At 57.7% G+C, this 57,671-nt stretch carries 52 protein-coding genes and 1 tRNA gene (1 of these 53 running past the window's edge); 27 read left to right on the forward strand and 26 right to left on the reverse strand.

The features are described from left to right. Positions 1-143: 143 nt before the first annotated feature. Complete coding sequence (gene tyrS / locus K0F75_RS23355; RefSeq protein WP_219064332.1) at positions 144-1,343, reverse strand: tyrosine--tRNA ligase; 1,200 nt, start codon at positions 1,341-1,343, stop codon at positions 144-146. Positions 1,344-1,553: 210 nt separating this feature from the next. On the opposite strand from tyrS, the gene K0F75_RS23360 reads away from it, so the two are divergent. Together K0F75_RS23360 and K0F75_RS23365 are read left to right on the forward strand one after the other, a co-directional pair. Next, positions 1,554-2,984, forward strand: coding sequence for a peptidoglycan DD-metalloendopeptidase family protein (locus tag K0F75_RS23360; RefSeq protein ID WP_219064333.1), 1,431 nt, complete (start codon positions 1,554-1,556; stop codon positions 2,982-2,984). Between the two features lie 3 nt (positions 2,985-2,987). Continuing rightward, positions 2,988-4,091, forward strand: a complete 1,104-nt coding sequence (locus K0F75_RS23365) for an anhydro-N-acetylmuramic acid kinase (protein WP_219064334.1) — start codon at positions 2,988-2,990, stop codon at positions 4,089-4,091. Positions 4,092-4,146: 55 nt separating this feature from the next. Here K0F75_RS23365 and erpA read toward each other — a convergent pair whose 3' ends face one another. Next, entirely contained in the window at positions 4,147-4,497 is a 351-nt protein-coding gene (gene erpA / locus K0F75_RS23370) for an iron-sulfur cluster insertion protein ErpA (RefSeq protein ID WP_219064335.1), read from the reverse strand. Positions 4,498-4,578: 81 nt separating this feature from the next. Next, positions 4,579-5,613: an N-acetyl-gamma-glutamyl-phosphate reductase gene (gene argC, locus K0F75_RS23375; protein WP_219064336.1), complete on the reverse strand. Its 1,035-nt coding sequence runs from the start codon at positions 5,611-5,613 to the stop codon at positions 4,579-4,581. A 136-nt stretch (positions 5,614-5,749) separates the two neighbouring features. Between argC and hemJ the strand changes: the two genes are divergently transcribed. The 6 genes from hemJ to coq7 all read left to right on the forward strand — a co-directional run bounded on the left by hemJ (position 5,750) and on the right by coq7 (position 10,201). Then, entirely contained in the window at positions 5,750-6,178 is a 429-nt protein-coding gene (gene hemJ / locus K0F75_RS23380; protein ID WP_219064337.1) for a protoporphyrinogen oxidase HemJ, read from the forward strand. Positions 6,179-6,207: 29 nt separating this feature from the next. Further along, a complete protein-coding gene (locus tag K0F75_RS23385; RefSeq protein WP_219064338.1) occupies positions 6,208-7,176 on the forward strand; it encodes a nitronate monooxygenase family protein in 969 nt (322 codons plus the stop codon). 87 nt (positions 7,177-7,263) lie between these two features. After that, entirely contained in the window at positions 7,264-8,160 is an 897-nt protein-coding gene (locus K0F75_RS23390; RefSeq protein ID WP_219064339.1) for a DUF805 domain-containing protein, read from the forward strand. Positions 8,161-8,238: 78 nt separating this feature from the next. Beyond that, positions 8,239-9,027 carry an SDR family oxidoreductase gene (locus tag K0F75_RS23395; RefSeq protein WP_219064340.1) on the forward strand — a complete coding sequence of 263 codons (789 nt, stop codon included), beginning with the start codon at positions 8,239-8,241 and terminating at the stop codon, positions 9,025-9,027. 63 nt (positions 9,028-9,090) lie between these two features. Then, positions 9,091-9,429: a histidine triad nucleotide-binding protein gene (locus tag K0F75_RS23400; protein ID WP_219064341.1), complete on the forward strand. Its 339-nt coding sequence runs from the start codon at positions 9,091-9,093 to the stop codon at positions 9,427-9,429. A 124-nt stretch (positions 9,430-9,553) separates the two neighbouring features. Beyond that, positions 9,554-10,201, forward strand: coding sequence for a 2-polyprenyl-3-methyl-6-methoxy-1,4-benzoquinone monooxygenase (gene coq7, locus K0F75_RS23405; protein ID WP_219064342.1), 648 nt, complete (start codon positions 9,554-9,556; stop codon positions 10,199-10,201). 80 nt (positions 10,202-10,281) lie between these two features. On the opposite strand, the gene speD is transcribed toward coq7, so the two are convergent. Together speD and K0F75_RS23415 are read right to left on the reverse strand one after the other, a co-directional pair. After that, positions 10,282-11,076, reverse strand: a complete 795-nt coding sequence (gene speD, locus K0F75_RS23410) for an adenosylmethionine decarboxylase (RefSeq protein WP_219064343.1) — start codon at positions 11,074-11,076, stop codon at positions 10,282-10,284. 253 nt (positions 11,077-11,329) lie between these two features. After that, positions 11,330-11,752 carry an OsmC family protein gene (locus K0F75_RS23415; RefSeq protein ID WP_219064344.1) on the reverse strand — a complete coding sequence of 141 codons (423 nt, stop codon included), beginning with the start codon at positions 11,750-11,752 and terminating at the stop codon, positions 11,330-11,332. A 208-nt stretch (positions 11,753-11,960) separates the two neighbouring features. Between K0F75_RS23415 and crp the strand changes: the two genes are divergently transcribed. Further along, the gene (gene crp, locus K0F75_RS23420) at positions 11,961-12,605 is read left to right on the forward strand and encodes a cAMP-activated global transcriptional regulator CRP (RefSeq protein ID WP_219064345.1); all 645 of its coding nucleotides are present in this window, start codon (positions 11,961-11,963) and stop codon (positions 12,603-12,605) included. Positions 12,606-12,619: 14 nt separating this feature from the next. Here crp and K0F75_RS23425 read toward each other — a convergent pair whose 3' ends face one another. The 13 genes from K0F75_RS23425 to K0F75_RS23485 all read right to left on the reverse strand — a co-directional run bounded on the left by K0F75_RS23425 (position 12,620) and on the right by K0F75_RS23485 (position 26,957). Continuing rightward, the gene (locus K0F75_RS23425) at positions 12,620-13,315 is read right to left on the reverse strand and encodes a lipoate--protein ligase family protein (protein WP_219064346.1); all 696 of its coding nucleotides are present in this window, start codon (positions 13,313-13,315) and stop codon (positions 12,620-12,622) included. Positions 13,316-13,353: 38 nt separating this feature from the next. Next, positions 13,354-14,178 (reverse strand): indole-3-glycerol phosphate synthase TrpC, encoded by an 825-nt coding sequence (gene trpC / locus K0F75_RS23430; RefSeq protein ID WP_219064347.1) that lies wholly within the window; start codon positions 14,176-14,178, stop codon positions 13,354-13,356. Continuing rightward, a complete protein-coding gene (gene trpD / locus K0F75_RS23435; RefSeq protein WP_219064348.1) occupies positions 14,175-15,224 on the reverse strand; it encodes an anthranilate phosphoribosyltransferase in 1,050 nt (349 codons plus the stop codon). Before trpD ends, trpC begins: the two co-directional genes overlap by 4 nt. A gap of 21 nt (positions 15,225-15,245) precedes the next feature. Continuing rightward, entirely contained in the window at positions 15,246-15,845 is a 600-nt protein-coding gene (locus tag K0F75_RS23440; protein ID WP_219064349.1) for an aminodeoxychorismate/anthranilate synthase component II, read from the reverse strand. A gap of 227 nt (positions 15,846-16,072) precedes the next feature. Further along, complete coding sequence (gene trpE, locus K0F75_RS23445) at positions 16,073-17,554, reverse strand: anthranilate synthase component I (protein WP_219064350.1); 1,482 nt, start codon at positions 17,552-17,554, stop codon at positions 16,073-16,075. 70 nt (positions 17,555-17,624) lie between these two features. Next, positions 17,625-18,443: a phosphoglycolate phosphatase gene (locus tag K0F75_RS23450; protein WP_219064351.1), complete on the reverse strand. Its 819-nt coding sequence runs from the start codon at positions 18,441-18,443 to the stop codon at positions 17,625-17,627. Next, on the reverse strand, positions 18,440-19,114 hold the full coding sequence (gene rpe / locus K0F75_RS23455; protein WP_219064352.1) for a ribulose-phosphate 3-epimerase: 675 nt from the start codon (positions 19,112-19,114) through the stop codon (positions 18,440-18,442). The genes K0F75_RS23450 and rpe overlap by 4 nt, the downstream gene beginning before the upstream one ends. Positions 19,115-19,247: 133 nt before the next feature. Continuing rightward, positions 19,248-20,072, reverse strand: a complete 825-nt coding sequence (locus K0F75_RS23460) for an ABC transporter permease (RefSeq protein WP_219064353.1) — start codon at positions 20,070-20,072, stop codon at positions 19,248-19,250. Between the two features lie 11 nt (positions 20,073-20,083). Then, positions 20,084-21,331: an ABC transporter permease gene (locus tag K0F75_RS23465; RefSeq protein WP_219064354.1), complete on the reverse strand. Its 1,248-nt coding sequence runs from the start codon at positions 21,329-21,331 to the stop codon at positions 20,084-20,086. Positions 21,332-21,427: 96 nt separating this feature from the next. Then, positions 21,428-22,462 carry an ABC transporter substrate-binding protein gene (locus tag K0F75_RS23470; protein WP_219064355.1) on the reverse strand — a complete coding sequence of 345 codons (1,035 nt, stop codon included), beginning with the start codon at positions 22,460-22,462 and terminating at the stop codon, positions 21,428-21,430. Positions 22,463-22,528: 66 nt separating this feature from the next. Further along, positions 22,529-23,653 (reverse strand): ABC transporter ATP-binding protein, encoded by a 1,125-nt coding sequence (locus K0F75_RS23475; protein ID WP_219064356.1) that lies wholly within the window; start codon positions 23,651-23,653, stop codon positions 22,529-22,531. 218 nt (positions 23,654-23,871) lie between these two features. Beyond that, positions 23,872-24,501, reverse strand: coding sequence for a response regulator transcription factor (locus K0F75_RS23480; RefSeq protein WP_219064357.1), 630 nt, complete (start codon positions 24,499-24,501; stop codon positions 23,872-23,874). A 32-nt stretch (positions 24,502-24,533) separates the two neighbouring features. Further along, positions 24,534-26,957, reverse strand: a complete 2,424-nt coding sequence (locus tag K0F75_RS23485) for a PAS domain S-box protein (RefSeq protein ID WP_219064358.1) — start codon at positions 26,955-26,957, stop codon at positions 24,534-24,536. Positions 26,958-27,078: 121 nt separating this feature from the next. On the opposite strand from K0F75_RS23485, the gene K0F75_RS23490 reads away from it, so the two are divergent. Then, entirely contained in the window at positions 27,079-28,062 is a 984-nt protein-coding gene (locus tag K0F75_RS23490; protein WP_219064359.1) for an alpha/beta hydrolase family protein, read from the forward strand. 24 nt (positions 28,063-28,086) lie between these two features. Here K0F75_RS23490 and K0F75_RS23495 read toward each other — a convergent pair whose 3' ends face one another. The 3 genes from K0F75_RS23495 to K0F75_RS23505 are packed head-to-tail and all read right to left on the reverse strand — an operon-like array spanning position 28,087 to position 30,583. Beyond that, entirely contained in the window at positions 28,087-28,854 is a 768-nt protein-coding gene (locus K0F75_RS23495; protein ID WP_219064360.1) for a TerB family tellurite resistance protein, read from the reverse strand. After that, on the reverse strand, positions 28,855-29,538 hold the full coding sequence (murU, locus tag K0F75_RS23500) for an N-acetylmuramate alpha-1-phosphate uridylyltransferase MurU (protein ID WP_219064361.1): 684 nt from the start codon (positions 29,536-29,538) through the stop codon (positions 28,855-28,857). Between the two features lie 19 nt (positions 29,539-29,557). Beyond that, positions 29,558-30,583 carry an aminoglycoside phosphotransferase family protein gene (locus tag K0F75_RS23505; RefSeq protein WP_219064362.1) on the reverse strand — a complete coding sequence of 342 codons (1,026 nt, stop codon included), beginning with the start codon at positions 30,581-30,583 and terminating at the stop codon, positions 29,558-29,560. 128 nt (positions 30,584-30,711) lie between these two features. Between K0F75_RS23505 and K0F75_RS23510 the strand changes: the two genes are divergently transcribed. The 11 genes from K0F75_RS23510 (at position 30,712) to K0F75_RS23560 (ending at position 44,924) form a co-directional block, all read left to right on the forward strand. Then, positions 30,712-33,510 (forward strand): LPS-assembly protein LptD, encoded by a 2,799-nt coding sequence (locus K0F75_RS23510; protein ID WP_219064363.1) that lies wholly within the window; start codon positions 30,712-30,714, stop codon positions 33,508-33,510. Further along, positions 33,491-34,831, forward strand: coding sequence for a peptidylprolyl isomerase SurA (gene surA / locus K0F75_RS23515; protein WP_219064364.1), 1,341 nt, complete (start codon positions 33,491-33,493; stop codon positions 34,829-34,831). The genes K0F75_RS23510 and surA overlap by 20 nt, the downstream gene beginning before the upstream one ends. Beyond that, complete coding sequence (pdxA, locus tag K0F75_RS23520; protein WP_219064365.1) at positions 34,828-35,817, forward strand: 4-hydroxythreonine-4-phosphate dehydrogenase PdxA; 990 nt, start codon at positions 34,828-34,830, stop codon at positions 35,815-35,817. The genes surA and pdxA overlap by 4 nt, the downstream gene beginning before the upstream one ends. Further along, on the forward strand, positions 35,814-36,620 hold the full coding sequence (gene rsmA / locus K0F75_RS23525) for a 16S rRNA (adenine(1518)-N(6)/adenine(1519)-N(6))-dimethyltransferase RsmA (RefSeq protein ID WP_219064366.1): 807 nt from the start codon (positions 35,814-35,816) through the stop codon (positions 36,618-36,620). Before pdxA ends, rsmA begins: the two co-directional genes overlap by 4 nt. A gap of 142 nt (positions 36,621-36,762) precedes the next feature. Continuing rightward, entirely contained in the window at positions 36,763-37,143 is a 381-nt protein-coding gene (apaG, locus tag K0F75_RS23530; protein ID WP_219064367.1) for a Co2+/Mg2+ efflux protein ApaG, read from the forward strand. Beyond that, complete coding sequence (locus K0F75_RS23535; protein WP_219064368.1) at positions 37,143-38,024, forward strand: symmetrical bis(5'-nucleosyl)-tetraphosphatase; 882 nt, start codon at positions 37,143-37,145, stop codon at positions 38,022-38,024. Before apaG ends, K0F75_RS23535 begins: the two co-directional genes overlap by 1 nt. A 37-nt stretch (positions 38,025-38,061) precedes the next feature. Next, on the forward strand, positions 38,062-38,391 hold the full coding sequence (gene glpE / locus K0F75_RS23540; protein WP_219064369.1) for a thiosulfate sulfurtransferase GlpE: 330 nt from the start codon (positions 38,062-38,064) through the stop codon (positions 38,389-38,391). 280 nt (positions 38,392-38,671) lie between these two features. After that, positions 38,672-40,594, forward strand: coding sequence for a PrkA family serine protein kinase (locus K0F75_RS23545; RefSeq protein WP_219064370.1), 1,923 nt, complete (start codon positions 38,672-38,674; stop codon positions 40,592-40,594). A gap of 191 nt (positions 40,595-40,785) precedes the next feature. Continuing rightward, complete coding sequence (locus tag K0F75_RS23550) at positions 40,786-42,057, forward strand: YeaH/YhbH family protein (RefSeq protein WP_219064371.1); 1,272 nt, start codon at positions 40,786-40,788, stop codon at positions 42,055-42,057. After that, positions 42,054-43,616 (forward strand): SpoVR family protein, encoded by a 1,563-nt coding sequence (locus tag K0F75_RS23555; RefSeq protein WP_219064372.1) that lies wholly within the window; start codon positions 42,054-42,056, stop codon positions 43,614-43,616. Before K0F75_RS23550 ends, K0F75_RS23555 begins: the two co-directional genes overlap by 4 nt. A gap of 78 nt (positions 43,617-43,694) precedes the next feature. Next, positions 43,695-44,924: a multifunctional CCA addition/repair protein gene (locus tag K0F75_RS23560; RefSeq protein WP_219064373.1), complete on the forward strand. Its 1,230-nt coding sequence runs from the start codon at positions 43,695-43,697 to the stop codon at positions 44,922-44,924. Between the two features lie 33 nt (positions 44,925-44,957). On the opposite strand, the gene folK is transcribed toward K0F75_RS23560, so the two are convergent. Together folK and folB are read right to left on the reverse strand one after the other, a co-directional pair. After that, on the reverse strand, positions 44,958-45,488 hold the full coding sequence (gene folK / locus K0F75_RS23565; RefSeq protein WP_219064374.1) for a 2-amino-4-hydroxy-6-hydroxymethyldihydropteridine diphosphokinase: 531 nt from the start codon (positions 45,486-45,488) through the stop codon (positions 44,958-44,960). Beyond that, the gene (gene folB / locus K0F75_RS23570) at positions 45,479-45,832 is read right to left on the reverse strand and encodes a dihydroneopterin aldolase (protein WP_219064375.1); all 354 of its coding nucleotides are present in this window, start codon (positions 45,830-45,832) and stop codon (positions 45,479-45,481) included. Before folB ends, folK begins: the two co-directional genes overlap by 10 nt. Positions 45,833-45,906: 74 nt before the next feature. Between folB and plsY the strand changes: the two genes are divergently transcribed. Continuing rightward, complete coding sequence (gene plsY / locus K0F75_RS23575; RefSeq protein WP_219064376.1) at positions 45,907-46,476, forward strand: glycerol-3-phosphate 1-O-acyltransferase PlsY; 570 nt, start codon at positions 45,907-45,909, stop codon at positions 46,474-46,476. Positions 46,477-46,510: 34 nt separating this feature from the next. Here the strand turns inward: plsY and tsaD are convergent, their stop codons facing one another. Next, positions 46,511-47,536: a tRNA (adenosine(37)-N6)-threonylcarbamoyltransferase complex transferase subunit TsaD gene (gene tsaD / locus K0F75_RS23580; RefSeq protein WP_219064377.1), complete on the reverse strand. Its 1,026-nt coding sequence runs from the start codon at positions 47,534-47,536 to the stop codon at positions 46,511-46,513. Positions 47,537-47,723: 187 nt separating this feature from the next. Here tsaD and rpsU point away from each other — a divergent pair, with 187 nt between their 5' ends. The 5 genes from rpsU (at position 47,724) to K0F75_RS23605 (ending at position 56,139) form a co-directional block, all read left to right on the forward strand. Beyond that, complete coding sequence (gene rpsU / locus K0F75_RS23585) at positions 47,724-47,939, forward strand: 30S ribosomal protein S21 (RefSeq protein WP_002551877.1); 216 nt, start codon at positions 47,724-47,726, stop codon at positions 47,937-47,939. A gap of 364 nt (positions 47,940-48,303) precedes the next feature. Beyond that, positions 48,304-50,253, forward strand: coding sequence for a DNA primase (gene dnaG, locus K0F75_RS23590; RefSeq protein WP_219064378.1), 1,950 nt, complete (start codon positions 48,304-48,306; stop codon positions 50,251-50,253). A 67-nt stretch (positions 50,254-50,320) separates the two neighbouring features. Continuing rightward, positions 50,321-52,174, forward strand: a complete 1,854-nt coding sequence (gene rpoD, locus K0F75_RS23595) for an RNA polymerase sigma factor RpoD (protein WP_219064379.1) — start codon at positions 50,321-50,323, stop codon at positions 52,172-52,174. Between the two features lie 129 nt (positions 52,175-52,303). Beyond that, a complete protein-coding gene (locus K0F75_RS23600) occupies positions 52,304-56,047 on the forward strand; it encodes a bifunctional diguanylate cyclase/phosphodiesterase (protein WP_219064380.1) in 3,744 nt (1,247 codons plus the stop codon). Positions 56,048-56,062: 15 nt separating this feature from the next. Then, positions 56,063-56,139 (forward strand) — tRNA-Ile (locus tag K0F75_RS23605). Between the two features lie 93 nt (positions 56,140-56,232). Here K0F75_RS23605 and K0F75_RS23610 read toward each other — a convergent pair. Next, positions 56,233-57,480, reverse strand: coding sequence for an HD-GYP domain-containing protein (locus K0F75_RS23610; protein WP_219064395.1), 1,248 nt, complete (start codon positions 57,478-57,480; stop codon positions 56,233-56,235). Between the two features lie 90 nt (positions 57,481-57,570). Then, positions 57,571-57,671: the 3' end of a methyl-accepting chemotaxis protein gene (locus K0F75_RS23615; RefSeq protein ID WP_374029257.1), read on the reverse strand. The gene runs 1,579 nt beyond the window's last position; 101 of the gene's 1,680 nt are visible here — the last part of the coding sequence; its start codon lies beyond the right edge, outside the window; the stop codon is at positions 57,571-57,573.

Consider the following 57,671-nt stretch of genomic DNA (forward strand, 5'->3'; position numbering starts at 1 on the left):
TTTCGATCCACAAGATCAAAACCTCTTCCTCGCCGCTTACCCCGGATAACTCTTTGATTTACAAGGAGTTTTCCGTTTCATCTGCTCCGGAAGAGGTGCGAATTATAGGCTCGAAAAAACTTACGTCAAGGGTTAAATCAGACCTATTCCAAATTAAGCGTAATTCGCCCAAAAGCCTTCTTACCGGCCTGGCAAACATGGGTCGCGCCGACCTTGAACACGAATGCGCGATCCACAACCTCACCATCTATACGCACGCCACCGGATGCCAGAAGATCCCGAGCAACCGCGGAGTTCTTGACCAAGCCTGCTTTATTAAGGACAGCCGCGATTGGCATGTCTTCCGTGGCCGCGAGACTGATCTCTGGCAAGTCATCAGGCAGGTCGCCGTCTTTCATGCGGTTGCCCGCCGAACGATGCGCAGTCGCAGCCGCCTCTTTGCCATGGAATCGGGCAACGATCTCTTCAGCCAGCTTGATTTTGATATCACGCGGATTCGCGCCCGCCGCGACATCGGCCTTGAAGCCATTGATCTCCTCCATAGAGAGGAAGCTCAGCAACTCGAAGTAGCGCCACATCAAGGCATCAGGGATTGAAACCAGCTTGCTGTACATAATGCCCGGTGCTTCCTGAATCCCTACATAGTTACCCAGGGACTTGGACATCTTCTTCACGCCATCCAGACCTTCCAATAAAGGCATGGTGAGAATGCACTGAGCTTCTTGCCCATAGGCGCGCTGCAATTCGCGCCCCATCAGCAGGTTGAACTTCTGATCGGTACCGCCCAGCTCGACATCGGCACGCAGCGCGACAGAATCGTAGCCCTGCACCAATGGATACATGAACTCATGGATGGCGATCGGCTGATTGGTCGAGTAGCGCTTATGGAAGTCATCGCGCTCAAGCATCCGCGCCACGGTGTACTGTGAAGACAGGCGAATGAAGTCAGCCGAACTCATTTGATCCATCCAGGTGGAGTTGAACGCCACCTCGGTCTTTGCCGGATCAAGAATCTTGAAAACCTGGGTTTTATAGGTCTCTGCGTTAGCCAGAACCTGTTCGCGCGTCAGCGGAGGCCGCGTCGCACTTTTGCCACTAGGATCGCCAATCATGCCGGTGAAGTCGCCAATCAGGAAAATGACCTGATGGCCCAACTCCTGGAACTGACGCAGCTTATTAATAAGCACGGTATGACCCAAATGCAGATCCGGGGCCGTAGGGTCAAACCCGGCCTTGATACGCAATGGCTGACCACGCTTAAGCTTTTCGACCAGTTCGGACTCGACCAGGAGTTCATCCGCACCGCGCTTGATCAGCGCTAGCTGCTCTTCAACCGACTTCATAACAGCCCCGTAATGGCTCATCTAAATGGGACCCAACCATACAAGATCAGGGCCCAATTACAAGTTTTTGCCCAGCACCCTCCGCCGAATCACAGACTGATGCGTTCGTAGGGTTGCTTCGAGCATGATTTGGTTATATTTTATACAGTTATTTATTCATCATCATGTCATTCATCTTTTCCAATTCATCTCTTCAAAGTCAGATTACCTATGATCAACACACCGCCCAAGGCGCCTCCGCTTTATCCGAAGAGCCACCTGCTCGCTGCCAGCGGCATCGCCGCCTTGCTGAGCCTGGCGCTTCTGGTCTTCCCGTCCAGCGACGTTGAAGCCAAAAAAACCACTCTGAACCTTGATCTGGAAACACCTGCCGATCAACTGACACAAGAACAAGACGCTCAAGAACAGATTCAGGCCACACCCGACGTCACTGCATCGCCATTCGCGCAGATCGAAAATGGCGCTGATGACACTCAGGAAACGGCCACCGCAGAACCTGTGAAGGTAGAGCCTGCCCCCACAGTTGTTGCCAAGAATCCGAATCACAAAGAAGTTGTCGTCTCCAGGGGTGACACCTTGTCGACCCTGTTCGAGAAAGTAGGTCTTCCTGCTTCCGCCGTGCACGAAGTACTGGCCAGCGACAAGCAAGCCAGGCAATTCAGCCAACTGAAGCACGGCCAGATTCTGCAGTTCGAGCTCTCCCCGCAAGGTCAGCTCAAACAACTGCACAGCAAGGTCAGCGACCTGGAAAGCATCAGCCTGTCCAAGTCCGACAAAGGCTATGCATTCAGCCGGGAAATCACCAAGCCGAGCATCCGCACAGCCTATGTTCACGGGGTTATCAACAGCTCGCTTTCCCAGTCGGCTCAACGTGCAGGTCTGTCCCACAGCATGACCATGGACATGGCCAGTGTTTTTGGCTACGACATCGACTTCGCTCAGGATATTCGCCAAGGCGACGAGTTCGATGTGATCTACGAGCAGAAAGTCATCAATGGCAAAACCGTCAGCACCGGCAACATCCTGTCAGCGCGTTTTACCAACCGCGGCAAAACGTACACCGCCGTTCGCTACACCAACAAGCAAGGTAACAGCAGCTACTACACCGCTGACGGCAACAGCATGCGCAAGGCTTTCATCCGCACCCCGGTAGACTTCGCCCGCATCAGCTCGATGTTCTCCATGGGCCGCAAACACCCGATTCTGAATAAGATCCGTGCCCACAAAGGCGTCGACTACGCAGCGCCTCGCGGCACACCGATCAAAGCAACAGGCGATGGCCAGGTTCTGTTGGCGGGTCGCCGTGGCGGCTACGGCAATACCGTAGTCATCAAGCATGGCAACACCTACCAGACCCTGTACGGGCATATGCAGGGTTTTGCCAAAGGTATACAAACCGGCAGCAATGTAAGACAGGGCCAGGTCATCGGCTATATTGGTACGACCGGGCTGTCGACCGGCCCGCACTTGCACTATGAGTTCCAGGTCAATGGCGTCCATGTCGACCCACTGGGCCAGAAATTGCCAATGGCCGACCCAATCGCCAAAGCTGAAAAGCAACGTTTCATGCAACAGAGCCAGCCGCTAATGGCCCGCATGGACCAAGAGAAATCCACCCTGCTCGCTTCGAACAAGCGCTAAGCCATGGCCTTCTATATAGGTGTGATGTCCGGGACCAGCCTTGATGGGCTGGATATCGCCCTGATAGAACAGGACGACCGACCAAGACTGCTGGCGACCCACTACATACCAATGCCAGATGATCTGCGCGCCGAGCTTCTCGGGCTATGCGCCAGTGGTATCGATGAGCTTGCCCGGGCCGCTATCACCGAGCAGAAGTGGGTGCATCTCGCCGCACAAGGTGTTCTGGCGCTGTTGAGCCAAGAGCAATTGTCCGCAGGCGAGATACGCGCCATCGGCAGTCATGGACAGACTATTCGTCATGAGCCCGCGCGCGGCTTCACCCTCCAGATTGGCAACCCCGCACTGCTCGCAGAGCTGACAGAGATCACCGTCGTCAGTGATTTCCGCCGCAGAGATGTGGCCGCAGGCGGACAAGGCGCACCGCTGGTGCCAGCGTTCCATGAAGCCCTTTTCGACAATCCGCTCGGCGCGCCACAGAATCATCGTGCGGTTCTTAATATAGGTGGCTTCAGCAACCTGAGCCTGCTGGAAGCCGACAAGCCCGTGTCCGGTTTCGACTGCGGACCAGGAAATGTCTTACTTGATGCCTGGATACAAGCACAACGCAGCCTGAGCTTTGACCGCGACGGTGCCTGGGCCGCGAGCGGCAAGATCGAGCCAGCGCTGCTGCAATCGCTACTCAGTGATCCGTTTTTCCTGACCCAAGGCCCTAAAAGTACAGGCCGCGACGTCTTCAATACTGGCTGGCTTCAACATCATCTGTTCCAACTGCCAACGTTCGCCCCCGAAGACATCCAGGCAACCTTGCTTGAGTTGACTGCGCTGACCATTACCCAGTCGCTGCAGATCGCACAGGCGCAAACCGACGAGCTATTGGTCTGTGGTGGCGGCGCGCACAACTCGGCGCTGATGGCGAGGCTGACCGCGTTGCTGCCTGACACCAAGGTCAGCAGTACAGCGGCCTATGGTGTAGACCCTGACTGGGTCGAAGCGATGGCTTTCGCCTGGCTGGCGCACTGCTGCCTTGAAGGTGTCCCCGGCAACCGACCCAGCGTCACCGGTGCTCGCGGCCTGCGCGTGCTAGGCGCCATCTACCCGGCATGACGCACACAGCAAAACGCCGCACATAAGCGCGGCGTTCTCTGACCAGCAAGCCAAATCAGACCGAGAATGACGAGCCGCAGCCACACGTGGTGGACGCATTCGGGTTTTTGATCACAAAGCGCGACCCTTCCAGCCCTTCCTGATAATCCACTTCTGCGCCTGCCAGGTACTGGAAGCTCATCGGGTCGACCACCAGGCTGACACCCTCACGCTCGACGATGGTGTCGTCATCCGCCACGTCTTCATCGAAAGTGAAGCCGTACTGAAAACCTGAACAGCCGCCACCTGTCACGAATACGCGCAGTTTCAGGCGATCATTGCCCTCTTCATCGACCAGGGTCTTCACCTTGTGCGCTGCACCGTGAGTGAATACCAATGCCGTAGGGGTGAAGGTTTCGACGCTCATGCTGAATATCTCCCGGCGCTATGCCGTCATAATGCGTAATGACCGGCATTATCCGCTTGACCTAGTAAATTGGTCAACTAATCACGGCAGCATGCCGGCATGGGAAAGACCCAAACGCTCGTCCAGACCGAACAGAATGTTCATATTCTGTACCGCTTGGCCTGATGCGCCCTTGACCAGATTGTCGATGACCGACAACACCACCACCAGATCACCACCTTGCGGACGGTGCACGGCAATTCGACAAACGTTGGCGCCACGTACGCTACGTGTTTCAGGATGGCTACCGGCCGGCATCACATCGACGAACGGCTCATTGGCATAGCGCTTTTCAAAAAGCGCCTGCAAATCCACCGACTTATCCGTCACCGTGGCGTAGAGCGTCGAGTGAATGCCCCGAATCATCGGTGTCAGGTGTGGAACGAAGGTCAAGCCGACATCCCCACCCGAGGCACGCCGCAGACCCTGCCTGATTTCAGGCAGGTGACGATGGCCTTTGACGGCGTACGCCTTAAAGCTTTCGCTGGTTTCAGAGTACAACGAGCCAACGCTGGCACCGCGCCCTGCACCGCTGACGCCTGACTTACAGTCGGCGATCAACCGGGAGGCATCAGCCAAGCCAGCTTCGAGCAACGGCAAAAAGCCCAGCTGTGTCGCGGTAGGGTAGCAACCGGGCACGGCAATCAGGCGCGCTTGCTTGATTTGCTCGCGATTGACTTCAGGCAAGCCGTAGACCGCCTCCTTAAGCAATTCAGGCGCGCCATGCGGCTGGCCGTACCATTTGGCCCACTCGTCTGCGTCTTCCAGGCGGAAATCTGCCGACAAGTCGATGACCTTGGTCCCGGCGTTCAACAGTTCGCCTGCCAACGCATGAGCAACACCGTGCGGGGTGGCAAAGAACACCACATCACAGGCACCCAGTGCTGCGATGTCTGGCACGCTGAAAGCCAGGCCATCGTAATGGCCTCGCAGGTTAGGGTACATGTCGGCCACGGCCAGCCCTGCCTCGGAGCGAGAAGTGATGACCACCACCTCAGCTTGCGGATGCTGTGCCAACAGACGTAGCAGCTCGACCCCGGTGTAACCCGTGCCGCCGACGATACCGACCTTGACCATAAACCTGCCCCTTCAACGAACCTAGTGGAAAACCATTGATAATATGGGCGTACGGCCTGAGGAACAACCGCGAACGTGACGTATGGCCGTTCATACCACTACTATTTGGCCACCGTGAACTTGGGAATAACCAAAAATGCTTTTTCTATGGCTCAAAGCCCTCCACATCGTCTCGATGGTCTGCTGGTTTGCAGGTCTGTTTTATCTGCCGAGATTGTTCGTTTATCACTCAATGAGCGAGGACGCCGCGAGCAGGGAACGGTTCTGCATCATGGAGCGCAAACTGTACCGGGGCATCATGGGTCCCGCGATGATTGCCACACTGGCATTCGGCATCTGGCTGATCAGCCTCAACCCCAGTGGTTATTTCAGCCAGGCCTGGATGCACGCCAAGCTGACGTTGGTGGTTCTGCTGATCGGTTATCACCATGTCTGCGGCGCGCAAGTCAAACGCTTCGCGCGTGGCGAGAAGGGTCGCAGCCACGTCTACTATCGCTGGTTCAATGAAATCCCTGTATTGATCTTGCTGGCTATCGTCATTTTGGTTGTGGTCAAACCTTTCTAATCAATAGCTGAATGCGTGGAGTAACGCTCATGTCACTGCCAGCCTTGCTTGAACAGTCCCTGCGTCTGCCCGTCGTGGCCGCACCGATGTTTCTGATCTCCAATCCGCAATTGGTGCTGGCGTGCTGCCGCAACGGGGTGGTCGGGAGTTTTCCGGCGCTTAACCAGCGCGAAAGCAGTGGGTTCAAAGCCTGGCTAGAGGAAATCGAAGCCGGGCTGGCAACGCTTGTGAATCCGGCGCCCTACGCAGTCAACCTGATCGTGCACAACAGCAACCCGCGTTTGCAGGCCGACCTGGCTATCTGCATCGAGCATAAAGTACCCATCGTGATCACCAGCCTCGGCGCGGTTAAAGAGCTGGTCGACGCGGTGCATGGTTACGGTGGTTTGGTGTTTCATGACGTGACCACTCGCCGCCATGCGGAAAAAGCAGCAGAAGCCGGCGTAGACGGTCTGATCGCTGTCGCGGCCGGCGCCGGGGGACATGCCGGCACCTGGAGTCCTTTTTCGCTCATTGCCGAGATCCGTCAGTTCTTCGATAAAACCTTGTTGCTGGCGGGCTGTTTAAACCACGGCCACGAGATTCTTGCCGCGCAATTGCTTGGCGCGGATCTGGCCTACTTCGGTACACGCTTTATCGCGACCCGTGAGAGCCATGCGCCGGACGCTTACAAAGAGATGCTGCTGACCTCCAAAGCCGCCGATATCGTCCATACCGCTGCGGTCTCCGGCGTACCTGCCAGCTTCATGCGTAAAAGTCTGGAGAATGCAGGTTTTGACCTCGCGGCGCTGCAAGGCAAGGGCGAAGTCGACTTCGGTTCGAAGCTCAAACCCATCAGCGATGAAGCAAAAGCCTGGAAAACCGTATGGTCCGCGGGGCAAGGCGTTGGTGATATTAACGATCTGCCCAGCGTCGACGAACTGATTGCCCGCATGGATGCTGAATACCGTCAGGCGCAAACACGCTCAGCAGACCTGGCCAGACACTGGCCGCGCTGATCGCTCGCCCGCAGCCGCTTTTTCGGCTGGCGTCAGGCTCAGATGCGTTAGCAATAACTCTGTTTTACCCAGACAAGGAAGCCAAGCATGGCCGAAACCCACTTCAAGATTGTCTTCGAAGGGCAACTGCGCACTGGCGTCGACATCGAGACCGCCAAACTGAATATGGCTGGCCTGTTCAAACGCGAACTATCAGCCGTCGAAAAGCTGTTCAGCGGCCAGCCCGTTGCGCTCAAGCGCGGGCTGTCGCAAGAGCAAGCCCTGCACTACCTGAGCGCATTGAATGATGCAGGCCTCGAAGCACGGATTGAGCCGGACCCCACCATCAGTTTGAGCCTGGAAGAGATCGACGAGCCCACCCCGTATAGAGCGCCTGAAGAACCGCAGCACGAAGCATCGCCTTATGCTCCGCCACGGGCTCAGGTGGGTGCAACATGGCCAGAGTTTGGCGAACTCAAGGTGTTCACCGTTCAAGGCCGGATCGGTCGTTTACGCTATCTGGCCTGGACCCTGGTACTCATGGTCGCCATTATTGCCGTTACCGGCGTATGCGCAGCGATCCTGACGAGCTCACTGGTAGGCGGTGGATTGCTTATTGCCATCGCAGCGATCGGCTTTTTTATCGTCAGTGTGCAGATCGGTGTGCAGCGGCTGCATGATGTCGGCTGGTCCGGCTGGCTGTTGCTGATCAATCTCGTGCCATTCGTGGGCAGCCTGTTTCCGATCCTGATGATGGTCATCCCAGGCAACACCGGCGCCAACCAGTACGGAGCGCCGCAACCACCCAACACCACGGCGGTAAAAGTCCTCGCCTCTTTGTGGCTGGCAATTATCGCCATCCTGATGGTCGGCGCATTCGTCGGCGGCATTTCCACGTTCGAGAGCGAAGTGCAATCCACCGCGAGCGAGTACGAAAATATCCTGCCTTACGACGATGATAACGATAGCGACACCGCGCAACCCGCCAACAGCCAGCGTCTGTAGACTATAAAGATGAATAACGCGCCCGCTTGAGCCCGACGCACACTGCCGTGGCTCGCGGTCGCTGCCTGGAGAATATGCATGACCCGTTACGCCCTGATCACTGGCGCCTCCAGCGGCATCGGCCTGGCCATGGCCGAAGCCTTGGCGCGCCGTGGTCGCAGCCTGATTCTGGTGGCCCGTCAACGGGACCTGCTGGAAAGCATTGCCATTGAGTTGAACCAGCGTTTTGGTGTCGAGGTCCTGTTTCGAGGCTGCGACCTGGGGGAGCCACTGCGTCTTTCCGGTTTCTTGCTGGAACTCGAAGAAGGCGAACGACAGATCGATTTGCTGGTGAACTGCGCAGGCATCGGTACCTGCGGACCGTTTTTGGCTCAGGATTGGGGCCAGGAACAGGACTTGATCGAGCTGAACATACTGGCGCTCACCCGCCTGTGTCATGCCCTCGGCAATACCATGGCGGTCCAGGGTGGCGGGCAGATACTCAATGTCGCCTCGGTAGCAGCCTTTAAACCCGGCCCCTGGATGAGCAGCTATCACGCCAGCAAGGCCTATGTGCTGCACTTTTCCGAAGGGTTACGTGAAGAACTGAAAAAAACCGGTGTGAAAATTTCAGTCCTGTGTCCTGGCCCGACCCGCACCGAGTTTTTCCGCAATGCGCATTTGGAAGTCGGCAAGCTGGAACGCAGCAAAAGGATGATGAGCCCCGAAGAAGTCGCGCTTCATACGGTGCGGGCACTGGCGAAAAATCGCGCAGTGATCATTCCCGGTTGGCGTAATAAGCTGTTGGCGTTTACCCCCCGTCTGGGCCCGCGCTGGCTGACCCGGAAAATATCCGGCGCGATCAACAAGACGTACTGCCCGCGCTAAAGAGCTGGGCGTGATCCCTGCCCCTCAGTACACTCAAGCACTTATCAAAACGGAGAAATGGTTGTGGAGACTCTGTTCACCAAGATCATCAATAGAGAGATACCAGCAAAAATCATCTACGAAGATGACCAGGTGCTGGCCTTTCACGATATTGCCCCGCAAGCGCCGGTGCATTTTCTGGTCATTCCGAAAAAAGCGATCCGCACGCTTAACGACGTGACCGAAGATGACAAAGGGCTGCTCGGTCATGTCCTGTTCACTGCGCAACGTCTGGCCAAAGAACTGGGCTGCGACGACGGCTTCCGGGTAGTCATGAACTGTAATGAGCTGGGCGGGCAGACCGTCTATCACATTCACATGCACGTACTGGGTCAGCGCCAGATGCATTGGCCGCCGGGCTGATTCACCGTTTAAACGACTTACCCCCGCCGAGACAGCCTGTGCAGACCCGGCGGGCTGATCCAGCTCAAGCCGCGCCCGACTGATTCGGGTAAACTGGCCGCCGTGGATTTATCCGGAGGTGCCCATGGCTACCGAACGTCACTACTCCCCTGTTGACCGTCTCTTATTGCAAGCCGATGCTGCGATGCGCACGCTGCTGCCTTTCAGCGTGCAACCGTATCGACCATCACCCGCCATTGTTCAGTCCGAAACCAAGATGAGCGACGTCGATACCCGACACGTTGCAGGCCTGATGCGCATCAACCATACCGGCGAGGTCTGCGCGCAAGCGCTGTACCAGGGCCAGGCGCTGACCGCCAAGTTACCGAAAGTGCGGGCAGCCATGGAACACGCGGCCGAAGAAGAGATTGACCATCTGGTCTGGTGCGAACAACGCATCCACCAATTGGGCAGTCACACCAGCGTGCTCAACCCACTGTTCTATGGCATTTCCTTCGGGATCGGTGCCGCCGCTGGCATGATCAGCGACCGGGTCAGCCTGGGGTTCGTCGCCGCGACCGAAGATCAGGTCTGCAAGCACCTGAACGATCATTTGCAGCAGTTGCCTGCCGAAGACGAAAAGTCCCGGGCCATTCTCGAGCAGATGCGCATTGATGAAGAACGCCACGCCGAAAGCGCGCTGGATGCCGGTGGATTTCGTTTTCCGGCGCCGATCAAATTCGGTATGAGCTTGCTGGCCAAGGTCATGACCAAAAGTACGTATCGGATATAAACACCGCGCCATGACGGCAGACACAAGAAAGGCGCCTCGATGGGCGCCTTTCTTCTTTGTACTGACGAATCCGGACAATCTTAAACGTTGACGTTGCGTCCGTAGAAGATTTCCAGCATTTCGTGCTTCACGCGCTCGGTAACCTGATCACGCTGTTCGGTCGACAAGTTGCTGGTCGCATCACCGAACAGGTAGTCATCCAGTTCGAAGTTCTTGAGCAGCATCTTGGTGTGGAACAGGTTCTCCTGGTAAACGTTCACGTCGGTCATCTGGTAACCGGCGCGCGTGTCCACAGAGAGGTAATTCTGGATCGAGTTTATCTCGTGATCGATGAAGTGTTTTTTACCTTCAACGTCACGGGTGAAGCCACGCACACGATAGTCGACGGTGACGATGTCGGAATCGAACTGGTGGATCAGGTAGTTGAGCGCCTTGAGCGGTGAAATCACCCCACAGGTCGACACGTCAATGTCCACACGGAATGTCGCGATGCCATCGACCGGGTGAATTTCCGGGTAGGTGTGCACCGTGATATGGCTCTTGTCGAGATGCGCCAGGATGGTCTCTGGCAGCGGTCCCGGGGACTCTTCGATCTGGCTGTCGGTAGGCGTCACCGGCTGCTCGGAGATCAGAATGGTCACGCTAGCACCTTGCGGGTCGTAATCCTGACGGGCGATGTTCAGGATGTTGGCGCCAATGATATCGACAACCTCGGTGAGGATCTGCGTCAGGCGTTCGGCGTCGTACTCGTGATTGATGTACTCGACGTAAGCTTGCTGGTCCTGCGGAGTTTCCGCATAGCAGATGTCATAGATGTTGAAGCTCAAGGTCTTTGTCAGGTTATTGAACCCGTGGAGCTTGAGTTTGCTTTTCACCGTTAAAAACTCTCTATATATATGCGGCCCGGGCCGCGTGATCAAGCATGCCCGTCAGATGAGGCCGGCTCATCTGCGTAGGACGGTTAACACCTCTTCGCGGTGGCGATTTTGGTTGTCCGTTCGGGGGCGACTATAGCCTTGGTAAAGCGGGTCGCACCCTGAAAAAGTGGCGCATTATGCCGACGTCGGCGCCTGTCGGCTAGCGTGTATCGTAAAGTGTGCGCCGCTTTTGTGAAAGTTGGGTGTCGTTTCAGCCCAGTTCGATGATTTCATAGTCGTGGGTAATTTCCACACCGGCATTACCGAGCATGATTGAAGCCGAACAATACTTCTCGGCAGACAGCTCGATAGCGCGTTTGACCTGAGCCTCTTTCAAGCCTCGGCCCTTGACCACAAAGTGCAGATGGATTTTGGTGAACACCTTTGGGTCTTCGCTCGCGCGCTCGGCTTCCAGAAACGCCTCGCAGCTTTCTACTGGCTGACGGGACTTCTTCAGGATGCTGACCACGTCGAAGTTACTGCAACCGCCCAAGCCGAGCAGGAGCATTTCCATAGGACGCACGCCCAGATTGCGACCGCCGCTTTCCGGCGGACCGTCCATTACCACCACATGACCGCTACCGGATTCACCGAGGAACATGGCTTCGCCAGCCCATTGGATGCGTGCCTTCATCGCCAACACTCCACTGCTAAAAAAGTGGTCGCCAGCTTAGCACAGGGCCACGCTTTCACTGGATGTCCGGTTAAATGTCCGCTCGAAATAAGCCTGTAGGAAATTTCCCAAAAAACAACAAACTCTCCTGATAAGCTGCGACAAATCACCCGCACGGCCGATACCCATAAGGATGCCGTGTGGCGCAGTACTTTTTCGGGATACATGCATGGTTGCTATAACCCTTACACCCAAAATAAAAAACCTCGACACACTTCTCGGCCATTGCCAGCGACGCCGTTACTCCGCCAAACACAACATTATTTGCGCAGGTGATCGCTCTGAGTCGCTGTTCTTCATCATCAAAGGCTCTGTCACCATCCTGATCGAGAACGACGAGGGTCGGGAGATGATTGTCGCGTACCTGAATGCCGGCGATTTCTTTGGTGAGCTGGGCCTGTTTGACCGGATCGGGCACGAGGTAGAGCGCAGCGCCTGGGTTCGCACCAAAACCGAGTGCGAAGTGGCTGAGATCAGCTACAGCAAATTCCGCGAAGTCACACAGCAAGAGCCGGATATTATCTACGCCATCGGTAGCCAGATGGCTGACCGGTTACGCAATACCACGCGAAAAGTCGGCGACCTGGCGTTTCTCGACGTCACCGGAAGGGTCGCACGCAGCTTGCTGGATCTGTGTAAGCAACCCGATGCCATGACCCACCCCGACGGGATGCAGATCAAGATTACCCGCCAGGAAATCGGGCGCATTGTCGGGTGCTCAAGGGAAATGGTCGGCCGTGTGCTCAAGGCACTGCAAGAGCAGAACCTGGTGCACGTCAAAGGCAAAACCATGGTGGTGTTTGGTACGCGCTAAGCGAACCGGGCAGCTTAAAACCCTGTAAGGATCTTTTGATAGCGCTCGGCTAACTGGTCCAGCACATCAGCCGCCGGGAAGGCTTCATGCAGGGCAATGTGGCTGTGGGCGCGGACTCGTTGATCCTGCTCGCAGATCTGGTTGAAGCGATTGACCGCCTCGACCATTTGCTCGCGCTCGTTGTCCAGCAGCAACGCGCCATGAGCCAGTACGACGGGGCGTTGCCCGCCCTGACTCTGCCGCCAACGCTGAGCCGTACCGACCATTTTCCGGCCGTCCAGGTTGACGTTGAAACGTCCGTCACAGAAGGCACCGTCCACTTCCCCGAGCGAAGCGGCGCCGCCCAGTTCGATCAGCACATCACAGATCGGCTGACACAGACGGTTGTAGGCATTTTCGATCCGGTCGCGGTCATTGTCACTGCGCGGCTGGGCGTAAACCAATGCGATGTTCACCACCGCCGGTGATTGAGGGACCGGTTCGCCACCGCTTTCACGCAGCAGTATCGGCCACCCGCTGACCGCCAATGCTTCGGTAGCCTGTTCAAAACCTGCGAGACGGCTCATCCGGCGCGGCATCACCAAGGCCCGGTCAAGCGGTCGCCATAACAGCAAACCGTACTCGAACTCGCCGGCACACACAGCGGCGAGCAAATCCTGCTCGGCCTGCAGGCCTGCCTCGACGGAGATATCAATGACTTTGTCTAACATGCTGGCTTCTCTGTAGGCGCTGCGTCAGGGCTATCCGCTTAATTACTGATCAACGGCCCACGCTCAGGGAAGAACAAGCGTTGCAGTTCAGCCCCCGGGTGTTGCTTACGCATGAACGCTTCACCCACCAGGAATGAGTAGACCCCGCTGACTTCCATCAGCTCGACATCCGCGCGATTAAAAATGCCGCTTTCGGTGATGACCAAACGATCACTCGGAATCTGCGGCAGCAGGTCCAGCGTCGTTTCCAGGTTGACGTCAAAGGTGTGCAGATTACGGTTGTTGATGCCCACCAACGGCGTATCCAGTGTTTTGAGGGCGCGTTCCAGCTCAGCGGCATCGTGCACTTCGACCAGCACGTCGAGGCCCACGCTTTTGGCGACGGCGGCCAACTCGGCCATCTTCGAATCGTCCAGCGCGGAAACGATCAGCAACACGCAGTCGGCGCCCAATGCGCGGGCTTCGACGATCTGATACGGATCGATCATGAAGTCCTTACGAATCACCGGCAGACTGCAGGCGGCACGCGCCTGTTGCAGGTAAGCATCGGCACCTTGAAAGAAATCAATGTCGGTCAGAACAGACAGACAGGTTGCCCCACCCGCTTGATAACTTTTGGCGATGTCAGCAGGAAGAAAGTTTTCCCGGATCACGCCTTTGCTCGGCGATGCTTTTTTGATTTCAGCGATGACCGCAGGGTGCTTACTCTTGGCCTGCTTGATCAACGCCTTGGCAAAGCCGCGTGGCGCGTCGGCCAATGCCGCTTGGCGCTCAAGCTCGGCAAGGCTCACTATGGCACTGCGGGCAGCAACTTCCTCAACCTTGCGGGCGAGAATTTTTTCCAGAACCGTCGGCACACTCATCCTTCATTCTCCTGCTTGAATACCGCGGTAAAGGCACCCAACTCTTCCAGTTTTTCGCGGGCAAGGCCGGTGTGCAGCGCATCGTGGGCCAGTGCAACGCCCTCTTTCAACGTAGACGCATGATCAGCAGCATAGAGAGCTGCGCCCGCATTGAGCACGATCATTTCGGCCGCTTTCTGCCCGTTTTCGGTCTTGCGTCGCCCCAAGGCATCGCGAATCAACTCCAGCGACGCAGCAGGGCTTTCAACGGCCAGGCCGATCAGGCTCTGGCTTTTTATGCCCACATCTTCCGGCTGGACCCAGTATTCAGTCACTTCACCATTTTTCAGCTCGGCCACGAAGGTCGGTGCGGCGAGGCTGAACTCGTCCAGACCATCCTGGGAGTGCACCACCAACACGTGCTTACTGCCCAGACGAAGCAAGACTTCGGCCAACGGCCGGCACAGCGCCTGACTGAACACCCCAACCACCTGATGGCGGACGCCAGCCGGATTCGTAAGCGGGCCAAGCATATTAAACAGGGTGCGCAATCCGAGGTCACGGCGCGGGCCAGCGGCGTATTTCATTGCGCCGTGGTGGGACTGGGCAAACATGAAACCGATGCCCACGTTTTCGATACAGCGCGCCACTTGCACAGGCGTCAGGTTCAAATAGATACCCGCCGCCTCAAGCAGATCGGCGCTGCCACTTTTGCCGGAAACAGCGCGGTTACCGTGCTTGGCGACCGTGCAACCGGCCGCCGCGACCACGAAGGACGATGCCGTGGAAACGTTAAAAATATTCGCGCCATCGCCGCCCGTGCCAACCACATCGACCACGCCGTCGAGGGTTTTGAGCTCGACTTTGCTGGCCAACTCGCGCATGACTGAAACAGCACCGACGATCTCATCAATGCTTTCGCTTTTCATGCGCATGGCCATCATGAAGGCGCCTATCTGCGCTTCAGTACACTGACCCGTCATGATTTCACGCATGACGTCGCGCATTTCTTCGGTGCTCAAATCAAGCTGGTTGACGATGCGAGCCAGCGCGCCTTTGATATCCATAGCCATAACCTTGAAAGCCCCTTAACCCTGACGGCTGCCGCCAGTTTGCTTGAGGAAGTTGGCGAACAGCTCATGTCCCTGCTCGGTAAGAATCGACTCAGGGTGAAACTGCACCCCCTCGATATTCAGCGTCTTGTGCCGCAGGCCCATGATTTCATCGACCGAACCGTCTTCAAGCTCGGTCCAGGCGGTCACCTCCAGGCAATCGGGCAGGGTTTCGCGCTTGACGATCAGGGAATGATAACGGGTAACCGTCAACGGATGATTCAAGCCTTCGAATACGCCAAGGTCTTCATGAATTACCGGACTGGTCTTGCCATGCATCACTTGCCGCGCCCGCACGACATCACCCCCAAATGCCTGACCAATAGACTGATGGCCCAGGCACACGCCCAGAATCGGCAACTTACCGGCGAAGTGCTTGATCACCTCCAGCGATACGCCCGCTTCAGTCGGGGTGCATGGGCCAGGGGAAATCACAATGCGTTCTGGGTTCAGGGCTTCGATCTCGGCAATGCTCAGCTCGTCGTTGCGGATCACTTTGACCTCGGCACCCAACTCACCCAGGTATTGCACGACGTTATAAGTAAACGAGTCGTAGTTATCAATCATCAGCAACATGTGTTTAACCTCTCGAAATTACTGACGTCTTAAGCAGCCCGTGAACAATGTCAGCTTCGCGTTTACCAGCAAGGCGTAAGCCTGGCTGTGAGTCTGGACGATTGACACAGTATGTGCAGGCGCTGCCGAAGACTGCGATAGCGGGGTGTCTGAAAAACACCGCATCAAGCCATTCGCGAATAAATTCGCTCCCACAGTAGATAGGGGTATCTCTGTGGGAGCGGGTCTCAGGAAAGCGGCTCTTGCTCGGCAAGCGCCACCGCACGGAACATGGCGCGGCGCTTGTTCAGGGTCTCTTCCCATTCCAGCGCGGGCACCGAGTCAGCGACGATACCGCCGCCGGCTTGCACGTGCAGTTCACCGTTCTTGATCACGGCAGTGCGGATCGCAATCGCGGTGTCCATGTTGCCGTTCCAGGCCAGATACCCCACGGCGCCACCATAGACGCCACGCTTGACCGGTTCCAGCTCGTCAATAATTTCCATGGCGCGGATTTTAGGCGCGCCAGACAAGGTGCCCGCCGGCAGAATCGCACGCAGGGCGTCCATCGCAGTCAGGCCACTTTTCAACTGGCCAGTGACGTTGGAAACAATGTGCATCACGTTGGAGTAACGCTCGATAACCATCTTTTCCGTGAGTTTGACCGAGCCGATTTCAGACACGCGACCGGTGTCGTTGCGCCCCAGATCGATCAACATCAAGTGTTCGGCGACCTCTTTGTGATCGGAAAGCAGGTCTTTTTCCAGCGCCAGGTCTTCTTCTTCATTCGCGCCGCGCGGACGGGTACCGGCAATCGGGCGCACGGTGATCAGGTTGTCTTCGACCCGCACCAGGACTTCAGGCGAACTGCCCACGACATGGAAGTCGCCAAAGTTGAAGAAATACATATAAGGCGTCGGGTTGAAACAACGCAGCGCACGGTACAGGTCGATGGGGGCGGCCTTGAAGTCGATCGACATGCGTTGCGACGGAACGACCTGCATCACGTCACCGGCAAGGATGTACTCCTTGATGGTGTCCACTGCGCGCTCGTAATCGTCTTGAGTAAAACTGGAGCGGAATATCGGATCAGGCGCTTGCGGCCGGGTCAGATCAAGACCGCGACGCGGGGTAATCGGCTGACGAAGTTTTCCCATCAACTCATCCAGGCGCGCCAGGCCCTTTTCGTAGGCGCCGGCTTCAGCCGGGTCGACCAGCACGATCGCGTGCATCTTGCCTGCGAGGTTATCGAACACCACCACCGCATCCGACACCATCAGCAGGATATCCGGCACACCCAGCGGGTCCGGGTTTGGACATTTGCCCAGGCGCTTCTCGACATAACGCACGCAGTCGTAGCCGAAGTAACCCACCAGCCCGCCATTGAAACGCGGTAAACCGGCAATGGTCGGCACGTTGTAGCGCGCTTTGAATTCTTCGACGAACGCCAACGGGTCTTCTGACTCCAGGCGCTCGATCTCGACGCCGTCCTGGGTCACGCTGATCTGCTGTTCGTGGACCCGCATCACGGTGCGGCATGGCAGGCCAATGATGGAGTACCGGCCCCACTTCTCGCCGCCCTGCACCGACTCCAGCAAATAGGAGTTCGGCTGGTCGGCCAGTTTCAGGTAGATCGACAGCGGTGTGTCGAAGTCGGCAAGGGTTTCGTAGGCAAGCGGGATACGGTTGTAACCGGCAGCAGCCAAACGCAGAAATTCTTCGCGGGTCATGATCAGCCTCGTGGCTTGAGGGTAAAACGGTCAGGTATGCAAACGCGCCGGTGGACCGGCCAGAGTCAAGTCAGGCGCGCCAACGCCAGCGGGCCAGGGCCTTAATGACTTTCATCCAGAGCTTGCGGGTGACCACCACGATGGAATCTCTTTGAGGGGGGGATTTGACGTCGGCCAACGTTAGCGCAGCGGCAGGATCTAAGCAACCGGGGAGCAGCATACGCAGGTCATCAATAACCAGCGACGGCGATTCCTCGGCAATCGGCCGGCCATGGTTGTAGCCATAGCTGAGTGCCACACTGGCAACGCCTGCCGCTTTTGCTGCCAGCACATCGTTGCGCGAGTCACCGACGAACAGCGATTGGGATGCCGGAACACCGGCCATTTTCATCACAAAAAACAGCGCCGCCGGATCAGGCTTCTGTTGTGGCAACGTATCGCCACCGATGATCCAGCGAAAAAACCGTCCCAGTTTCAACTCATCCAGCAGCGGCGCGACGAAACGCTCCGGCTTGTTGGTGATCAGGGCCATTTCAACGCCCTGTTTCTGCATCCACTTCAAGGTTTCGCGCACGCCTGGGTACACCTGCGTCAGCGCGTGACTGCCCGCGTACACCTCCATGAAAATCGCCAGGGCCTCTTCGGTGTCTGCGTCGCTCACGGACGAATGATCGAAATCATTGGCCAGTGCGCGACGGACTAACACCCGGGCGCCATTACCGATCCAGACTCGCACCGACGCGATTCCGGCCGGCGGGCGCCCGAGCTTGAGCAGCATGTTGTCCACGGCCGCACCGAGGTCTGGCACTGAGTCGATCAATGTGCCATCCAGATCGAACATCACCAGCTTGGGCAAGCGGCCCGGGAACAGCTGCTCAAACCCGCTCATGGACGAGCCAACGCCAGTTCGGCACGCATTTTCTGGATAACCTCTTGGTAGTCCGGCGCATTGAAGATAGCTGAGCCAGCGACAAAGGTGTCGGCACCGGCGGCAGCGATCTCACGAATGTTGTTCACATTGACCCCACCGTCGATTTCCAGACGAATGTCATAGCCGGAGGCTTCTATCAGCGCCCGCGCTTCGCGCAGTTTGTTCAGGGTGCCTGGGATGAACTTCTGCCCGCCAAAACCGGGGTTAACGCTCATCAGCAAGATCATGTCGACCTTGTCCATCACATATTCAAGCACGTTCAGTGGCGTGGCCGGGTTGAACACCAGGCCGGCCTTGCAACCACCTTCACGGATCAACTGCAGTGAGCGGTCGACGTGCTGTGTGGCTTCAGGGTGGAAGGTGATGTACGTGGCGCCGGCTTCGATGAAGTCGCCGATCATGCGGTCAACCGGGCTGACCATCAAATGAACATCAATGGGCGCGGTGATGCCGTACTTGCGCAATGCCGTGCAGACCATCGGGCCGATGGTCAGGTTAGGTACGTAGTGATTGTCCATGACATCGAAGTGGACAATGTCCGCGCCAGCGGCGAGAACATTGTCGACTTCCTGGCCCAGACGGGCGAAGTCGGCGGAAAGAATTGAAGGAGCAATAACGAAGGGCTGCATGACGCACCTTTGAGCAGAATCACGGTGGCGCGCATTGTACCTTAGTCAGGCCGGGTGCAACTCTCCGCAGATCCGAGCCAAACCCCGATCCCGCAGAACAGGGGTCAGCCACAGATTTTTCCTGCCAGATCGATCAGGCCACTTGAGTTCGCAACTTCTCGCTACGTCCGCGCAACCATTCCAGTACCAGCAACAGCACCACCGAGAACGCGATCAGCATGGTGGCCGCAGCCGCGATGGTCGGGCTGAGGTTTTCGCGGATACCGCTGAACATCTGCCGAGGCAGCGTGGCCTGTTGAGGGCCAGCAAGGAACAAGGTCACGACCACTTCATCGAACGAGGTGGCGAACGCAAACAGTGCACCCGATACCACGCCCGGCGCGATCAGTGGCAAGGTCACCCGGCGGAACGCAGTCAATGGCGATGCCCCGAGGCTGGCGGCAGCACGAACCAGGTTGTGGTTGAAGCCCTGCAAGGTAGCCGATACGGTGATGATCACGAAGGGCACACCCAACACCGCATGCACCAGAATCAGCGATATGTAACTGTTGCCCAACCCCAGTGGGGCAAAGAACAGGTAGCTGGAGACACCGACAATGACCACCGGAACGACCATTGGCGAAATCACCAAGGCCATGACCAGCGCCTTGCCCGGAAAGTTGCCACGGGTCAGGCCAATCGCAGCCAGCGTACCGAAGCTCATTGCCAATACCGTGGCGGCAGGCGCAACGATCATGCTGTTCTTCAGCGAGCGCATCCATTCAGCGGAGGCGAAGAAGTCCTGGTACCAGTGCATGGAAAACCCTTGCAGCGGGTAAACCAGAAAGCTCCCGGAGTTGAACGACAGCGGGATGATCACCAGCACCGGCAGGACCAGAAACAAAAGTACCAGCCCGCAGAGAATACGCAGGGCGTAATACCAGACCCGCTCAATAGGAGACGTATAAGGGCTCAGCATGTTGATTCTCCTCAGCTCAGGCGCATGCGGCTGGCGCCGACTAGCCAGTTATAAATCAGGTAAAGCACGATGGTTGCCATCAACAGCAAACCGCCCAAAGCCGTGGCCATGCCCCAGTTGATACTGGTGTTGGTGTAGAAGGCGACGAAGTAGCTGACCATTTGATCGTTCGGGCTGCCGAGCAACGCCGGCGTGATGTAGTAGCCAATCGACAAAATGAACACCAACAGACAACCCGCACCGACACCGGCATACGTCTGCGGGAAATACACGCGCCAGAAGCTGGCGAATGGATGGCAGCCCAGGGAAATCGCCGCCCGCATGTACGTCGGGGAAATGCCCTTCATCACGCTGTAAATCGGCAGGATCATGAACGGCAGCATGATGTGCACCATCGAGATGTAAACGCCGACCCGGTTGAACACCAGCTCCAGCGGTTTATCAATGATGCCCATCGCCATCAAGGCGCTGTTGATCAAGCCACTGGACTGGAGCAATACGATCCACGCGGCAACCCGCACCAGAATCGAGGTCCAGAATGGCAGCAGCACCATAATCATCAGCAGGTTGCTTTGCCGGGAAGGCAGGTTCGCCAGCAGGTACGCCAATGGGTAAGCCAGCACTAGGCAGATCGCGGTGATGACCAGACCCATCCAGAACGTGCGGGCGAAAATATCCACGTAAATGGCTTGATCAGGGGTCGCGGGCGCCACTTCACCGAGGTCATCGATGCGATGGTCGACTGCGGCCAGCAAGTAATAAGGGGTGATGCTACTGGTGTTACGGCGGATCGCTTGCCAATAGGCAGGATCGCCCCAGCGCTCATCGACAGCTTCGAGCGCTTCTTTATAAGAGGTCGGTTCAGTCTTGAACGGCAATGCGCGGGCGGTTTTCGTCAGCAGGCTGCGATAACCGGCCAGTTCCATGTTCAGGCGCTTGGACAAATCGCCCAGGGTCTGATTCTTGCGGGTTTCAGCCAGGTCCACGCTCAGTGCCTGGTACGCAGCCTCGGACGGAAGACTCTTGCCGTCCCATTGGGCCACCGCTGCAACCGTACGCGGTAAGGCGCCGACCACTTCTGGGTTACCGACGCTCTTGTAGAGCAGCGCAATAATTGGCACCAGAAATACCAGCAGCAAAAACAGCACCAGCGGAGCGATCAATGCCTGAGCCTTCCAGCGATTGACCCGTTCAGCACGAGCCAGACGCTGTTTCAGGGTGGGGCTGGCGCCTTCTGTAAGGGGCACTGTGATGGCCATAGCGAACTCCGAAAATCTTTGAACGATGGATGCGCCCCTCCTCCCTATCCACAGCAGAAGAGGGAGCGCACCTGGATCTGACTCAGCGTAAAACGGTTACTTGGCCGCCCACGCGTTGAAGCGCTGTTCCAGTTGCTCGCCGTTGTCAGCCCAGAAGCCGACGTCGATCTGCACTTGGTCCTTGATGTTTTCCGGAGTGGTCGGCATATCTTTCAAGATGCCTTTGTCCAGCAGCGGTACGGCTTGGGTGTTAGCTGGGCCGTAAGCGATGTTTTCCGAATAGATCTTCTGCTGTTCTGGCTTGACCGAGAAGGCGATGAATTTCTTCGCTGCTTCGGCGTTTTTCGAGCCTTTTGGGATGGCCCATGCGTCGAAATCGTAGATGCCGCCGTTCCAGACCACTTTCAGATTGCTTTCTTTTTGCACAGCGGCGATACGGCCGTTGTAGGCAGAGCTCATCACGACGTCACCGGAGGCCAGGAACTGTGGCGGTTGAGCGCCTGCTTCCCACCACTGAATGTTCGGCTTGAGTTCGTCGAGTTTCTTGAATGCACGGTCTTGACCGCCTTTACCCGCCAGCACCTTGTAAACATCTTTAGGCGCTACGCCGTCGGCCATCAAGGCGAATTCCAGGGTGTACTTGGCACCTTTACGCAAGCCACGCTTGCCTGGGAATGTCTTCACGTCCCAGAAATCGGCCCAGCTGGTAGGTGCGGTTTTCAGCTTGTCGGCGTTGTAGGCCAACACGGTGGACCATACGAAGAAACCAACGCCGCAGGTCTGGATAGCGCCTTTGACATAGTCTTCCGACTTGCCAAGCATCGCTGGATCAATCTCTTCGAACATCCCTTCATCGCAACCACGGGACAGCTCAGGCGATTCGACTTCTACCAGGTCCCAAGAGACGCTCTTGGTGTCGACCATGGTTTTGACCTTGGCCATTTCACCGTTGTACTCGCCCGCAACCACCTTGCCGTTGCCAGCTTTTTCCCACGGTGCGTAGAACGCTTTTTCCTGAGCTGCCTTGTTAACGCCGCCGAAGGATATAACGGTCAGATCTGCCGCCGCCATGGCGTTTGCCGCGCACATCATGCCGAGCGTAATAGCGGTGAACTTCAAAGATTTAAGCATTTATTGTTCTCTCCACAGTGCAGTGTTGGGTATGCGTGGGGCGATTGATTCGCCTCTGACTGTTAATTAATGCGCTTCCAGCAAGGGATCGAGCGCGCGAACGTGTTCGACCTGCCATCCAATTGGCACAACGTCGCCCACCGTCAACCCCGGATCCAGCTCGGCGATTGGCTGCTTGACGAAGAAGTCTGTTTTTCCTGCAACTTCCAGACGCACACGAACGTGGTCACCCAGATAAATGAATTCAGCGACGCGGCCAGAGAAACGGTTCACACAGCTTTCGCTGTGGCCGTTCACCCGAACGCGCTCAGGGCGAATCGACAAGGTCACCGGGTCACCGATCTTGCCAACATTGACTGCCAGCGCCTCGACCTTCTCGCCACGGGCCAGCGCCACGACACACCGATCACCGGTGCAGCTGACCAGGTTGCCGTTAAGACGGTTGTTTTCGCCGATGAAGTTGGCGACAAACGTGTTTTTCGGTTCTTCGTAGAGCGTGCGCGGAGGCGCAATCTGCTGGATCTCGCCCTGATGGAATACCGCCACCCGGTCGGACATGGTCAGGGCTTCACCCTGGTCATGGGTCACGTACACCACGGTAACGCCGAGGCGTTCGTGCAGGTGTTTGATCTCCATCTGCATGTGTTCACGCAGTTGTTTGTCCAACGCACCCAAGGGTTCGTCCATCAGCACCAGTTGTGGTTCGAACACCAGCGCCCGGGCCAAGGCCACACGCTGTTGTTGACCGCCGGAAAGCTGCGCCGGGTACCGATGGGCGAAGGTGTCGAGCTGAACCATGCTCAGCACGCGCTTGACCCGCTCGCTGACGTCGGTCTTGTTCAAGCCGCGGACTGTCAGCGGAAACGCCAGGTTCTCCGAGACGGTCATGTGCGGGAACAAGGCGTAGTTCTGAAATACCATGCCGATGTCACGCTTATGCGGCGGCACGTTGTTGATCGCGCGGCCAGCCAACAGGATTTCGCCAGCGGTTGGCGTTTCGAAACCGGCCAGCATCATCAAGCTGGTGGTCTTGCCAGAACCGGAAGGCCCCAGCAGGGTGAGGAACTCGCCTTTGCGAATTTCCAGGTTGAGGTTTTTGACGATCAGTGCTTCGCCGTCGTAGCTCTTTTGCACACCACGGAAGCTGACCAGAACTTCACTCGCCCCAGCACTTGAATCGACGTCGCTCATTACCCACACCTTTGTTTTGTATGCCGTGGATTAATCCTAGATCAGACCATTGGCCGCGCAAATCGGGGGGCAAGAGAGATTGCTGTAGGGATTGCCCTACAGCGATGGCGCGATTAGACATGAGGTGTCGTAACCGGATCGCGTCGCCACCGCTCACGACACGTCAACGCCTACAAAAACATGAGGTTGAAGCGTGTCGTTTTCAGGCATCCGCCTGATTAGAGCAACTTGTGCTCCATCGCATACTTCACCAGATCGGCCAGCGAAGTGACGTGGAGCTTCTGCATCAGTCGCGCTTTGTGCGTGCTGATGGTTTTGCTGCTCAAGGCCAGTTGCTGAGCAATGTCGTTGACGTTCGCCCCCTGTGCCAAGCGCTCGAACACTGAAAACTCGCGCTCGGACAGCAGCGAGTGGAGCGGACGGTTATCGGTCAGGCCGACTTCAAACACCATGCGGTCCGCCAGGTCCGGGTCGATGTAACGCCCACCGGCAGCCACCCGCCGAATCGCCGTCAGCAACAACGCCGGATCACTGTCCTTGGTGGCATAACCGGCAGCGCCGATCTTCAATGCACGGGCGGCCATCTGCGCTTCGTCGTGCATGGACAACACCAGAATCGCCGGCGGGTTGTTCAGGGCGCGAATTCGCGGGATCGCTTCCAGGCCATTTACGCCCGGCATGGAAATATCCAGCAGCACCACTTCGCACTCGACATGACGCAACGTTTCCAGCAGTTGCTCACCGTTGCTGGCCTCACCCACCACCGCCAGATCCTTCGCCAGCCCGATCAGCTGTTTGATACCTTCACGGACAATGGTGTGGTCTTCGGCTACCAATACACGAATCACGTTTCACGCTCCTGCCCAGCAGTTTTCAATCATTAATCGGCAAGTGGAATGTACACACGCAAGGTTGTGCCTTCACCGGACTCACTGTCCAGCAGCAATCTGCCGCCCAGCATCAACACCCGCTCGCGCATGCCCACCAGACCGAACGAGGTCGGCCTGCCCTGCTCGGGCACAAAACCGCAGCCGTCGTCGGCGATGGTCATGCACAGCATGCCGTCATCCAGCGTCAGACTCAGCTCGACGGTATGCGCCTGGGCGTGACGCATCACGTTGGTCAGTGCTTCCTGAAGAATCCGAAACAAGCCGATGGCCTTGGCATCGCTGAGCATGGGCAGGTTATCGGGGACCTCTACCAGACACGGAATCTGGGTGCGCGCTTCAAAACGTCGGGCTTGCCATTCGATGGCCGACGCAATGCCCGCATCGAGAATCGGCGGGCGCAGCGCCGTGGCGACATCACGCACCAGTTGAAAGAGCTGTGAGATCAGACGTTTCATGCTGTTCAGCCGCTCGTGCAAGCCTGGATCAAGGTCGGCGTAGGCCAGCTCGCACATCGACGTTTCCAGCTTGAGTACCGTCAGCATCTGCCCCAGCTCGTCATGCACCTCGCGGGCGATACGGGCTTTCTCTTCTTCACGCACACTTTCCAGGTGCGCTGACAGTTCGCGCAGTTGCTCGCGGGAACCGGCCAGTTCCAGTTCTATACGCTTGCTTTCACTGATGTCCCAGACGATCCCGTCCCAGACCACGCGGTCATCCTCCAGATGCCGGGCGATGGCCTTGATCTCCGCCCAGCGCTCCTCGCCATTGCGGGTCAGGATGCGCCCCTGCCATGACCAGTCGCTGTTGCCGTCCAGAGAGCGATCCTGAATGACGTGATAGCCCGCGCGATCATCCGGGTGCACCAGATTGCGCAGCCCCATCTCTTTGTGACGCAAGGTCGCGGGCGAATAGCCGACCAGGCTTTCACTGCCTTCACTGATATACGCGAACTCCGGCGCATCGCCGGCGTTCGCCCGCTCCAGACGAAACACCAGACCTGGCACGTTGGCCGCGATCCCTTGCAGGCGCGCTTCACTTTCTTGCAGCGCGGCCAATGCCCTACGCCGATCAGTGACGTCAGTGAGGTAAACCACAAGGTACTCAGCATCGCGAAAGCGCAGAAAACTCAAGGACACATCGGTGGGCAACATGCTGCCATTCGCACGGATACAGTTTGTCTCGAAACTTTGTGGGCTGTCCTCCGTGGAACGGGCGCGTCGCCACAGGTTCAACCAGCGGTCCATGTGCAGGCTTGGTTCGAAGTCGATCAGTGGCCGATCCACCACCCCGCCCACGCCGTACCCCAGCATGGCCTCGGCGGCGCGATTGGCATAGCGCACATGGCTGTCCCAATTGACCCAGAGAATGCCAACCGTGCTTTGATCGATAGAGAACTGCGTCAGCCGCAACGCCGCTTCACTGGCTTGGCGCAAAGCAATGTCTTCACGCGCAGCCAGCAGACTGTGTTCCAGTTCCTGTTGCTGACGACGCTGCCAGATCACAATCGCAAAGCAGGCCAGCCCCATCACCGCAAACAACAGACTGAGGTTTTGCCAGAAACCCGGCGACTCAGTCAGCCGTGGGTACTTGGGCTGCAACCAGCGTGCGTGCAGTTGCTCAAGGTCTCTGGCGGGGATCGCATGCAGCGCGGCACTGACGATGTCAGCCAGCTCTGGCAAGTTTTTTCGCGACGCCACGCGTAATAGCTGCGGCAAGCCGATGTCGCCCACCACCGCCAACTCGGCAAAATCCGGCTCGATGGACAAACGGCTGAGCTGCGCTTCATCAATCACGGCGTATTTGGCCTGCTGGCTCAACAACAACTGCAACGCCTGGCGCTCCAGAGGCACCCCTTGCAGATTGAGGTGCGTGTACGTCCCGCGCAAATAATCAGCGACCGCACTGGGCATGCGCACGGCAACGCGGACGCTGCTGTCGAGCTTCTCCAGATCGACTGCACCCGCCCCTTGGCGCTCGCCGACCACCAGATTCGGCACGCGCATGTAAGGGTCGGAAAACAACCATAAACGCAAACCCGCAGGCGTTTGTGTCAGCCCCGGCGCCAGATCGACAGCCCCCTCGCCCAAGGCCTTCTCCAGCGCGGCCTGATCCGGAAAATTGCGCCAGAGCAGTTCGACCTGCAGGGTATTGGCCAGCGAGTTCATCAGGTCGACGTTGGCGCCCGACAATTGCTGCAGGCGCCGATCAAACTGTGCATAGGGCGCTTGCAGGACCAGGCCCACCCTTAACGGGCCGTGCTGATCGAGCCAGGCGCGCTGCTCCACGCTCAACGTCGCGGCAGAGGATGCTGGTGCTGGCTCGGCCAACGCCACGAACGGCACGCCCACCAAAGGCAAAGCAATCAAGCCCCTCCATGCACAGGCAAGAACCCAAAATCGCAGTGATCGAATCATGAGCGTGTCATTCCGTGGCTTCCTGAATTGTGTCCCGCATTGCATTACTGCCCTGAGCGTGCCTGACAAATGCTGATCAACCCATTAGGCTGCCAGGATTGTTTCTGGCTTGGAATATCCGATGTCCTACACCTTTAGCGCAACGTTTCCCGCGTTATGCCTGTCGCTGATACTACCTTGTGCCATGCCGGTGATGGCCGCTGATCCAGCGTCAGACAAACCGGCAGCCGACGCAGTACCGGCAGAACGCCAACTGATTCTGGACCGCAGCCAGGAAGACACCCTCGCTCTCCAACGCCAACTGCCGCAGCAGGAGCAACAGGAATTGCAGGCCGACAGTGGTAGCTTCCTCGCCCTGTGGAAACCCGCCAACGTCGCTCAACCCAAGGGCGCAGTGATCATCATCCCGGGGGCGGGCGAGTCGGCGGACTGGCCACAAGCGGTAGGCCCCCTGCGGCGCAAATTTCCCGACGTTGGTTGGGACAGTTTGAGCCTGACCCTGCCAGATGTGACCAGCGGCGGCAGCTTGCCACGCATTGAAGAAACGGCGGCTGTCGCAGATCAAACTGCAGCGGACAAGGACGCCAAAACCGGCGACGCCTCAAAAAAAGCCGACCCCGCGAGCACTGCCGAAGCCGACGCCGCTGACAACGTGGCGCGCGCAGCTGCCGCTGAAGAGCAAGCCAAGGCGGAGGCCGAGCGCATTTTTGCCCGCATCGAAAGCGCCATCGCCTACGCGCAACAGCAAAAAGCCCGCAGCATTGTATTGCTCGGGCATGGCAGCGGCGCATATTGGGCCGCCCGCTACTTGAGCGAGCGACCTTCGCCAAACATTCAGAAACTGGTCATGGTATCGGCGCAGGAGCCCTCCAACACCAAGCCAGCCCTGGATGAACTGGCGACAACGCTGAACGTAAAAACGGCTGACTTCGTCTACAAAGACTTGCCGCAATACCGCCAGGCGGCACTGCAACGCCTGCAAGCGAGCAAACGCACGAAAAACAAAGGCTACACACAGGTCGCGCTGGCAGCGTTGCCGGGCGACAACGCCAACGAACAGGAGCAACTGTTCCGACGTGTTCGTGGCTGGCTGGAGGCCAAGTAATGTAAGCGCCCCCCACGCCTCAGATCAGCGAAAGTCCCGCCGCTCGCGAATCAGCGTATAGGCTTGGTGCAATTCGCGGGTTTTCTCGGTGGCTTCGCGCACCTGCAAGAGGTTGGCCCCTGTGCCCGCGACTTTATCCGGGTGGTGGCGGCTGAGCAGACGTCGATAAGCGCGTTTGATCTGCGCCGGCTCTGCGTCCGCTGTCACGCCCAGCAACTGCAGCGCCTCTTTATAATCATCGCCGCTACGGATCAGTGGCTTTTTGTGCGGATCGTACTCGCTGGCTAATGCCTCAACCGTTGGCGCTGACCACCCCAGCCATTTGCCCCACAGCACAATCAACTCACGTTCAGCCCGTGACACCTTGCCGTCGGCCCAGGCCATGCGCCAACACGCCCGCAACAGCCCTTCGGCAGCATGCGGCTGGGTCTTCATGCGGCCCAGGTATCCGCGCAGTCGGTCGTGCCCTTCCTTGCCGCGATTGAAGGCCAGAATCGCTCGACGCTGAGCCAGCTCACTCAGGCCCAGTCGCCGCATTTCCACGCGTGCCTGCTGGATATGCCCATCAACCACTCGCCCATCGCTCTTGGCCAAACGGCCGAGCAGAATGAACAGCAACTCATCGTCACGCGGGACCTTGCGCCCACCCAGGCGCTGACGCAGATGCGCCCAGCTGTGCAGTTCCAGACGCCGATCAAGCGCCTGCCCGAGCAACGCACCCAGCAGCGCGCCCGGAATGCTGGCGATAGCAAAACCGGCGCCAGCGCCAATCAACGTGCCTGGCCACAGCATTTAGCGACTCACCGCAAGCAACTGCTCGACTTCAGCCAAGCGCTCATGGGTGCCGACATCGACCCAGCGCCCCGTGAAATGCTCGCCCGTGACCTGTCCTTGCGCCATGGCTTCGCGCAACAACGGCGCCAGCTTGAAGGCCCCCGCCACGCAACCGTCGAACAGACGTGGATTGAGGATGGCCACGCCACTGTAGGTCAACCGCGATGCGGTTTGGCTGGCAACCTCATGGCTATCCAGGACATGCCCATCCACCAGTGCAAAATCACCTGCAGGGTGATGCGCAGGGTTATCGACCAACACCAGATGCGCCAGCCCTGGGATAGGCCGATGCAAACGGGTGAAATCGTAATCCGTCCAGATATCGCCGTTCACTACCAAAAACGACTCGTCGCCCAACAGCGGCAGGGCACGGAATATCCCGCCACCGGTTTCCAGGGGCTCGCCTTCAGCGGAATAACGGATGCTCAAACCCAGGCGCTGCCCGTCACCGAGATAATCGACGATCTGCTGACCCAGCCAGGAATGGTTGATCACCACCTCTGTGAATCCCGCCGCGAGCAGCGCCCGCAGGTGATACTCGATCAGAGGCACATCGCCCGCACGCACCAGAGGCTTGGGCGTGTGCAGGGTCAAAGGGCGCATGCGCTCGCCTTTGCCTGCGGCGAGAATCATCGCCTTCATGCGCTTACTGCCTTCATCTTCATACAACAGCTCCAACAGGTTGACGCAGGCTTGCCAACAACTCAGCCAGCTCAGCCAGCTCCGGGCGCCGCGCCAATACGGTGTCTATATAGGCGAAGAAACGTGGCACGTCGGCCAGGTAGCGAGGCTTGCCGTCACGGTGGCAAATACGCGCAAAAATACCGATCACTTTCAAATGTCGCTGCACGCCCATCAAATCACTGGCCCGCAGAAAATCTTCAAACTCCGTCTGCACCGGGATGCCCAGCTTGCCAGCGGCTTGCCAATAGGTCAGCAACCAGCCGCGCACGCGCTCCTCGGGCCAGCTCAAGAATGCATCCTTGAACAGGCAGGTCACGTCATAGGTCACCGGCCCATACACCGCATCCTGAAAATCCAGCACGCCGGGGTTCGGCTCGCTGTGCATCAAGTTGCGCGGCATATAGTCGCGATGCACCAACACGTTGGGTTGCGCCAGCGCGCTGTCGATCAACAGATCGCTGACCCGCTCCCACATCCCCAGTTGCGCCTGGCTCATCTCGACGCCCAGATGACGACGTACATACCACTCGGGGAAGAGCTCCAGCTCGCGGCGCAACAGCGCGACGTCGTAGCTCGGCAGCGGCGCGTCCATCGGCAACTGCTGATAGGCCAGCAACGCGTCGAACGCATCGGCGAACAGCGCGTCGGCATTCTCGGCATTGATCACATCGAGGTAGGTCTTGCGACCCAGGTCGTTGAGCAGAAGAAAGCCTCGCGTCAGGTCTTCGGCATAAATTTTCGGAACATTAATTCCTGATTTAGCTAATAAATGAGCGATATCCACGAAGGGTTTGCAGTTTTCCTGGGGTGGAGGCGCGTCCATCACAATAAAAGTGCGGCCTTCACCCTCCCAACGGAAATACCGCCGGAAACTGGCATCACTGCTGGCGGCGGTCAACGTGGCCGGGGGTACAGCGCCCCAGCCTTGAGCTGCGAACAGCGCAGGTAACTGATCATCGAGCCAAACTTTCAGGTGTTGCAGGCGTACATCTTGATCTGGCATTGCAAGGGTCTCCGACGGCGCTAGCCGTCAAGCGGGTCATGCTTTATTATCCGACATCTTTTTCAGCCCATCGAGAGGCGTGCGGCCCCCCGCCGGCAGATGGCACGCAGGAAGCCCGGACTAATAAGATGGCATTGAAATCCCCCGCGTTCCGTAAAAAATTTCCGTTGCTCGTAACCGGCAGTTTGCTGGCGATGCAACCTCTAGCCACTCAATTCGTGGTTGCCGCGGAACAGTATGACTGCTCAGTCTCTGCTTCGGGCACCTGGGATTGCGCGCCGAAAGCCAACGCTGCTCAACTGCCGCCGCGGCCCGTGCATAGCACGGACGCTGTCAGTTCGAATGGCCAGGGCCCTTCGGACAGCGGCTCCCGTGGCGGCGAAAAAGCCACCCCCACGCTGGTCACCGAAGCCAAAGGCCGAGGCCTGAAGTCGCGCAGTGCTGACTACAGCCACCTGGATTGGGTTCCGCGGGAGAAACTTACCCCGGCTCAATTGGCCGAAACAGGCCCCTATTGTTCAGGTGCCTACGTCGAGCCGATCCGTCCTGGCATGAATGACAAGACGAAGATGAGCGACGCGCCGATGTTCGTCGGTGCCAAGGCCTCTCGTTATCAGCAGGAAGAACAGGTCGCGACCCTGGCCGGTGACGTGGTATTGCGTCAAGGTGGCCTACAGGTCGAGTCTGAAGAAGCCAGCCTTCATCAGACCGAAAACCGTGGCGAACTGAACGGCAATGTCCGTCTTCGCCAGAACGGCGCCCTGATCGTCGGTGACCACGCCGAGCTGCAACTCGATACCGGCGAAGCCAAAGTCGACAACGCCGAATACGTGATGCACAAGTCCAATATTCGCGGGAGCGCGCTGTACGCCAAGCGTGCCGAGAACGCGATCATTCGACTCAAGGACGGCACTTACACCACCTGCGAACCGAGCAGCAACGCCTGGGAAATCAAGGGTAATAACATTACCTTGAACCCGGCCACCGGTTTCGGTACCGCGACCAACGCGACGCTGCGGGTCAAAGACATACCGATCTTCTACACCCCGTACATCTATTTCCCGATCGATGATCGCCGCCAGTCTGGCTTCCTGCCGCCATCTATCAGCAGCGACAGCAAGACCGGCCTGATGCTGGTCACGCCGTATTACTTCAACCTGGCACCTAACTACGATGCCACGTTGTACCCGCGCTTTATGGGCAAACGCGGTTTGTTGATGGAAGGTGAGGCCCGCTACCTGACCAAAACAAGCGAAGGCCAGTTCGGCGGCGCGTACCTCAACGATCAAGACAATGATCGTCAGCTGCAGACAGACTCCAAAGACACACGCTGGATGATCAACTGGCAGCACAAGGGTGGTCTGGATTCGCGTCTGATGAGTCAAGTCGACTACACCGACATCAGCGACCCGTACTACTTCCAGGATCTGCAGACCGATCAGATTGGTGTCAAGAAAACTGACTACATCAATCAGCAAGGTTCCCTGACCTGGCGCGGCGACACCTACACCGCACGGTTCAACATGCAGGCGTTCAAGCTGGCGACCGTTGCGGATATCACCCCGTACAATCGCCTGCCGCAACTCACCTTCAACGGTGCGCTGCCGTACCATCCTGGCGGGTTGAACTTCGCTTACGAGACCGAAGCCGTACGTTTTGACCGGAATCTGGAGACAGGTAATTTTGTCGACAAGGATGGCGGAACCAGTCCCCGCCTCGATACAAACGTGTCCGGCCTTGCTCGTGCCAACGGCGACCGCCTGAATCTTGCTCCGGCTGTCAGCCTGCCGATGAATTGGACGTATGGCTTTATCAAGCCGTCGCTCAAGTATGTGTACACCAAGTACGATCTGAGTCTTGATAGCCAAGGTAAAGACTATCTGTTGTCGAACGCGAACCTGACATCGCCTACCCAGGAGACGTTCAACAGCTCGCAAGACCGTGCTGTGCCTATCGCCAGCATCGACAGCGGTCTGTACTTCGACAGAAATACCCAATGGTTCGGCAAAAACTACCGCCAGACATTGGAACCGCGCCTGTTCTACCTCTACGTGCCGGATAAAGACCAGAACGACATCCCGGTTTTCGACACCGCCGAAACCACGTTCAACTATGCCTCGCTGTTCCGCGACAATCGTTTCGTGGGCTCCGACCGTATTGGTGACGAGAACAAACTGTCCCTGGGCATCACCAACCGCTGGATTGAAGACAATGGCTTCGAACGCCAACGCTTCAGCATCGGTCAAGCGATGTACTTCAAGGATCGCAAGGTTCAACTGCCAGGCATTGATTACCATACGCGTGCCGATGCTCTGGCCAACGTATCGCCTTATGCACTGGAATACGAATACCGCTTCAACCGCGACTGGCGCGCGACGTCCGATTTCAACTGGGATCCGGACAGCCGCAGCACCCGTTCTGGCAGCGCGATGATGCACTACCAGCCTGAAGACAACCCGGGCAAGATCATCAACGCCGGTTACCGCTACCGTAATGACCTGGTGCGTTACGACCAGACCACCGGTAAGTGGAGCGTTGGCGGTGGCGATTACGGCACCCCAGGCCAACCGGGCTACGTGAAGGATTACTACAAAATCCAGCAACACGACTTCTCGGTGATCTGGCCAATCGTGCCGCAATGGAGCGCGATCAGCCGCTGGCAGTTCGACTACAACCGCAACCGTACCCTCGAAGCCTTTGGTGGCTTTGAATATGACAACTGCTGCTGGAAGCTGCGTCTGATCAACCGCTACTGGATTGACTATGACGAGTTCAGCCAACAAGCGCCTCAGAACGAAAAAGGCGACCACGGCATTTTCTTACAAGTTGTGTTGAAGGGACTGGGCGGTGTTACTGGCGCCAAAGTTGAATCCTTCCTCGACAAAGGCATTCAGGGTTATCAAGAACGTGAAGACAAAGCTTTCTAACTGTCTGCGCCCGCTCCTGCTGGGCGCGCTACTCCTGGGCACCACAGCGCACGCTGCGGTGCAGCCCCTCGACAAGGTCGTGGCCATCGTCGATAACGACGTGATCATGCAAAGCCAGCTGGACCAGCGAGTCCGTGAGGTACAGCAGACCATCGCCAAGCGTGGCTCTGGTGTGCCGCCTGCGAGCGCTCTGGACCAGCAAGTGCTCGAGCGCCTGATTGTGGAGAATATCCAGCTGCAAATCGGTGATCGCTCCGGTATCCGGATCACCGATGAAGAGCTGAATCAGGCCATCGGCACCATTGCCCAGCGCAACAGCATGAGCCTGGATCAATTCCGCGCCGCGCTGGCTCATGACGGTTTGTCCTATAACGACGCTCGCGAACAGGTCCGCCGGGAAATGATCATCAGCCGGGTGCGTCAGCGCCGGGTTCAGGAGCGTATCCAGGTGTCGGAACAGGAAGTGAAGAACTTCCTCGCTTCTGATATGGGCAAGATGCAAATGTCCGAGGAATATCACCTGGCCAACATCCTGATCGCCACCCCCGACAGCGCATCTTCGTCGGCGATCCAGGCGGCAGCCAGTGACGCCAAGGATGTTTACGATCAACTCAAGCGCGGCGCCGACTTCGGCCAGATGGCGATTGCCAAGTCCAAAAGCGAAAACGCATTGGACGGCGGTGATATGGGCTGGCGTAAAGCCGCTCAGTTGCCACCACCGTTCGGTGAGATGCTTGGCTCCATGCCAGTGGGCGATGTAACACCGCCTGCACGCACACCCGGTGGCTTCATTATCCTGAAGCTGCTGGAAAAACGCGGCGGCCAAGGTAAATCACTGATGCGCGATGAAGTGCACGTACGCCACATTCTGATCAAGCCGAGCGAAATCCGCAGCGAGGAGGAAACTCATCGTCTGGCTGAGCGCTTGTATGAGCGCATCAAGAATGGCGACGACTTTGGCGAACTGGCGAAAAGCTTCTCCGAAGATCCGGGTTCGGCACTTAACGGTGGCGACCTGAACTGGGTCGATCCAAATACCCTGGTACCGGAATTCCGCGAAGTCATGGCCAATACTCAAGCCGGCGAATTGTCCAAACCGTTCAAAACGCCTTACGGCTGGCATGTTCTGGAAGTCCTTGGCCGTCGCGCCACCGACAGCACCGATCAGGCCCGTGATCAGCAGGCACTGACTGTGCTGCGCAACCGTAAATATGATGAGGAGCTGCAAACCTGGCTGCGTCAGATCCGCGACGAAGCCTACGTTGAAATCAAGCTCCCAGGCGCTGAGCAGACCGGCCAAGCTGGTCAGGCTGTGCAGTGAAGCCACTGCGCTTTGCTCTGACACCCGGCGAGCCGGCCGGTATAGGTCCCGACCTGTGCCTGCTGCTCGCCTCGCAACCTCAGCCGCACCCCCTGATTGCCATTACCAGCCGTGACCTGCTCCTGGAGCGGGCCGCACTGCTGGGCGTGGCCGTCAATCTGCTGGCGGTGACACCCGATACCTGGCCAGACCTGCCCGCCCCGGCTGGCAGCCTGTACGTCTGGGACACGCCCTTGCAGGCGCCCGTGACCGCAGGCCAACTGGACAAAGCCAATGCAGCCTTTGTGCTGCAGACGCTGACCCGCGCCGGACAGGGCTGTATCGATGGCGACTTTGCCGGGATGATTACCGCCCCGGTGCATAAGGGCGTCATCAACGAGTCAGGCATCGCCTTTTCAGGTCACACCGAATTCCTCGCCGAGCTGACGCACACCGAACAGGTCGTGATGATGCTCGCCACCGGCGACTTGCGCGTGGCACTGGTGACCACTCACCTGCCGCTGCGTCAAGTGGCCGATGCGATCACACCGGAGCGACTGGAGCGCGTCACGCGAATCCTGCACGCCGATCTGGTCAACAAGTTTGGCATTGTCCAGCCACGCATTCTGGTCTGCGGGCTCAACCCGCATGCCGGCGAAGGTGGACATCTGGGCCGCGAAGAAATCGACATCATTGAACCTACTCTGGAGCGCCTGCGCAGTGAGGGCCTCGACTTGCGCGGCCCACTGCCTGCCGACACTCTGTTTACCCCCAAATATCTGGAGCACTGCGATGCAGTGCTGGCGATGTACCACGACCAGGGCCTGCCCGTGCTGAAGTACAAAGGTTTCGGTGCTGCCGTCAACGTGACGCTGGGCTTGCCGATCATCCGCACATCAGTGGATCACGGCACCGCACTGGATCTGGCCGGCAGCGGCAAGATCGACACCGGCAGCCTGAAGGTCGCCCTGGAAACCGCCTACCAGATGGCCGAGACGCATTCATGACCGAGCAATTCCAACACCGGGCGCGCAAGCGCTTCGGGCAAAACTTCCTGCACGACGCAGGCGTGATCGATAAAATCCTGCGTGCCATTCGTGCCCGCCCGGAAGATCGTCTGCTGGAAATCGGCCCGGGCCAAGGCGCCCTGACCGAAGGCCTGCTCAACAGCGGTGCACAACTGGATGTGGTTGAGCTGGACAAGGACCTGATCCCGATCCTCATGCATCAGTTCGGCAACAAGCCCAACTTCCATCTGCACCAGGGCGACGCACTGAAGTTCGACTTCACCAGTCTGAACCCAGCGCCGAACAGCCTGAGAGTCGTCGGCAACCTGCCGTACAACATCTCCACGCCGCTGATCTTCCACCTGCTGCAGAACGCCAACCTGATCCGCGACATGCACTTCATGCTGCAAAAAGAAGTGGTCCAGCGTCTCGCCGCAGGCCCTGGCGGTGGTGATTATGGTCGCCTGTCGATCATGGTTCAGTACCACTGCCGCGTCGAACACCTGTTCAACGTCGGACCTGGCGCGTTCAATCCGCCGCCTAAAGTCGACTCGGCCATTGTCCGCCTGGTGCCACACGATGTCTTGCCGCACCCGGCCAAGGATCATCGCCTGCTTGAACGCGTCGTACGTGAAGCCTTCAATCAGCGCCGCAAGACCCTGCGCAATACACTCAAGGCCTTGCTCAGCAGCGAAGAGATTACAGCTGCTGGCGTCGATGGCAGCCTGCGCCCCGAACAACTGGACCTTGCAGCCTTCGTCCGCCTGGCGGACAAACTGAGCGAGCAACCCATCGCAGAGTAAAGTGACAGGGTATCCAGGAGGTTAAAACGCCATTGCAGGCACAAAGCCTGCAGAGGGTTGGTTTTTTACCTCCTAAATGCCCTAGACTGGATTTCACCGGTATTGTCCGCCTTTCTCCGCTTTTGCTTTCAAGGCCTCTTGCATGTCCGATCCCCGTTATCAGGTCGACGTCAGCGTCGTCACTCGCTTCCTCGTAGAACAGTCGCAACCCGAGCAGAACCGTTTCGCGTTCGCGTACACCGTCACGGTGCACAACAGTGGCGAACTGCCCGCCAAACTGCTCTCCCGGCACTGGGTCATCACCGACGGTGACGGCCATGTCGAAGAAGTTCGGGGGGATGGCGTGGTTGGCCAACAACCCCTGATCAAAGCCGGGCAAAGCCATACTTACAGCAGCGGCACGGTCATGATGACGAAAGTCGGCAACATGCAAGGCAGTTATCAAATGCTGGCCGAAGACGGCAAGCGTTTCGATGCGGTCATTGCACCCTTTCGCCTGGCGGTGCCCGGGGCCCTGCACTGATGGCGGTGTATGCCGTCGGTGACGTGCAAGGCTGCCTGGAACCCCTGCAATGCCTCCTGGAACATGTCGCCTTCGACCCGAGTAAAGACCGCCTGTGGCTGGTGGGGGATCTGGTCAATCGCGGCCCGCAATCACTCGAAACCCTGCGCTTTCTGTACGGCATTCGCGACGCGCTGGTCTGCGTGCTGGGCAACCATGACCTGCACTTGCTCGCGGCTTCACGCAATATCGAACGCCTCAGGAAAAACGACACCCTGCGCGAAGTGCTTGAGGCACCCGATTGCAGCGACCTGCTTGATTGGCTACGCCAGCAAAAGCTCATGCACTACGACGCCGAACGCAATATCGCCATGGTGCATGCCGGCATCCCACCCCAGTGGACGCTGAAAAAGGCGCTCAAATGCGCCAGCGAAGTCGAAGAAGCTCTGCGTGACGACAACCTGCTCGAGCCTTTTCTCGATGGCATGTACGGCAACGAACCTGCCAAGTGGGACAAAGACCTGCGCGGCGTGACGCGACTACTGGTGATCACCAACTACTTCACACGCATGCGTTTCTGCACCAGCGACGGCAAGCTCGACCTCAAGGGCAAGGAAGGTGCAGACACCGCCCCGCCCGGTTATGCCCCATGGTTCAGTTACAAGGATCGTAAAACCAGTGACGTGAAGATTATCTTCGGCCATTGGGCAGCCCTTGAAGGCAAGTCCAGCGAACCCAACGTGATTGCGCTCGATACGGGCTGCGTCTGGGGCAGCGCCATGACCTTGCTCAACGTTGACAGCGGCGAACTGCACCGTTGCGATTGCGACAACAAGGGCTTGGCACGCGCCAACCCTGCGTCAGTTATGGGTGCAGGGTTACACACCACCAACAAGCGTTAGAATCCACTTTTCAGCCAAACCCCAAGGAGCCCAGTCCATGACCGAGTTCAAGCGCATCCCTCCCGCGCAAGCCCACTCCCTGCGCGAACAAGGCGCCGTATTGGTCGACGTACGCGACCCCCAGGCGTTTGACGCCCAACACATCCCCGGCTCGCAGCGCCTGGATAACCACTCCATCGCCGACTTTATCGCCAAGGCCGACCTGGACAAACCCTTGGTGGTCGTCTGCTATCACGGCAACTCCAGCCAAAGCGCCGCAGCCTATCTCGTGGGGCAGGGTTTTTCGGATGTTTACAGCCTGGATGGCGGTTTTGAGTTATGGCGCAGCACCTATCCCGACGAAACCGCGCAAAGCACCCCGGAATAATTTTTTTTATATTGCCCGATCCCGCGCCCCATGCGGGCTTGGGCCTCGAACTGACAGACGGTCAGACAGACTTATTGCTCATCCCTTCTTTCTCTTTCTGATTCCGAACTATCCTTAGCCGTAGGCCATCCAAATCAGGGGAGAGCCGGTACACCGGCGCGCGGGTCATCGGTAGTAACTATATGGTGTTCTGGGGGGTAAACAGCAGCTGGATTTCAGCTGTATGCCAGCATCGACTGACGATCCGCCGCCGGCTCCACGTATCGAGCGAGGTGACGTCATGAGTATTTTTAGCCACTTCCAACAACGCTTTGAATCGACACGCCAGGAAGAGCTCTCGTTACAGGAGTATCTAGAGCTCTGCAAAAGCGACCGTAGCGCCTATGCCTCTGCCGCAGAACGTCTTCTGCTGGCTATAGGCGAGCCTGAGCTGCTGGATACCTCGGCCAACTCACGGTTATCCAGGATTTTCTCCAACAAGGTGATCCGCCGCTACCCGGCGTTCGAAGACTTCCATGGCATGGAAGAATGCATCGATCAGATCGTCTCCTACTTCCGGCATGCCGCGCAGGGCCTCGAGGAGAAGAAACAAATCCTCTATCTGCTCGGCCCCGTGGGTGGCGGTAAATCGTCGCTGGCTGAAAAGCTCAAACAGCTGATCGAGAAAGTGCCCTTCTACGCCATCAAAGGCTCACCCGTTTTCGAGTCACCGCTCGGTCTGTTCAATGCGACTGAAGACGGTGCGATTCTCGAGGAAGACTTTGGAATCCCTCGGCGCTACCTGAACACCATCATGTCGCCTTGGGCCACCAAACGCCTGGCCGAGTTCGGGGGTGACATCAGTCAGTTCCGCGTGGTCAAGCTGTACCCGTCCATCCTCAACCAGATCGCCGTGGCGAAAACAGAACCAGGGGACGAGAACAACCAGGATATTTCTGCGCTGGTGGGCAAGGTCGATATCCGCAAGCTGGAAGAATTCCCTCAGAACGACGCTGATGCCTATAGCTACTCCGGGGCACTCTGCCGGGCCAACCAGGGCCTGATGGAATTCGTCGAAATGTTCAAGGCGCCGATCAAAGTCCTGCACCCGTTGCTGACCGCCACTCAGGAAGGTAACTACAACAGCACTGAAGGCCTGGGCTCGATCCCGTTCACCGGCATCCTGCTGGCCCACTCCAACGAATCGGAATGGCACAGTTTCCGTAACAACAAGAACAACGAAGCCTTCATCGACCGAATCTACATCGTCAAAGTGCCGTACTGCTTGCGGGTCAGCGATGAGATCAAAATCTACGACAAGCTCCTTTTCAACAGCTCGCTGGCCAACGCCCACTGCGCGCCTGACACCCTGAAAATGCTGGCACAGTTCACCGTACTGTCGCGCCTCAAAGAGCCCGAAAACTCGAACATCTACTCGAAGATGCGGGTGTATGACGGTGAGAACCTCAAAGACACCGACCCAAAAGCCAAGTCCATTCAGGAGTACCGTGACAACGCCGGTGTCGATGAAGGGATGAACGGCCTGTCGACGCGCTTCGCGTTCAAGATCCTGTCGAAAGTCTTCAACTTCGACCCGCATGAAATCGCCGCCAACCCGGTTCACCTGCTGTACGTGCTCGAACAACAGATCGAGCAGGAGCAATTCCCGGCGGAAACCCGCGAACGTTATCTGCGCTTCATCAAAGAGTACCTGGCGCCGCGCTACATCGAGTTCATTGGCAAGGAAATCCAGACCGCCTACCTGGAGTCCTACAGCGAATACGGCCAGAACATTTTCGACCGCTACGTGCTCTACGCAGACTTCTGGATTCAGGATCAGGAGTACCGCGATCCGGAAACCGGCGAAATCCTCAATCGTGTCGCGCTGAACGAGGAACTGGAAAAAATCGAAAAACCTGCCGGTATCAGCAATCCAAAGGATTTCCGCAACGAAATCGTCAACTTCGTATTGCGTGCGCGGGCTAACAACAACGGCAAAAATCCAACGTGGCTCAGCTACGAAAAACTGCGGGTGGTGATCGAGAAAAAAATGTTCTCGAACACCGAGGACCTGCTGCCGGTCATCAGCTTCAACGCCAAAGCCAGCAAAGAGGATCAACAAAAACACAACGACTTCGTCACACGGATGGTCGAGCGCGGTTACACCGACAAACAGGTACGACTGCTGTCCGAGTGGTATCTGCGGGTTAGAAAATCACAATAACCCGCTGCCGGTTACACCGGTTGTCGTTAGCCGAGAGCCTGTGTCAGCGTTTTCTGCTACACAGGCTCCAAGAGGTTGTTTTAGAAATCGACAGCGAGGCTCAGGCAGAGCAAAAGTGGCGCACGCCCGTCACATTGTTCTAAACGTCATGCCAGCCCGCCATTTTTCAAGACAGCTTCGAAGGAGCAGTCATGAGTTATGTGATCGACCGACGTCTCAATGGCAAGAACAAGAGCACGGTAAACCGCCAGCGTTTCCTGCGGCGTTACCGTGACCACATCAAAAAAGCCGTCGAAGAGGCGGTCAGCCGCCGATCCATTACCGACATGGAGCACGGCGAACAGATCAGTATTCCCGGTCGCGATATCGACGAACCGGTGCTTCATCATGGTCGCGGCGGCAAACAGACCGTCGTTCATCCGGGTAACAAGGAATTCACCACAGGCGAGCATATCGCCCGCCCACAAGGAGGCGGTGGCGGTAAAGGCGCGGGCAAGGCCAGCAACTCAGGCGAAGGCATGGATGAGTTCGTCTTCCAGATTACCCAGGAAGAGTTTCTGGAATTCATGTTCGAAGACCTCGAACTGCCCAACCTGGTCAAGCGCAACCTGATGGGCACCGACACCTTTAAAACCGTGCGCGCGGGGATCAGCAACGAAGGCAACCCTTCACGGATCAACATCATCCGCACCCTGCGCTCAGCCCATGCACGACGCATTGCATTGTCCGGCAGCAGCCGCGCAAAACTGCGCGAAGCCGTTAGTGAACTGGAGCGCATGAAGCGCGAAGAACCCGACAACTTCGGCGACATTCAGGCGCTTGAGGCCGAAATTGAGCGACTCAACGCCCGTATTCGTCGAGTGCCCTACTTGGACACTTTCGACCTCAAGTACAACCTGCTGGTCAAGCAACCCAACCCCAGCTCCAAGGCAGTGATGTTCTGCCTGATGGACGTTTCCGGCTCCATGACCCAAGCGACCAAGGACATCGCCAAGCGTTTCTTTATCCTGCTGTACCTGTTCCTCAAACGTAACTACGACAAAATTGAAGTCGTGTTCATTCGCCATCACACCAGCGCCCGCGAAGTCGACGAGGAGGAATTTTTCTATTCCCGGGAAACCGGCGGCACCATTGTTTCCAGCGCGCTGAAACTCATGCAGGAGATCATGGCCGCGCGGTACCCGACCAACGAATGGAACATTTACGCGGCGCAAGCTTCGGACGGCGACAACTGGAACGATGACTCACCGATCTGCCGCGACATATTGATCAAGCAGATCATGCCCTTCGTGCAGTACTACACTTACGTGGAGATCACCCCTCGCGAGCATCAAGCGCTGTGGTTTGAATACGAGCGCATCAGTGAAGCGTTCTCTGATACGTTTGCCCAGCAACAGCTGGTCTCGGCCGGTGATATCTATCCGGTATTCCGTGAACTCTTCCAGCGCAGGTTAGCAACATGACCGCTAGAGAGCAGAAGCGCCAACCCCTGTCCACGGGCTCAGAGTGGACATTCGAACTGATCCAGGCCTACGACCGGGAGATCGGTCGTATTGCCAAGCGTTACGCCCTGGACACCTACCCCAACCAGATCGAGGTGATCACCGCGGAGCAGATGATGGATGCTTACGCGTCTGTCGGCATGCCACTGGGTTATCACCATTGGTCCTACGGCAAGCACTTCCTCAGCACCGAGAAATCCTACAGTCGTGGCCAGATGGGGCTGGCCTATGAAATCGTCATCAACTCGGATCCCTGCATCGCTTACCTGATGGAAGAAAACACCATCTGCATGCAGGCGCTGGTCGTGGCGCATGCCTGCTACGGGCATAACAGCTTCTTCAAAGGTAATTACTTGTTTCGCACCTGGACGGACGCCAGCTCGATCATCGATTACCTGGTGTTCGCCAAGCAGTACATCATGCAGTGTGAAGAGCGGCATGGCATCGACGCGGTAGAAGACTTGCTCGACTCTTGTCACGCATTGATGAACTACGGCGTTGACCGTTACAAACGCCCTTACCCTATTTCCGCCGAGGAAGAACGCCGGCGGCAGAAAGACCGTGAAGAACATCTGCAGAAGCAGATCAACGATCTGTGGCGGACCATTCCGAAAGGCGCGGACAAGAACAGCGACAAGGACAATGCTCGCTTCCCCTCCGAGCCACAGGAAAACATCCTGTACTTCATCGAAAAACATGCGCCACTGCTGGAGCCCTGGCAGAGGGAGGTGGTGCGGATCGTGCGCAAGATCGCGCAGTACTTTTATCCGCAACGTCAGACCCAGGTGATGAACGAAGGCTGGGCGACCTTTTGGCACTACACCCTGATGAACGATCTCTATGATGAAGGCTTGGTGACCGACGGCTTCATGATGGAGTTCCTGACATCGCACACCAGCGTCATCTACCAGCCGGGCTTCGACAGCCCGTATTACAACGGTATCAACCCCTACACCCTGGGGTTCGCCATGTACCGGGATATCCGGCGGATTTGCGAGCACCCCACCGATGAAGACCGCCACTGGTTCCCGGACATCGCCGGCAGCGATTGGCTGGCCACCATCAAGTTCGCCATGAGCAGCTTCAAGGACGAGAGTTTTATCCTGCAGTACCTGTCGCCCAAGGTGATTCGCGACCTGAAACTGTTCAGCATCATGGACGACGATCAAAAGGACGACCTGCTCGTTCCCGCCATCCATGACGAACCGGGGTACAAAACCATTCGGGAAACCCTGGCCGCCCAGTACAACCTGGGTAACCGCGAACCAAACGTGCAGATCTTCAGCATCGACCGCCGTGGCGACCGCTCTCTGACCCTGCGCCACCAACAGCACGATCGCAAACCGCTGGGAGATTCCACGGAGGAAGTGCTCAAGCACCTGCATCGCTTGTGGGGCTTTGATATTCATCTGGAGACACTGCAGGGCGATCAGATCATGAAAACCCATCATGTCCCCCCCAAAGGAGAGCATGCCGACAGTGAATATCCCCGGCTCGACTTGGCCGTCATCCACCTATAAACGGTTGTAAGCGTTTTCTGTTTTAACCTCCGTGAGTGCGTCGCAAGGGTTATCCTGTCGCGCTTACGGAGGTTTTTTATGCAGATTTATAAAGTGGGCGGCGCAGTACGTGATCGCCTGTTGGGCAAGACCGTCGCCGATACTGACTGGGTCGTGGTGGGCGCAACCGCCGATGAAATGCTCAGCCAGGGTTTCCGCCCGGTTGGTGCTGATTTCCCGGTATTTCTGCACCCGAAAACCGGGGAGGAATATGCCCTTGCCCGAACGGAACGCAAGAGCGGCACAGGCTATGGCGGGTTCATCTTCCACGCGGATCCAGAGGTCAGCCTTGAAGAAGATTTGATTCGTCGGGACCTCACGATCAACGCCATTGCGGAAGATGCGCAGGGTCGATTGACTGATCCCTACCACGGCCAAGAAGATCTTAAAGCGCGCATTTTACGTCATGTATCACCGGCGTTCGCCGAAGATCCTTTGCGCGTACTGCGTGTCGCCCGCTTTGCCGCACGCTATGCCGCGGACGGCTTCACCATCGCACCCGAGACGATGACGCTGATGCAGCAGCTCAGCGCGTCTGGCGAACTGGAGGCCCTGACCCCCGAGCGCAGCTGGAAGGAAATCTCCCGCGCCCTGATGGAAAATCAGCCCCAGGTGTTCATCCAGGTGCTGCGCGAGTGCGGGGCACTGAAGGTGCTGTTTCCGGAAGTCGATGCATTGTTCGGCGTACCGCAGCCCGCAACCCACCATCCGGAAATCGACACGGGTCAGCACGTGCTCAGCGTCCTGGAGCAGGCCGCACTCCATCATCAGCCGCTGAGCGTGCGCTGGGCATGCCTGCTGCATGATTTGGGGAAAGGCCTGACACCGGAAAGCGAATGGCCTCGGCACATCGCTCACGAGCACACAGGCCTGCGCCTGATCAAAGCCGTGAATGCACGCTTCAAGGTTCCCCGGGATTGTCAGGAGCTGGCAATGCTGGTCGGCCAGTACCACACCCATGGACACCGAGCGCTGGAGCTAAAAGCGTCGACGCTGTTTGAACTGATGCAAAGCTTCGACATCTATCGTCGGCCACAACGCTTCGAGGAGTTTATCGCCGGGTGCGAGATGGATGCCCGAGGCCGCCTGGGCTTCGAACAGCGCGATTACCCCCAGGCCGAGTATCTGCGAGGGGCCGCCAACGCTGCACGAACCGTGGCCGTGCAGCCGTTGCGCGATCAGGGCTACGAAGGGCCGGAGCTGGGCGAAGCGTTGAAGCAGGAGCGTCTGAAGGCGGTGCAAGCTTACAAGGCGACGTACAACGCTTGAGACCTGCGATACCAGGACCAAGCCTGTGTATCGCTAGGGATGAGTGCTTAACAGAGCCTCAGGCGTCAACGACATCCCGCGCCACTCAAATGCAACCGGCGCCAGCACCTGATCAATCTGCGCATCCCGCCACAAATCCTTGAAGGCCTTGTTCACACCAGGGTGCAGCCGCTCTGGCGCGATCAACGACAACGGCCAAAGCACGAACGCATTTTTCAGGATTTCCGCACGGGGCAGAATCAAGCCATCGAAATTACCGACCTGCTCACCGTAGAGCAGCACGTCGATATCCAACGGCAAGCCCCGGCGCTCCGGGGCATAGCGACCGTTATCCGCCTCGATGAATTTCAAACGGCGGTCCAGCTCCATCAGCGGCAGGTCGGTATACCCCGTCACCACCAGATTAAAAAATGGCCCGCTTTTGATCCCCACCGGCTGACTTTCGAATACCGGCGAACAGGTCATCTGCTGCAAGAATCCATCAAGCGCTTCAAGCCCCGCGCGCAGGTGCTTTTCGCGCTCGATATTGCTGCCGAGGCCTAGGAATATCTGGGTTAGCGACATCCGCGCTCGATCTCCACGCCCACACCTGTAGCCGCCGCAACGGCGCCTGGCTTGGTCAGTTTGAGGTGCAGCCAGGGAATCTGGAATTCACTCATCAACACCTCAGCCAGGCGCTCGGCAAACGTCTCGACCAGCTGGAATTTGGCGTCTTCGGCAAACGCCTGAATTCGTGCCGAGACACTAGCGTAGTCGAGCGCCTTGCTCAGATCATCGCCCGCCGCAGCAGGCCGAATGTCCCAGGCAAAACTCAGGTCCAGACGCAGGCACTGGCGAATGCCACGTTCCCAGTCATAGGCGCCGATAACCGTATCGACTTCCAGACCCTCGATAAAAACTCTGTCCAAGCACTTTTCTCCGCTGCACGACAAGGGCGCGATGCGCCGTTAGAATCAGGGCGTCCTCGCCCGGAATAGTTAGCATGTTTTGGTTACTGGCGACCCTCGCCTACCTGCTTGGCTCACTGTCCTTCGCCATTTTACTCAGCCGCCTCACTGGCAGCCCCGACCCGCGCGCCAGCGGTTCCGGCAATGCCGGCGCGACCAATATGTTGCGTCTGGCGGGCAAAAAGCTCGCCGTTCTAACCCTGATCGGCGACGTTTGTAAAAGTCTACTCCCCGTCCTGGCCGCCCGACTGCTCGACCTTGATCCTCAACAGCAAGCCTGGATAGGCCTTTGCGCAGTCCTGGGTCACTTGTTTCCGGTGTACTTTCGCTTTCGTGGCGGCAAGGGTGTTGCCACGGCGGCAGGCATGCTGCTGGGCCTGTTCCCACCTGCTGCAGCGCTGGCTATCTGCGCTTGGCTGCTCGTGTTCTACCTGACCCGCACCAGCTCACTCGCGGCGCTGATCGCCACCCCGCTGACCCTGCCATTACTGGCGTGGCAGGAGCCTCAAGCGCTACTGCCGATGAGCATCCTCACCCTATTGATCGTGTGGCGCCATCGCGGCAATTTACGCGACCTGTTTGCCGGGCGCGAACGGCATTTTTGAATCATCGCCATGAACTGGACTCAGGTTGACGCCGTTACAGCCCTGACAATTGCTCCATCGGCCAGCGGGCCTGCACGCTGATGCTCAAATCCTCTTTCTGCCCCGCCAGAAGACGCTGACAACCGGCAAACGCAATCATCGCGCCGTTGTCGGTGCAGAACTCGGGCCGCGCGTAAAAAACATTGCCATGCAGTTCGCCGAGCATTTTTTCCAGCGACAGGCGCAACGCTGTATTGGCACTGACGCCGCCAGCGATGACCAGACGCTTGAGACCAGTCTGCTTGAGGGCGCGCTTGCACTTGATGGTCAAAGTCTCTACCACCGCATGCTGGAAGGCCAGAGAGATGTCGCAACGGGTTTGCTCACCGTCGTCTCCAGCGCTTTGGCACTGATGCCAGGTGTTCAAGGCGAAGGTTTTAAGACCGCTGAAGCTGAACGCCAGGCCCGGTCGGTCGGTCATCGGCCGCGGGAAGACGAAACGCCCTGCCACGCCCCGGCTCGCGAGTCGCGCAATCTCCGGGCCGCCAGGATAGTGCAGGCCCATCATCTTCGCGGTTTTGTCGAACGCCTCACCAGCGGCATCATCCAGCGTCTCGCCCAACACTTCATACAGACCGATACCATCGACCCGAACCAACTGCGTATGGCCGCCGGAAACCAACAAAGCGACGAACGGGAACTCGGGCGGCTGCTCTTCGAGCATTGGCGCCAGGAGATGCCCCTCCATGTGATGCACGCCCAAGGCTGGGATGCCCCAGGCAAAGGCCAGCGCCTGTGCGCAGGAGGCGCCTACCAGCAACGCCCCGACCAAACCCGGACCGGCGGTGTACGCGATGGCGTCGATTTCGGTGGCGACACAGTCTGCTTCAGCCAGCACCTGGCGGATCAGCGGCAGCATACGCTTGACGTGATCACGCGAAGCCAGCTCGGGTACAACCCCGCCGTACGCGCGATGCAGGTCGATCTGGCTGAACAATGCGTCGGCCAGCAGGCCCCGTTCACTGTCATAAAGTGCGACACCGGTTTCGTCGCAGGAGGTTTCTAATCCCAGTACTAGCATGGGTTTGCGCCTTATTCGAAGGCGCGCATAATAGTCGCCACTCCAGCCCCCGACTAGCGGTTTTCGATCAGAGGCTTTGCATTCCTCTCAATGAGGGGTTAACATCCGCAACCCTTAAAAACCGACGAACTTATGTGCAGTTTTTGCACGAGTCGTTGACCCCGGTAATGAATGAAGGTAGCTCTGGATGCCAGCCGTCAAAGTTAAAGAGAACGAACCCTTCGACGTAGCTCTGCGTCGTTTCAAGCGCTCCTGCGAAAAAGCCGGTGTTCTGGCTGAAGTTCGTAGCCGCGAATTTTACGAGAAGCCGACTTCGGAGCGTAAACGTAAAGCAGCAGCTGCTGTTAAGCGTCACGCGAAGAAAGTACAGCGCGAACAGCGCCGTGCCGTTCGTCTGTATTAATTTACAGACGTCCGTCGCAAGTTTCTGCCACGCCCGGCCTCAAAGCCGGGCTGCCGGCAGTTGCACATCAAGCCTCAAGATTCATTGACAGAGGCTGTCTAAGCCGCAGGTGCACGTCAACTGCGTCTCAGACAAACCCCGTCAAGGCACGTCTAGTCTGATTCAGGCTGCGTTGATCGCGTCTACACTGACGAACGAATCAAGGCACACGACGAGCACGCCTCGCTGATCTTCGAAAGAAGCTCAATCAAGGCAGCGTCTCCCAATATCAGTTTAGTGAACACAATGGTCCGCAAAGGCCAATGTCGTTACGTTTTAGTTTCGCCACGATTTTGCTGGCGGGCCGCCTGATGATGAGAACGCCATGGCCGGGCTAATTCCCCAGAGCTTTATTGACGACCTTCTGAACCGCACCGACATCGTCGATGTTGTCAGTTCACGTCTGCAATTGAAGAAAACCGGGAAGAACTACAGCGCCTGCTGCCCGTTCCATAAAGAAAAAACCCCTTCGTTCAGCGTCAGCCCGGACAAACAGTTCTATTACTGCTTTGGTTGCGGTGCAGGCGGCAATGCCCTCGGTTTCATGATGGACCACGACAACCTGGATTTTCCCCAGGCCGTCGAGGAACTGGCCAAAGCCGCCGGCATGGAAGTCCCGCACGAACAAGGCGTCAAAGGTCAAAAGCCACGTCAGCCGACCGACTCGCCGCTGTATCCGCTCCTGACGGCAGCCGCCGAGTTTTATCGCCAAGCCCTTAAAAGCCATCCGACGCGCAAATCCGCGGTGGACTACCTGAAAGGCCGAGGCCTGTCCGGCGAGATCGCGCGCGATTTCGGCCTGGGATTTGCTCCACCGGGCTGGGACAACCTGTACAAGCATTTGAGCAGCGACACACTGCAGCAAAAGGCCATGATCGACGCGGGCCTGCTGATTGAAAATGCCGAGACCGGCAAGCGTTATGACCGCTTCCGCGACCGCGTGATGTTCCCGATCCGCGACAGTCGTGGCCGGGTCATTGCGTTTGGCGGTCGAGTATTGGGCGACGACAAACCCAAATACCTGAACTCACCGGAAACACCGGTGTTTCACAAAGGACAGGAACTCTACGGCCTGTTCGAAGCACGCAAGTACAACCGCAACCTCGATGAAATCATCGTGGTCGAAGGCTACATGGACGTCATCGCCCTCGCCCAGCAAGGCTTGCGCAATGCCGTCGCCACGCTGGGGACAGCGACCAGCGAAGAGCACCTTAAGCGGCTCTTCAGGGTAGTGCCCAACGTACTGTTCTGTTTCGACGGCGACCAGGCCGGCCGCAATGCCGCCTGGCGCGCACTGGAAGCTGCACTGTCGAGCCTTCAAGATGGACGACGCGCGCGCTTCCTGTTTCTGCCTGAAGGCGAAGACCCGGATACGCTGGTCCGCTCGGAAGGGACCGATGCATTCAAGGCTCGGATCAACCAGCACGCGCAACCGCTGGCTGATTATTTTTTTGAGCAACTGACCAAAGAAGCCGATCCGCGCTCGCTGGAGGGGAAGGCCCACATGGCGACCCTGGCCGCACCGCTGATCGACAAGGTGCCGGGCGCCAACTTACGTACGCTCATGCGTCAACGCCTGAGTGAGATTACCGGGCTGAACAGCGAAGCCGTCCATCAGTTGGTGCAGAGCGCACCCGCAGAAGCGCCACCCAGTTATGACCCGAACATAGATTACGACGCCATTCCCGACTACGCTGATTATCAGCCTCACAACGCCTACGAAGCGCAGCCGGAATGGACGCCAAAGAAAGCCGGCGGTCAAAAGAAGTGGGATAAAAAACCCTGGGACAAGAAAGGCAAACGGCCTGACTTCGAGCCCCGCGGCCCACGCACACCCGCGACGGTGGAACCACCGACGCTGACTGCGCTCAGAACACTTCTGCACCACCCGCAACTGGCAGCGAAAGTCGAAGATGCCAGCCAGCTGGCCGCAGAAGACCATATTTACGCGCAGCTACTGGTTTCTCTGCTCGAAGCACTGCAGAAAAACCCCACGTTGCGTTCACTTCAATTGATTGCGCGCTGGCATGGCACCGAACAAGGCCGACTGTTGCGCGCATTAGCAGAGAAAGAATGGCTGATTGAGGCCGACAACCTTGAACAACAGTTTTTCGACACTATAACTAGCTTATCCGCCCGCCAACGCGAGCGTAGCCTGGAACATCTGATCAGGAAAGAACGTCAAACAGGGTTGAATGCGGAAGAGAAAGTCCAGCTGCTCAACCTGTTAAAACGCAAAGTTCCTGCACAAACCCCGACCTCAACTGGCGCGTGAGGTCATAGCTCGGGTATAATCCTCGGCTTGTTTTTTGCCCGCCAAGACCTTCAGTGGATAGGGTGTTATGTCCGGAAAAGCGCAACAGCAGTCTCGTATCAAAGAGTTGATCACCCTGGGTCGTGAGCAGAAGTATCTGACTTACGCAGAGGTCAACGACCACCTGCCGGAGGATATTTCAGATCCGGAACAGGTGGAAGACATCATCCGCATGATTAATGACATGGGGATTCCCGTACACGAGAGCGCGCCGGATGCGGACGCCCTTATGTTGGCCGACGCCGATACCGACGAGGCAGCCGCTGAAGAAGCGGCCGCAGCGTTGGCAGCGGTCGAGACCGACATCGGTCGCACGACTGACCCAGTGCGCATGTACATGCGCGAAATGGGTACCGTTGAGCTTCTGACCCGTGAAGGCGAAATTGAAATCGCCAAACGTATCGAAGAGGGCATCCGTGAAGTGATGGGCGCAATCGCGCACTTCCCTGGCACGGTTGACCATATTCTCTCCGAATACACACGAGTCACGACCGAAGGTGGGCGTCTTTCCGATGTTCTGAGCGGTTACATCGACCCGGATGACGGCATTGCGCCGCCAGCCGAAGTGCCGCCGCCTGTCGACCCGAAAACAGCGAAAGCTGCTGAAGGTGACGACGACGAGGAAGAGAAGGACGAAACCGCAACCGACGACGAAGAAGAAGTCGAAAGCGGTCCGGATCCGATCATTGCTCAGCAGCGCTTCGGTGCAGTTTCCGATCAAATGGAAATTGCCCGCAAGGCATTGAAGAAGCACGGCCGTGGCAGCAAGCAGGCAACCGCCGAGCTGGTTGCACTGGCACTGCTGTTCATGCCGATCAAACTGGTTCCTAAACAGTTTGAAGGCCTGGTCGAGCGAGTTCGCAGTGCACTTGATCGCTTGCGCGCTCAGGAACGCGCCATCATGCAGCTGTGTGTACGTGATGCACGTATGCCACGCGCCGATTTCCTTCGCCTCTTCCCGGGCAATGAAATCGACGAGAGCTGGACCGATGGGCTGGCTAAAGGCAAAGGCAAATATGCTGAAGCCATTGGTCGCCTGCAACCGGATATCCAGCGTTGCCAGCAAAAGCTGATCGCACTCGAAACCGAAACAGGTTTAAAGATTTCCGAGATCAAGGACATCAACCGTCGCATGTCGATCGGTGAGGCTAAAGCCCGCCGCGCGAAGAAAGAGATGGTTGAAGCTAACTTGCGTCTGGTGATCTCCATCGCCAAGAAGTACACCAACCGTGGCCTGCAGTTCCTCGATCTGATCCAGGAAGGCAACATCGGCTTGATGAAAGCGGTGGACAAGTTCGAATACCGTCGTGGTTACAAGTTCTCGACTTATGCCACCTGGTGGATCCGTCAAGCGATTACCCGCTCGATTGCCGACCAGGCACGCACCATCCGTATCCCGGTGCACATGATCGAGACGATCAACAAGCTCAACCGTATTTCCCGGCAGATGCTGCAGGAAATGGGTCGCGAACCGACCCCGGAAGAGCTGGGCGAACGCATGGAAATGCCTGAGGACAAAATCCGCAAGGTATTGAAGATCGCTAAAGAGCCGATCTCCATGGAAACCCCGATCGGTGACGACGAAGATTCGCACCTGGGTGACTTCATCGAAGACTCGACTATGCAGTCGCCAATCGATGTCGCCACGGTCGAAAGCCTCAAGGAAGCGACGCGCGAAGTGCTCTCGGGCTTGACCGCTCGCGAAGCCAAGGTTCTGCGCATGCGCTTCGGCATCGACATGAACACCGACCACACGCTTGAAGAGGTCGGTAAGCAGTTTGACGTAACCCGTGAGCGGATTCGTCAGATCGAAGCCAAGGCGCTACGCAAGTTGCGTCACCCGACGAGAAGCGAACATCTACGTTCGTTCCTCGACGAGTAATACGTAGACCCGATACAACAAAACCCCCGGCCTTGCTGGGGGTTTTGCATTGTGCAGAATTAAGTTTGCCCACCTCCTCCGGCGCCCGACTACACTCGGATTACATCCTTTTGCCTAATTGAGGCTGCCATGCCACGACTGCCGGCCATTATTTTCTTTTACATGATCGGCGCGACAGTAACGGCCAACGCCCTGACCCTTTCTGATGAGGAACATACCTGGCTTAGTTCACACAAAGAACTTCGCCTCGGCGTTGACGCCACATGGCCGCCTTTTGAATTTCGCGATGAAAATGGGCGTTATCAAGGGCTTGCGGCGGACTACGTTGCACTTATCGAGCAGCGGCTCGCCGTCTCATTGCAGCCGATCGAAGCGGTCGGATGGAGTGAGGTTTTAAACAAAGCCAAACGAGGTGAAATAGATTTACTGCCAGGAATAATGTCCACACCGGAGCGCCAGAACTATCTATCGTTTACCCGCCCTTACCTGGATTTCCCGATTGTTATTCTTGCCCATGAAGGCAGCGTACACCCGCACAACCTGCAAGAGCTTTACGGCCTTAAAGTTGCCGTCGTGGACAACTATGCACCTCACGAACTCCTGCGCACCCATCACCCCGATCTAAACCTGGTCGCGCTGCCCAACGTCAGCTCCGCCCTTCAGGCCTTGGCCGCGGACCAGGTAGATGCCGTCGTGAGCGATCTGGCGTCCAGCGTCTGGAGCATGCGTCAACTCAAGCTTGGGGGCATCTACGTAAGCGGTGAGACACCGTATCGCTATCAACTGGCAATGGCTGTTCCGCACGATCAACCCTTGTTGGCCGGTATCCTGGATAAAGCGCTGGCCGACCTGAGCCCAGCGGAAATCAGCAGCATTCAGGAGCGTTGGGTGGGCAGCGTGCTTGATCACCCCAGGTTCTGGCAGAACTTCCTGCGCTACGGGCTTCCCGGGCTGTTGCTGCTGTCCACCGTGCTCATCGTGGTCATTCGCATCAATCGCAGACTGAGCTCGGAAATATCGCGGCGAGTGGATCTGGAACAAGAGCTACGCAGCAGCGAATACCACTATCGCGGGTTGGTCGAAAGCCTCTCGGCCATCGCCTGGGAAGCGAGCATGAGCGATTACACCTACAGCTATGTCTCCCCCCACGCGGAAGATCTGCTCGGTTATCCATTGGCCGACTGGCTCAAACCCGGGTTCTGGCGAAGCATCGTGCACCCGGCAGACATCGAAGAAGCAGAGCGGTTTTGCAATCAGGAGACCTGTTTACGCAGGGACCACAGCCTCGACTATCGCGTCATCAGAGCCGACGGCAAAACCCTCTGGGTACGGGATATTGTCAGCCTGATCGAACATGGCCACGAACCGGTGATGCGCGGTCTGATGATCGACATCAGCGAAACCAAACAAACGGAACACGCCCTGCGCCTATCTGAAGAGAAGTTCGCCTCGGTGTTCAGGCAATGCCCGGACATCCTGGTGATCGCCCGCCTCTCCGACGGCTGCCTGCTTGAGGCCAACAAAGCGTTTGAAGAACAAGTCGGTATCGCTGCCGGGGAGGTCATCGGTAAAACCGCAACCCAGCTCAATATCTGGGGCGTGCCCGGCATTGGTCCAAGCCTGCTGATGCGCCTGCAGGGCGGCAGCATCCGCAACCTGGAGATGCCCTTTCGCCGCCTGGACGGACGCCTGTTCACCGGACTGATATCCGCCGAGCCATTTGACCTCGACTCGACGCCGGCCCTCGTGGTGGTCGTGCGTGACATCAGCCCACTCAAAGAAGCGCAACAGCAACTGCAAATATCCGAGGAGAAATTCGCCAAGGCCTTCCACTCCTCCCCCGATGGCTTGCTCATCACACGCGAAAGCGATGGCCTGCTGATTGAAGTCAATGAAGGCTTCAGCCGGATCACTGGCTACAACAGCGCACTCTCTTTGGATCGCTCGACCCTCGATCTGGGAATCTGGGTCGATCTGAACGAGCGCGCCAAAATGATCGAGCAGCTCAAGCGCGATGGTTTTGTTCGTGACTTCAGCACCCACATTCGGCGCAGGGATGGTCAGATCAGGCTGTGTGAAATGTCCGCGAGGCCGCTGCCAATCGGCGGTGAAGACTGCATGCTGACCATCGCCCGCGACATCACCGAACGCCATCAAATGCAGGAGAAACTGCAACTCGCGGCCACCGTATTCGAGAGCACGGCCGAGGGCGTTTTGATCACCGATACCCAACAGAACATCAGCGCCGTAAACCGCGCGTTTACTGAAATCACCGGTTACAGCGAAGAAGAAGCCCTCGGCCAGACCCCACGTCTGCTCGCGTCAGGCCAGCATGACAGCGCCTTCTACGCCGCCATGTGGTACCAGTTGACGGACGAAGGGCATTGGCAGGGTGAAATCAGCAATAGGCGCAAGAACGGCGAGCTTTATCCAAGCTGGCTGACGATCAGCGCAGTGCGTAACCCCGAGCAGGTCATCACCCATTTCGTTGCGGTGTTCGCCGATATTTCCAGCCTCAAACATGCACAGGCACGTCTCGACTATCAGGCTCACCACGACCCGCTGACCGGTCTGCCCAACCGCACGCTGTTCGAGAGTCGCCTGCAAGCAGCGCTCAGCCATAGCGAGGAAGTCTGTGGCCAGGGCGCAGTGCTTTTCCTCGACCTGGACCGCTTCAAGCACATCAACGACAGCCTCGGCCACCCGGTGGGTGATCTACTGCTCAAAGGCATCGCGTTGCGCCTCAAAGAGCAACTGCGCGACGTGGACACGGTCGCACGCCTGGGTGGCGACGAGTTCATCATCCTGCTGCCCGGCCTGCTACATCCCGGCGACGCCGAAACGGTCGCGAACAAACTGTTGGCGTGCTTCGGCGCGCCGTTCCAGGCAGGCGAACACGAGTTTTTCATCAGCGCGAGCATTGGCACCAGCCTCTTCCCTGCCGACGGCGGCGATGTCGCCACACTGGTCAAAAATGCCGACGCCGCGATGTACCGCTCCAAAGCCAAAGGGCGCAACCGGGTCGAAAGTTATACCCGCGACCTTACCGCACAGGCCAGCGAGCGAATTGCGCTGGAACATGAGCTCAGGCGCGCCATGGAGCGCAACGAACTGAGCCTTTGCTATCAGCCGAAACTGTGCCTGCTGTCAAAACGGCTGGTGGGGGCTGAAGCCCTGATTCGCTGGCGTCACCCAACACTCGGCGACGTGCCCCCGGAACACTTCATCCCCCTGGCTGAAGAAAACGGCATGATCCTGCAGATCGGCGACTGGGTGCTGGAAAGCGCTTGCCGCCAGATGTGCGAGTGGAACAAAAACTACAAACCGTTTGGACCGCTCTCGGTCAACCTGGCTGGCATGCAGCTGCGCCAACCCAACCTGCTGCAACGGATCGAACAACTGCTCAAAGAATCCAATCTCCAGCCCGGCTGCCTGCAACTGGAAATCACCGAAAACTTCATCATGAGTCAGGCCGAAGACGCACTCGCCGTGCTGCACAAACTGAAAAAGCTCGGCGTCCAGCTCGCCATCGACGACTTTGGTACTGGCTACTCATCCCTCAGCTACCTCAAACGCCTGCCACTGGACATCCTGAAGATCGACCAATCCTTCGTCCGCGGCCTACCCGACGACCCTCACGACGCCGCCATCGTCCGCGCCATCATCGCCCTGGGACGCAGCATGCAACTGACCGTCATCGCCGAAGGCGTAGAAACCCTGGAACAGCAGGAATTCCTTGCACAAGAAGGCTGCGAACAAATCCAGGGCTTCATCGTCAGCCTGCCCCTGCGCGCAGAAGAATTCTGTGCGAGGTTTCTTCTTATGAACGTTTCGGATTTTTCGGATAGCACAGCAGGGAAACCATCGTTATAATCCGCGACCTACTGAGGGCCTATAGCTCAGTTGGTTAGAGCAGGGGACTCATAATCCCTTGGTCGTAGGTTCGAGTCCTACTGGGCCCACCATACAAAAAGCCGCGCACTGCGCGGCTTTTGTGTTTCTCGGCATATAGACCCAGGCTCAGGATCGATCCCTGCCAAGCCTCATTACAGGCCTTTCTATTTGGGGTCGAAATGTGAGGTCTTGCTGGCCTCCAGGCCTGACCACAGTTCGTCGATGCCTTTGAAGCCCCAATCTTCAACTCTCTCGCGACTGATAATTCTGTCCTCCCCCGCCCGCTTGGCCAGATCCACTATGGTTTGCTCAATGGGCACTCTGGATCGAGCCGAAAAGAACACCTTCACTTTCGGTGTCAGCAGCGACTTGTCGTGCTGCTCAATGACCACGCCGATGCGCCCGCTTTCCAGGCGAACCAAGGTGCCGACCGGATAGATGCCGATGCATTTCACAAATGCCTGGAATATTTTCTTGTCGAAATGGCCGTCCCATTCGGCCATTTTTCGAATTGAGTCCGCAGGGCACCAACCTTTTTTATAGGGGCGATCAGACGTTATCGCGTCATAGACATCGCAAACAGCTCCCATCCGGGCGAACAGGCTGATCTGCTCACCAGCAAGCCGATGCGGGTAACCGCTGCCATCGTACTTTTCGTGATGGTGAAGGCACACATCCAGTACCCGAGCACTGAAGTGTCGGCTCCCCAGCAACATCTCCGCACCCGCTTCGGGGTGACCGCGCATGGTATCGAACTCGGTATCACTGAGCTTGCCTGGCTTATTGAGGATGGCAATGGGGATGGCCAACTTGCCTACGTCATGCAGCAAACCCGCCATCCCGGCTTCCTTGACCTGCTCAGCCGAAAAGCCCAGTTGGCGGGCTAATGCGATCATCAACCCACAGACGGCGACCGAATGCATGTACGTGTATTCGTCGGACTGCTTCAAGCGCGCCACGCTGATCAGCGCATGGGAATTGCGCAGTAACGAGTTGGAGATGTCCTCGACCAGTCCGCCGATGCCCTCCAGCTCGACCGCGCGGCCCATACGCAAATCACTGAACATCTCGACAACGGCTGCCTTGGAGCGAGAACACAGCTTCAATGCCTGTGATATTTCTTCCTTCAGGGATACTCGAGGCGGCGTAAGGCCCTCTTCTACCTGCTCAGGTGCTTGAGTAGCGGTATCGCTCTCCTCTGATACTTCGCCCGTTTGAGCCGCGCCTGTGTCGCCCCCCTTATCCGTATCAATCCACAGTTCGGAGAGATTGGATGCGAGAATCCGCTGCAGTTCGCTTTCACTTTTGAGCAGAAAGCTGGGCTTCCAGAAAGAGTGGTCGACCCATGAGCCACAAAACTTATGAATGTACATCCCGAGGCAAAGCTCGGTCACTGCAATACGTTTAAGCACGATGAACACCGGCTTGTAATGAAGCGTGGGCATTACCGCTCTACGGAGTTTTAGTTAAAACGATCCCCGAAAAGTCCCCCGGTCATTCGTTTAAACAGAAAATCTCGACACCAACCTGTTCAGGTCTACCGCGAGCCTGGAGAGCTCGCCACTGGCCACAGATGTCTGGCTGGCAGCCGAAGAGCTCTGGA

Origin of the sequence: Pseudomonas sp. UMAB-08 (assembly GCF_900095225.1) — a bacterium.
Taxonomy (GTDB): Bacteria; Pseudomonadota; Gammaproteobacteria; order Pseudomonadales; family Pseudomonadaceae; genus Aquipseudomonas.

Bases quoted from the DNA above. Each gene is read 5' to 3' on its own strand.
- trpE (WP_219064350.1), bottom strand. From the start codon at position 17,554: ATGACCCGCGAAGAATTTCTGCGTTTGGCTGCTGCCGGTTACAACCGT.
- K0F75_RS23470 (WP_219064355.1), bottom strand. From the start codon at position 22,462: ATGCTTAAATCTTTGAAGTTCACCGCTATTACGCTCGGCATGATGTGC.
- plsY (WP_219064376.1), top strand. From the start codon at position 45,907: ATGTTTTGGTTACTGGCGACCCTCGCCTACCTGCTTGGCTCACTGTCC.
- coq7 (WP_219064342.1), top strand. From the start codon at position 9,554: ATGGCTACCGAACGTCACTACTCCCCTGTTGACCGTCTCTTATTGCAA.
- K0F75_RS23535 (WP_219064368.1), top strand. From the start codon at position 37,143: ATGGCGGTGTATGCCGTCGGTGACGTGCAAGGCTGCCTGGAACCCCTG.
- K0F75_RS23425 (WP_219064346.1), bottom strand. From the start codon at position 13,315: ATGTTAGACAAAGTCATTGATATCTCCGTCGAGGCAGGCCTGCAGGCC.
- K0F75_RS23390 (WP_219064339.1), top strand. From the start codon at position 7,264: ATGGCCGAAACCCACTTCAAGATTGTCTTCGAAGGGCAACTGCGCACT.
- murU (WP_219064361.1), bottom strand. From the start codon at position 29,538: ATGAAGGCGATGATTCTCGCCGCAGGCAAAGGCGAGCGCATGCGCCCT.
- K0F75_RS23365 (WP_219064334.1), top strand. From the start codon at position 2,988: ATGGCCTTCTATATAGGTGTGATGTCCGGGACCAGCCTTGATGGGCTG.
- K0F75_RS23475 (WP_219064356.1), bottom strand. From the start codon at position 23,653: ATGAGCGACGTCGATTCAAGTGCTGGGGCGAGTGAAGTTCTGGTCAGC.
- K0F75_RS23450 (WP_219064351.1), bottom strand. From the start codon at position 18,443: ATGAGCGGGTTTGAGCAGCTGTTCCCGGGCCGCTTGCCCAAGCTGGTG.
- dnaG (WP_219064378.1), top strand. From the start codon at position 48,304: ATGGCCGGGCTAATTCCCCAGAGCTTTATTGACGACCTTCTGAACCGC.
- rpoD (WP_219064379.1), top strand. From the start codon at position 50,321: ATGTCCGGAAAAGCGCAACAGCAGTCTCGTATCAAAGAGTTGATCACC.
- K0F75_RS23600 (WP_219064380.1), top strand. From the start codon at position 52,304: ATGCCACGACTGCCGGCCATTATTTTCTTTTACATGATCGGCGCGACA.
- K0F75_RS23395 (WP_219064340.1), top strand. From the start codon at position 8,239: ATGACCCGTTACGCCCTGATCACTGGCGCCTCCAGCGGCATCGGCCTG.
- K0F75_RS23490 (WP_219064359.1), top strand. From the start codon at position 27,079: ATGTCCTACACCTTTAGCGCAACGTTTCCCGCGTTATGCCTGTCGCTG.
- K0F75_RS23440 (WP_219064349.1), bottom strand. From the start codon at position 15,845: ATGTTGCTGATGATTGATAACTACGACTCGTTTACTTATAACGTCGTG.
- erpA (WP_219064335.1), bottom strand. From the start codon at position 4,497: ATGAGCGTCGAAACCTTCACCCCTACGGCATTGGTATTCACTCACGGT.
- rsmA (WP_219064366.1), top strand. From the start codon at position 35,814: ATGACCGAGCAATTCCAACACCGGGCGCGCAAGCGCTTCGGGCAAAAC.
- trpD (WP_219064348.1), bottom strand. From the start codon at position 15,224: ATGGATATCAAAGGCGCGCTGGCTCGCATCGTCAACCAGCTTGATTTG.
- K0F75_RS23505 (WP_219064362.1), bottom strand. From the start codon at position 30,583: ATGCCAGATCAAGATGTACGCCTGCAACACCTGAAAGTTTGGCTCGAT.
- K0F75_RS23550 (WP_219064371.1), top strand. From the start codon at position 40,786: ATGAGTTATGTGATCGACCGACGTCTCAATGGCAAGAACAAGAGCACG.
- rpe (WP_219064352.1), bottom strand. From the start codon at position 19,114: ATGCAGCCCTTCGTTATTGCTCCTTCAATTCTTTCCGCCGACTTCGCC.
- K0F75_RS23545 (WP_219064370.1), top strand. From the start codon at position 38,672: ATGAGTATTTTTAGCCACTTCCAACAACGCTTTGAATCGACACGCCAG.
- folK (WP_219064374.1), bottom strand. From the start codon at position 45,488: ATGTCGCTAACCCAGATATTCCTAGGCCTCGGCAGCAATATCGAGCGC.
- K0F75_RS23510 (WP_219064363.1), top strand. From the start codon at position 30,712: ATGGCATTGAAATCCCCCGCGTTCCGTAAAAAATTTCCGTTGCTCGTA.
- K0F75_RS23465 (WP_219064354.1), bottom strand. From the start codon at position 21,331: ATGGCCATCACAGTGCCCCTTACAGAAGGCGCCAGCCCCACCCTGAAA.
- tyrS (WP_219064332.1), bottom strand. From the start codon at position 1,343: ATGAAGTCGGTTGAAGAGCAGCTAGCGCTGATCAAGCGCGGTGCGGAT.
- K0F75_RS23485 (WP_219064358.1), bottom strand. From the start codon at position 26,957: ATGATTCGATCACTGCGATTTTGGGTTCTTGCCTGTGCATGGAGGGGC.
- K0F75_RS23415 (WP_219064344.1), bottom strand. From the start codon at position 11,752: ATGAAGGCACGCATCCAATGGGCTGGCGAAGCCATGTTCCTCGGTGAA.
- argC (WP_219064336.1), bottom strand. From the start codon at position 5,613: ATGGTCAAGGTCGGTATCGTCGGCGGCACGGGTTACACCGGGGTCGAG.
- K0F75_RS23560 (WP_219064373.1), top strand. From the start codon at position 43,695: ATGCAGATTTATAAAGTGGGCGGCGCAGTACGTGATCGCCTGTTGGGC.
- rpsU (WP_002551877.1), top strand. From the start codon at position 47,724: ATGCCAGCCGTCAAAGTTAAAGAGAACGAACCCTTCGACGTAGCTCTG.
- apaG (WP_219064367.1), top strand. From the start codon at position 36,763: ATGTCCGATCCCCGTTATCAGGTCGACGTCAGCGTCGTCACTCGCTTC.
- crp (WP_219064345.1), top strand. From the start codon at position 11,961: ATGGTTGCTATAACCCTTACACCCAAAATAAAAAACCTCGACACACTT.
- K0F75_RS23555 (WP_219064372.1), top strand. From the start codon at position 42,054: ATGACCGCTAGAGAGCAGAAGCGCCAACCCCTGTCCACGGGCTCAGAG.
- K0F75_RS23360 (WP_219064333.1), top strand. From the start codon at position 1,554: ATGATCAACACACCGCCCAAGGCGCCTCCGCTTTATCCGAAGAGCCAC.
- tsaD (WP_219064377.1), bottom strand. From the start codon at position 47,536: ATGCTAGTACTGGGATTAGAAACCTCCTGCGACGAAACCGGTGTCGCA.
- trpC (WP_219064347.1), bottom strand. From the start codon at position 14,178: ATGAGTGTGCCGACGGTTCTGGAAAAAATTCTCGCCCGCAAGGTTGAG.
- hemJ (WP_219064337.1), top strand. From the start codon at position 5,750: ATGCTTTTTCTATGGCTCAAAGCCCTCCACATCGTCTCGATGGTCTGC.
- glpE (WP_219064369.1), top strand. From the start codon at position 38,062: ATGACCGAGTTCAAGCGCATCCCTCCCGCGCAAGCCCACTCCCTGCGC.
- K0F75_RS23460 (WP_219064353.1), bottom strand. From the start codon at position 20,072: ATGCTGAGCCCTTATACGTCTCCTATTGAGCGGGTCTGGTATTACGCC.
- K0F75_RS23495 (WP_219064360.1), bottom strand. From the start codon at position 28,854: ATGCTGTGGCCAGGCACGTTGATTGGCGCTGGCGCCGGTTTTGCTATC.
- K0F75_RS23385 (WP_219064338.1), top strand. From the start codon at position 6,208: ATGTCACTGCCAGCCTTGCTTGAACAGTCCCTGCGTCTGCCCGTCGTG.